General features: G+C 40.5%; 28 protein-coding genes and 1 pseudogene. 10 read left to right on the top strand and 19 right to left on the bottom strand.

Annotated elements, in window-relative coordinates; genetic code table 11:
• Nucleotides 1–151 precede the first annotated feature (151 nt).
• The 3 genes from mnmA to ESV85_RS21080 all read right to left on the bottom strand — a co-directional run bounded on the left by mnmA (nt 152) and on the right by ESV85_RS21080 (nt 3,623).
• Nucleotides 152–1,366, bottom strand: coding sequence for a tRNA 2-thiouridine(34) synthase MnmA (gene mnmA / locus ESV85_RS21090; RefSeq protein WP_146921168.1), 1,215 nt, complete (start codon nt 1,364–1,366; stop codon nt 152–154).
• Between the two features lie 102 nt (nt 1,367–1,468).
• Nucleotides 1,469–2,743 carry a serine hydrolase domain-containing protein gene (locus tag ESV85_RS21085; protein WP_146921166.1) on the bottom strand — a complete coding sequence of 425 codons (1,275 nt, stop codon included), beginning with the start codon at nt 2,741–2,743 and terminating at the stop codon, nt 1,469–1,471.
• Nucleotides 2,744–2,948: 205 nt separating this feature from the next.
• Complete coding sequence (locus ESV85_RS21080; protein ID WP_146921164.1) at nt 2,949–3,623, bottom strand: ROK family protein; 675 nt, start codon at nt 3,621–3,623, stop codon at nt 2,949–2,951.
• A 249-nt stretch (nt 3,624–3,872) separates the two neighbouring features.
• Here ESV85_RS21080 and ESV85_RS21075 point away from each other — a divergent pair, with 249 nt between their 5' ends.
• The 3 genes from ESV85_RS21075 to ESV85_RS21065 are packed head-to-tail and all read left to right on the top strand — an operon-like array spanning nt 3,873 to nt 10,679.
• Nucleotides 3,873–7,220, top strand: a complete 3,348-nt coding sequence (locus ESV85_RS21075; protein ID WP_146921163.1) for a DUF2126 domain-containing protein — start codon at nt 3,873–3,875, stop codon at nt 7,218–7,220.
• A 40-nt stretch (nt 7,221–7,260) separates the two neighbouring features.
• Complete coding sequence (locus tag ESV85_RS21070) at nt 7,261–9,801, top strand: circularly permuted type 2 ATP-grasp protein (protein WP_146921161.1); 2,541 nt, start codon at nt 7,261–7,263, stop codon at nt 9,799–9,801.
• A complete protein-coding gene (locus ESV85_RS21065) occupies nt 9,798–10,679 on the top strand; it encodes a transglutaminase N-terminal domain-containing protein (RefSeq protein WP_146921159.1) in 882 nt (293 codons plus the stop codon). The genes ESV85_RS21070 and ESV85_RS21065 overlap by 4 nt, the downstream gene beginning before the upstream one ends.
• Nucleotides 10,680–10,713: 34 nt before the next feature.
• Here the strand turns inward: ESV85_RS21065 and ESV85_RS21060 are convergent, their stop codons facing one another.
• From ESV85_RS21060 to ESV85_RS21025, 8 genes and pseudogenes are all read right to left on the bottom strand, one after another.
• Nucleotides 10,714–11,601 (bottom strand): DMT family transporter, encoded by an 888-nt coding sequence (locus ESV85_RS21060; protein ID WP_146921157.1) that lies wholly within the window; start codon nt 11,599–11,601, stop codon nt 10,714–10,716.
• A gap of 310 nt (nt 11,602–11,911) precedes the next feature.
• Nucleotides 11,912–12,259: a translation initiation factor gene (locus ESV85_RS21055; protein WP_146921155.1), complete on the bottom strand. Its 348-nt coding sequence runs from the start codon at nt 12,257–12,259 to the stop codon at nt 11,912–11,914.
• 173 nt (nt 12,260–12,432) lie between these two features.
• Nucleotides 12,433–13,284 (bottom strand): universal stress protein, encoded by an 852-nt coding sequence (locus ESV85_RS21050; RefSeq protein ID WP_146921153.1) that lies wholly within the window; start codon nt 13,282–13,284, stop codon nt 12,433–12,435.
• Between the two features lie 61 nt (nt 13,285–13,345).
• Nucleotides 13,346–14,266 (bottom strand): 1,4-dihydroxy-2-naphthoate polyprenyltransferase, encoded by a 921-nt coding sequence (locus tag ESV85_RS21045; RefSeq protein ID WP_146921151.1) that lies wholly within the window; start codon nt 14,264–14,266, stop codon nt 13,346–13,348.
• Between the two features lie 19 nt (nt 14,267–14,285).
• Nucleotides 14,286–14,873, bottom strand: a complete 588-nt coding sequence (locus ESV85_RS21040; protein ID WP_146921150.1) for a glutathione peroxidase — start codon at nt 14,871–14,873, stop codon at nt 14,286–14,288.
• Between the two features lie 109 nt (nt 14,874–14,982).
• Nucleotides 14,983–16,773, bottom strand: a complete 1,791-nt coding sequence (gene argS, locus ESV85_RS21035) for an arginine--tRNA ligase (RefSeq protein ID WP_146921148.1) — start codon at nt 16,771–16,773, stop codon at nt 14,983–14,985.
• A gap of 63 nt (nt 16,774–16,836) precedes the next feature.
• A pseudogene (locus tag ESV85_RS21030) lies at nt 16,837–17,232 on the bottom strand (GxxExxY protein).
• 89 nt (nt 17,233–17,321) lie between these two features.
• Nucleotides 17,322–18,272 carry an arginase gene (locus ESV85_RS21025; protein ID WP_146921146.1) on the bottom strand — a complete coding sequence of 317 codons (951 nt, stop codon included), beginning with the start codon at nt 18,270–18,272 and terminating at the stop codon, nt 17,322–17,324.
• 311 nt (nt 18,273–18,583) lie between these two features.
• On the opposite strand from ESV85_RS21025, the gene ESV85_RS21020 reads away from it, so the two are divergent.
• The 4 genes from ESV85_RS21020 to ESV85_RS21005 all read left to right on the top strand — a co-directional run bounded on the left by ESV85_RS21020 (nt 18,584) and on the right by ESV85_RS21005 (nt 24,997).
• Nucleotides 18,584–19,732: a methionine aminotransferase gene (locus ESV85_RS21020; protein ID WP_146921144.1), complete on the top strand. Its 1,149-nt coding sequence runs from the start codon at nt 18,584–18,586 to the stop codon at nt 19,730–19,732.
• 134 nt (nt 19,733–19,866) lie between these two features.
• Nucleotides 19,867–20,289: a hypothetical protein gene (locus ESV85_RS21015; RefSeq protein ID WP_146921142.1), complete on the top strand. Its 423-nt coding sequence runs from the start codon at nt 19,867–19,869 to the stop codon at nt 20,287–20,289.
• 129 nt (nt 20,290–20,418) lie between these two features.
• Nucleotides 20,419–21,804: an arginine decarboxylase gene (locus tag ESV85_RS21010; protein WP_146921140.1), complete on the top strand. Its 1,386-nt coding sequence runs from the start codon at nt 20,419–20,421 to the stop codon at nt 21,802–21,804.
• A 304-nt stretch (nt 21,805–22,108) separates the two neighbouring features.
• A complete protein-coding gene (locus ESV85_RS21005) occupies nt 22,109–24,997 on the top strand; it encodes a carboxypeptidase-like regulatory domain-containing protein (RefSeq protein ID WP_146921138.1) in 2,889 nt (962 codons plus the stop codon).
• 7 nt (nt 24,998–25,004) lie between these two features.
• On the opposite strand, the gene ESV85_RS21000 is transcribed toward ESV85_RS21005, so the two are convergent.
• From ESV85_RS21000 to ESV85_RS20980, 5 genes are all read right to left on the bottom strand, one after another.
• On the bottom strand, nt 25,005–25,574 hold the full coding sequence (locus tag ESV85_RS21000; RefSeq protein ID WP_146921136.1) for a DinB family protein: 570 nt from the start codon (nt 25,572–25,574) through the stop codon (nt 25,005–25,007).
• 68 nt (nt 25,575–25,642) lie between these two features.
• Nucleotides 25,643–25,984, bottom strand: coding sequence for an L-rhamnose mutarotase (locus ESV85_RS20995; protein ID WP_146921134.1), 342 nt, complete (start codon nt 25,982–25,984; stop codon nt 25,643–25,645).
• A gap of 337 nt (nt 25,985–26,321) precedes the next feature.
• Nucleotides 26,322–27,137, bottom strand: a complete 816-nt coding sequence (locus ESV85_RS20990) for a sugar phosphate isomerase/epimerase family protein (protein ID WP_146921132.1) — start codon at nt 27,135–27,137, stop codon at nt 26,322–26,324.
• A gap of 4 nt (nt 27,138–27,141) precedes the next feature.
• Nucleotides 27,142–28,161, bottom strand: coding sequence for a zinc-binding alcohol dehydrogenase family protein (locus tag ESV85_RS20985; protein ID WP_146921130.1), 1,020 nt, complete (start codon nt 28,159–28,161; stop codon nt 27,142–27,144).
• Nucleotides 28,162–28,548: 387 nt separating this feature from the next.
• The gene (locus tag ESV85_RS20980) at nt 28,549–29,481 is read right to left on the bottom strand and encodes an aldo/keto reductase (protein ID WP_146921128.1); all 933 of its coding nucleotides are present in this window, start codon (nt 29,479–29,481) and stop codon (nt 28,549–28,551) included.
• Between the two features lie 257 nt (nt 29,482–29,738).
• Between ESV85_RS20980 and ESV85_RS20975 the strand changes: the two genes are divergently transcribed.
• Nucleotides 29,739–31,979 (top strand): c-type cytochrome, encoded by a 2,241-nt coding sequence (locus ESV85_RS20975; protein ID WP_146921127.1) that lies wholly within the window; start codon nt 29,739–29,741, stop codon nt 31,977–31,979.
• A gap of 62 nt (nt 31,980–32,041) precedes the next feature.
• Here ESV85_RS20975 and ESV85_RS20970 read toward each other — a convergent pair whose 3' ends face one another.
• Entirely contained in the window at nt 32,042–33,121 is a 1,080-nt protein-coding gene (locus ESV85_RS20970) for a serine hydrolase domain-containing protein (RefSeq protein ID WP_146921125.1), read from the bottom strand.
• Between the two features lie 237 nt (nt 33,122–33,358).
• Here ESV85_RS20970 and ESV85_RS20965 point away from each other — a divergent pair, with 237 nt between their 5' ends.
• Nucleotides 33,359–35,437, top strand: coding sequence for a S9 family peptidase (locus tag ESV85_RS20965; protein WP_146921123.1), 2,079 nt, complete (start codon nt 33,359–33,361; stop codon nt 35,435–35,437).
• Between the two features lie 362 nt (nt 35,438–35,799).
• On the opposite strand, the gene ESV85_RS20960 is transcribed toward ESV85_RS20965, so the two are convergent.
• Complete coding sequence (locus ESV85_RS20960) at nt 35,800–36,612, bottom strand: amidohydrolase family protein (RefSeq protein WP_146921121.1); 813 nt, start codon at nt 36,610–36,612, stop codon at nt 35,800–35,802.
• A 238-nt stretch (nt 36,613–36,850) separates the two neighbouring features.
• A complete protein-coding gene (locus tag ESV85_RS20955; protein WP_146921119.1) occupies nt 36,851–37,510 on the bottom strand; it encodes a metal-dependent transcriptional regulator in 660 nt (219 codons plus the stop codon).
• 111 nt (nt 37,511–37,621) lie between these two features.
• On the opposite strand from ESV85_RS20955, the gene ESV85_RS20950 reads away from it, so the two are divergent.
• Nucleotides 37,622–39,901: a TonB-dependent receptor gene (locus tag ESV85_RS20950; protein WP_146921118.1), complete on the top strand. Its 2,280-nt coding sequence runs from the start codon at nt 37,622–37,624 to the stop codon at nt 39,899–39,901.
• The last annotated feature ends 892 nt before the right edge of the window (nt 39,902–40,793 follow it).

Genomic DNA, 40,793 nt, shown 5'->3' with positions numbered 1-40,793 from the left:
AGTGCCGATCAAGTCGGCACTACACAAGGTAAACATCCAAGTGAACAGTCACTGCATGCTTCCTCTCCGGTATCGTAAAGGTAAAAAAAATCTAAAACTTCTAGTTTTTAAAGATAGTACCTTGCGCTAATTGCCGAATAAATCGTAAATCCTAAAATATCGTCCCCGAACCAATACACTCCTCTCCATCGTACCAAGCTACAAACTGGCCTGAAGCCACTCCTTTCTGAGGCTGATCGAAGATGACATAGAGGCCATTTTCCTTTTGAATCAAAGTAGCTCCGCTGAGTGGTTGACGATAGCGTATGCGAGCTTCATATCTGGCAGTTTCGCCAATGTTGAGTTTCAGATCTTCACGTATCCAGTGAATTTCTTCAGTTTTGACAAAAAGCCCATCTCTTAGTAAGCCAGGATGTGTTTCTCCCAAACCTGTATAGATCACATTCTCTTGCGTGTCAGTAAAAATCACAAACAATGGTTTTCCTGTACCACCTACATGAAGACCTTTTCTTTGGCCAACCGTGAAGTAATGAGCGCCATTATGCTCTCCAAGTACTTTTCCTTGATCTTGGCTATAATGAGTTGGAAGAGAAATAGCATCCAAGGTTTCTTGATCGTAGTCTTCTGGTGCTAGCCCAGCTGGGACTTGCTTATTCTGGTAAATAGCAAGCTCCTCAGGGATTTGAATGATTTGGCCTTTTTTCGGTTTTAACTGTTGTTGCAAGAAATCTGGTAGCCTCACTTTTCCAATGAAACACAACCCCTGACTGTCTTTTTTATCTGCAGTAATCAGATCCTGTTCTTTGGCTTTAAGGCGTACATCCGGCTTTTGCATATGCCCGATCGGAAACAATGCCTTGCTCAACTGACTTTGGTTCAATTGGCACAGGAAATAACTCTGGTCCTTATTAGGATCCGCTCCTGCAAGTAATTGATAGGTTGTTTTTCCATCAGCACCCATGGTTTCGCCTTTCTGGCAATAATGTCCAGTAGCCACGAAATCAGCCTTTAGCTTTTCAGCAGCTTTCAAGAAAATATCGAATTTGATTTCTCTGTTGCAAAGAATATCCGGATTGGGAGTTCTGCCGGCTTTGTATTCAGCAAACATATAATCCACGATTCTATCCTTGTATTCCTCACTGAGGTCAATCGCTTGAAAGGGGATTCCTAGTTTCTCTGCCACCAGCATCGCATCGGTGGAGTCTTCCATCCAAGGACACTCATTGGAAATAGTGACAGTTTCATCGTGCCAGTTCTTCATGAACATCCCGATGACTTCGTAGCCTTGCTCGATAAGTAGGTGAGCGGCAACGGAACTATCGACCCCTCCGGAGAGGCCGACTACTACTCTTGGTCTTGTCTTCATGTGCTGTAATAAGTAATGGATTCAAGGTCCATTAGGTTACAATGTGTTCAGAACAGCATTTTTTGCGAAATTGGTTCTGATTGGGACAAAGTTAATGGAAATCTACTTGGATTCTGCGGGCTGATATTTGCCGTAAACAGCATCCTTAAACTTTTTGTGAAGCTTAATTTGATCGTATGGAAAAAGCTGAACGAAAAGTACTGCAGTGATCTCATTTACGGGGTCAACCCAGAAAAGTGTACTGGCAGCTCCATCCCAGAAGAATTCTCCCACAGTTCCATTCATCTCTTCAGCGCTGGTAGGTGGTGCAACTCGCACTGCGAAATCAATTCCAAACCCAACATTTCCTTTGCTAGGAAGCCAGGATCTCTCCGTAACTGAATCAGCAAGTTGATTCGTGCTCATTAGTTCTACGGTTTCTGGTTTGAGGATTCTTGCTCCTCCAAACTCCCCTTTGTGAACCAGCATTCTGGCGAAAGTCATGTAATCATCCAAGGTAGAAGTTAACCCGAATCCACCTGGAGTCAGTGGCCATTCATTAATATTGAATCTATGGGCTTCTTCATTTGGCATTTGCGCTAGCTGACCTTCACCTGATCTTGTGTAGGAAGCAGACATTTTTGCTCTGTCGGCTTCAGGAACGAAATATCTTGTTTTGCTCATTTTTAGCGGATCAAGTACATGCGTTTGTACATACTCTTTGTAAGGAATGCCAGCTATTCTTTCTACCAAAAAAGCCTGAACATCTACTGATTGACCGTATTCCCACTGTGTTCCAGGTTGGAACCAAAGCGGAACTTCTCCGATTCTTTTGGCCATTTCAGTCAAATCAATCTCAATACTTCTAGGATCTTTTTCTGCCAGAATATCGCTTAGGCCAGGAATATCTGCTCTATTTGGAAAGCCAGAGGTATGACGTGTGATATCACGAATAGTAACCGGTCTATCAGCATCGATAAGTTTAATGTTTCCATTTTCATCCACTCCATCATAAACCATCATATCAGCAAACTCCGGAGCGTACTTTGCAAGTGGATCATCTAATTGGAATTTCCCCTCTTCAAAAAGTGTCATCAATGCAGTACCTGTAATAGGTTTGGTCATGGAATAGATCTGCACAATCGTATTTCTATCCATCTTGACTTGATTTTCTCGATCCGCGAAGCCAAAAGCGTTGTAGTAAACCTCCTGATCTTTTTCAAAAATCAAAGCCGAGACACCGGCTATATTCCCGCTTTCCACAAAGCTCGAAAGGGTAGAGTCAATCCTTGCTCGGACTTGGTCATTTACTAAAAGAGAAGGAGCGGAGACTTGCTTTTCTTCGCAACTACTTGAAAAAACAAGAATTGCAAAAGCATACAGAAATAGCTGTTTCATGTGTTTATTATTTGATTTTCTAAGGCCACATGGAATCTCGCATGCTAATTCATTATTCCCGTTAGGTGTGATTGATTCATAGCAGTCTACCTTACTTAAGCTCGATTTCATAGGTTTGGTTTTGGGTAGCGGTTATCATTTAATTGTAATATGTAATCCCTCCACTAGGTAATATATGAAAAAATGAAACGGCTGAATTTGGGTTTTAAAGCTTGAAATCCTCTTCCCAGAATCGGAATCCGCCCTTGAAAGCATTTTCGTTTGTTCCCAATCTACAGCCTTCTGGAATGGTGGTGAGTAATTTGGAATTTCCGCCTCCCAGAAGAATGTCATCCGGTTGAAAGGCTGCCCTGAAATATTCTACTGTTTTCTGAACATTTTTCTCCCATCTTTTCGAACCGCTTTTGACTAGGTATTCTTTGCCTACATATTCCTCAAAAGTCTTTTTCTTGAATGGAAGATGCCCGCCTTCCATAGGTATAATGGAATTGTGAATCACCATCGCAGTTCCCAGTCCAGTACCAAAGCCTAGAAAAAGCAACTTTTTACCCTCATAACTACCGAGAGCCTGCATGGCCGCATCATTGATAAATTTTATGGGGCAATTGAAAGCGGCTTGGAAATCAAATTTATTCCAACCTTCACCAAGATTCACTGGCTCGGAAACTATTCTATTTTCTTTGACTACCCCTGGGAAACCCATGGTGATCATATCGTATTCCCATTGGAAAGCATTTTCTTTCACGAGTTCGACCATCTCTTCGGGCTTGAAATCAGCTCCAGATGGGATTTTAATACGTTCTTCAGCACCTGTAGCCAGGATTTTTACATTTGAACCCCCTATGTCGATTACGAGGATTTTCTTTTTGGTTTTTTCCATTCATTGAAACTAAATAGAAATGTTTACTTACCGAAGAACAATTTGATTCAATTATGAATTTTGATTAAAAATAGCATTGGGTTAAAGCAAATTTAAATTTGGAGTGAAATGATTTTTCTTAGGTCAAATGCTGTGATCTCACATTTCTTACTTTAAATTACAAGTAATACCAGCGACCCAGATAACCCAAATCATTTTTGTATCAGTAATGATTTGACCGTTTTTGAAACAGAATTTTCAACCTAGCCTATGTCTATCAAAGTTGCTATTCGGCACTATACCAAGTATGAGTACGATCGTCACATCAATCTAAGCCCACAGGTCATACGTCTTCGTCCTGCGCCGCATTCACGCACGCATATCAAAGGCTATTCTTTGAATATTAAGCCTGAAAATCACTTTATCAACTGGCAACAAGATCCATTTGGGAATTATTTAGCGCGAGTGGTTTTTCCCGAGAAAGTCAAGTTTTTCGAGATTGATGTGGAAGTGATCGCTGATATGGTGGTAATCAATCCCTTTGATTTTTTTGTAGATGATTATGCTTCAAGTTTCCCCTTTGACTATGAGGAAAGCTTAAAGGTTCAACTTGGTCCGTATTTAGAGATCAAGGAAAAAGATCCGCTGCTAATGAAGTTGGTAGAGAAAGCTAAAGGCTTGATTACCAAAGATATTATCACCGTGGATTATCTCGTAGCGATCAATGCTATGATCAATCAGGAACTGAAATATAATGTCCGTATGGAACCAGGGGTACAATCCTGTAGTGAAACGCTGACTATTGGCTCAGGTTCTTGTCGTGATTTTGCATGGCTATTTGTTCAGGTTCTTCGCCATATAGGGATGGCTTCTCGTTTTGCGTCAGGTTATCTAGTACAGCTGACTGCGGATGAGAAATCTCTTGATGGACCTTCTGGACCAGAAGCTGATTTTACAGACTTACATGCTTGGACAGAGGTTTATGTGCCAGGTGCTGGATGGATTGGTTTGGATTCTACGTCAGGATTATTTGCTGGGGAAGGACATATTCCACTTGCCTGTACTCCAAATCCTCAGGATGCAGCGCCGATTTCTGGTATGTCTGAGCCAACTGAGACCGAGTTTTTCTTCAAAAATGAAGTTACTAGAATTGAAGAAACTCCCCGAGTGACCAAACCATATTCGGAGGAGCAGTGGGAGCAAATCCTTGCTGTAGGTGATAAAGTAGATGAAGACTTGGACGCTAACGACGTACGACTTACGATGGGAGGGGAACCGACTTTTGTATCAGTAGACAATCAAGATGCGCCTGAATGGAATTCCGATGCAGACGGTGAGCACAAGAGAAGTCTTTCCAATACACTTTTTCATAAACTTAAAGGAGAATTCGGGGAAGGCGCCCTAATGCAATACGGTCAGGGTAAATGGTATCCGGGCGAACCTCTACCAAGATGGAAATTAGCTTGCTTCTGGAGAAAAGATGGGAAGCCCATGTGGCATAATGATGCTTTGATGGCTGATTTGTCAAAGGATTATGGAATGGGAGACAAGGATGCGGAGAAGTTCATGTCCGAATTGGTTAGCCAGCTGAATCTGGACAAAAGCAATTTGACACCCCTGTATGAGGATCCATTCTACTTTATTTGGCAGGAAGGAAAAGTCCCTGTAAATATTGATCCATACAAATACGATCTGAAATCACCTCTTGAGCGTCAGAAACTGGCAGAATTACTCAATGAAGGCCTGGATAAACCGGTCGCATTTACTATTCCTCTCGAATGGGATGTGGACGAAAAACTGTGGCAAAGTTGCCGCTGGGAATTCAGACGCAAGGATTTGTTCTTGATGCCTGGGAATTCTCCAGCTGGATTGAGATTGCCTCTAGACTCAATCGAATTTACTCCGCCTGCAGAAGAGCCGATTAAGCCAGAAACAGATTTATTTGCAGATGTGCCGGACTTGCCTAATTCTGCTGTCAAATCAATTGATTTTAAAGTAAAACCTAAGAATTCAAAACGAATTTTCAAGACCTCACTGGTAGTTGAAGTAAGAGAGGGCAAGTTGTTTATTTTCTTTCCTCCGCTTAATCGCATTGAGAATTACCTTGATTTGGTGTCTGCGGTGGAGCGAACTGCTGAGAAGCTTGAAATTCCGATTTTGATCGAAGGATATGATCCTCCATCGGATAAGCGTATCGAAAAAATGATGATTACCCCGGATCCTGGAGTAATTGAAGTGAATATTCAGCCTGCCAAAAGCTGGAAGGAAATCACGAATAATTATGGAATACTCTATGAAAAAGCCCGTGAATCGCGCTTGATCAGCGAAAAATTCAATGTGGATGGAAAGCATACTGGCACTGGTGGTGGAAATCACATTACGCTAGGAGGCTCATCTCCGGAAAACAGTCCACTATTGAGGAGACCAGATGTGCTGCGGAGTTTCATTACCTATTGGCAACATCATCCATCCTTGTCCTATTTGTTTTCTACCCAATTTATTGGCCCGACGAGTCAGGCTCCTAGAGTGGATGAAGGCAGGGATGATATGTTGTATGAGCTAGAGTTAGCATTTCAGCAGGTACCTGATGGAAAGGAAAATGAAATTCCATTCTGGATGGTTGACCGTATTTTTAGGAATTTGCTGGTAGATATTACCGGTAATACCCACCGGGCAGAGTTTTGTATAGATAAATTATACTCACCAGATTCTAGCACGGGACGTCTTGGAATTCTTGAATTCAGAGGATTTGACATGCCACCTCACTACAGAATGAGCATGGTGCAGTTGCTTTTGATTCGTTCATTGATGAGCTGGTTTTGGAAAGAACCTTACAAGCATAAGCTGGTGAGGTGGGGGACTTCCTTGCATGACAAGTTCCTACTTCCGCATTATTGTCAGAAGGATATGACGGAGATTGTAAACGACCTGAAAGGTGCCGGATACAATTTTGACATCGCTTGGTTTGATCCATTCTTCTCTTTTCGCTTCCCTTTTATTGGGGAGTTGCAAGTGGAAGATATTCATATAGATATGAAAATGGCAATTGAGCCTTGGCACGTGCTGGGCGAAGAGATGTCTAGTACTGGTACGGCTCGATATGTTGATTCTTCTTTGGAAAGATTGCAAGTAAAAATCTCAGGTTTAACAGATTCTCGCTATCATTTGCTTTGCAATAGTCATAGAATTCCTTTGAAGAATACTGGCGTACAGGGTGAGTTTGTCGCTGGCATCCGATACAGAGCGTGGCAGCCTTATTCTGCTTTGCATCCTACCATTGGCATTGATACACCATTGGTGATTGATTTGTATGATACCTGGACGAAGAAGTCAGTAGCAGCATGTCAATACCATGTCGTACATCCAGGAGGCAGGAGCTATGACAATTTCCCGATCAACAGCAATGAGGCTGAATCTCGCCGAATATCGAGGTTCTTTGATTTTGGTCATACCATAAATAAAACTTCTAATGAACCTATAACCGCTGTGCAGGATGATCAACAGTCAGGAAGATATATCACTAAAGTGAATGTGGAAACAACTTATGATGATTCACCAGAGGTAGTAAATCCTGAATTTCCGCATACTATGGACCTCAGGCGGTATAAAAAAAGATAATTGTTTATTATTTCAAGCTTATTTGGGTCAATTTTGAAACATGATTGAGTCTTATCTTATTGACAAAATGTTCAATAATGCGCCGTTTCTGGATGAAATGGCAACCGACCAAGGTAAAATACATCCCCATTGGGAACGATTGGCAAAATATTACGAGCAGATTGGATCTGAACGGATGGGGCAATTCCATGAGGAAGTTGGTCGACAACTTCGTGAAAATGGAGTAACCTACAATGTCTATGGAGATCCAAATGGCATGAATAGGCCGTGGATTTTGGATCCCGTTCCCATGGTATTCAGCAGTGAAGAATGGGAGGGGATTGAGAAAGGTTTGCTTCAGCGTACTGAATTATTAAACCTAGTTCTTAGTGACTTATATGGTAATCAAACGCTGATCAAAGAGGGGCATATTCCATTTGAGCTGATCTATAATCATGGAGGTTTCCTAAGACAGGCTCACAATATAAAATTGGATGGGGATCAACAACTCATCCAATATTCTTCTGATTTGGCACGTGGGCCAAATGGTAAAATGTGGGTTCTCCATGATAGAACTGATGCACCTTCTGGATCGGGATATACTTTCGAAAACCGGGCAGCGATGACACGTGTTTTTCCTGATCTGATCCGGGAAAATCAAGCGAGAAAAATCACTTCCTATTATCAGACTTTCAAAAACACGCTGAGTAACCTTACAACTAACAATAAGGAAAATCCACGTGTGGTTCTACTATCTCCTGGACCTACGAACGAGACCTTTTTTGAGCATGCGTACATCTCATCATTCATGGGGTTTACGCTGGCTTTTGGGGAAGATCTCACGGTAAGTGATGGGTATGTTTGGCTGAAGACCATCAAAGGACTTGAGAAAGTCGATGTAATTATCCGCCGTGTGGACGATGTTTTCTGTGATCCTTTGGAATATAAAAACGATTCTCATTTGGGAGTGGTAGGTCTAATGGAGGCCGTGAGGCAACGAAAAGTGTTAGTGATTAACCCACTGGGATGTAGAGTTTTAGAGAACCCTGGTTTAATGGCTTTTTTGCCTAAAATAAGCAAGCATCTGCTAGGTGAAGATCTTATTTTGCCATCTGTAGCTACTTGGTGGTGTGGTCAGCCAAAGGAATTGAAATATGTTTTTGAAAACATAGCCACGTTAGTAATTCGCAACATTTATAGAGGAGCACAAAAGAAATCTATTTTTGGAGGTGATCTATCGAAAGCAGAGTTAGAAACCCTGAAACGAGAAATTCGACGCAGCCCATACATGTATGTAGGTCAGGAAATGGTGGAATTTTCCACTACGCCTTCTTGGATTAATAACAAGTTAGAAGCAAGGAATTCCGTTTTCAGAAGTTATGTTGTTGCTGACTCTGAAAATAAAAGTTATAAAGTTATGCCAGGAGGATTATCTAGAAGTTCACCAGAGCAAGGTGCATTTTTGGTGTCAAATCAAACTGGCGGAATCAGTAAGGATACTTGGGTACTAGGTAAAGGAAAAGATGTTACTACTGCCATTACAAAATCCGTTAAGATCCAACCTTTGGTTCGAAATGTACTTCCAAGTCGTACTGGAGAGCGTTTGTTTTGGCTAGGTAGATATCTGGAAAGGTCGGCCTATTCGGTGCGTCTAATGAGGATGACCTTGCTTTCGTACAATGAAGCTGACGAGGATATTCATATTCATGAGAATCCTGTCTTAAGCACTTTACTTCAAACGCTCACCGTAATGACCGGCACTTTGCCAGGATTTAATGTGAAAAAGAACCTGAAAAATCCAGAAGCTGAACTGCTTGCTTTAGTTCACGACGTGAAAAAATCTGGTAGCATAGCTTATTCCATTCAATCCTTTCTTACTAATGCTTACTCTGTTAGAGATAGACTGAGTTTGGATACTTGGAGGATTTTAGACAGTATTTCGGAAGAGCTCACTCGAATGCGCAAAGCAGACACGACTCTAATGCAAGCATACCAAAGCTTGGATAATATGGTGGTGAAATTGATGGCTTTCTATGGGCTGAATATTGACAATATGACGCGTGAGCCTACTTGGCATTTATTGAATATTGGTCGATTTATAGAGTCTGCTGCTAACAACTGTATGATTTTGAGAGGAATGCTAAGTAAATCCTTTGATTCTGAATCAAATAAAGAGTTGATGGAAGATACGCTACGTTGCAATGAAAGCTTGGTAACCTATCGCTATCGCTATAGATCCAACTTGGAGATGCACGGTGTGCTGAGTTTGTTGATTTTACATGAAGACAATCCAAGGTCTCTTATTTTCCAGTTGCTGGAGATTGATAGTCACTTGAAAACCCTTCCAAATCAAGATGAAAAAGAGCTTTTCAGTATGGAGCGAAAGAAATTACTAGAAGCAATCACCAAAATCCGATTGTGTGACATCCAATCTCTGTGTGTACCTAATGAGGATAGCCAAGAATTTGATGAATTAACAGCTCTTTTGAATCAGATCATTGGCCTTCTGCACGAGACTTCTGATTTTATTTATGAAAAATATTTTAGTCACACTGACTCTAGATATAGTATGATTCAATCTTCTGTAATTCCTGAGATATGAAATATAAAGTAACTCATACCACAAATTATATCTACGAGTTTCCGGCTACTCTTTGTCATAACCTGATGTTCCAGATTCCTCCAAATCTATCTTTTCAAAATGTGGAGGAATACTCCTGTGATATCAGTCCAAAACCTAGTTCAGAGATAGAACGAACAGATTTTTTTGGAAATAAATATCTGTATTTCTCCGTGGAAAGATCTCACAAAAACCTTACTGTGAGTTCTAAAAGTGTTGTGCAACTTACTGTTCCTCCGTGGATTTCGGTGAAACCTTCCGAAACTATGCCGTGGGAGAAAGTAGTTGAATTACTTCATTCTACTGAAACTTCTACGGATGTTCGACAATATTACTTAGAGTCGAACCACGTTCAATTTGTAGATGGGGTTCGTGCTTATGCTTTGAAATCCTTTACCCCAGAGCGTCCAATAATGGAAGCTATGCTAGAATTGAACACACGTATATTTCGTGATTTCGCTTTTACGCCTGGATTCTCAGATATCAGTACTCCCTTGGAAAAAGTGTTTAAACACAGAAAAGGGGTTTGTCAGGATTTTGCACATTTTTCACTAGCCTGCTTACGGGTAATTGGATTGTCAGCTCGATATGTCAGTGGATATCTCGAGACTTTGCCCCCTCCAGGCAAACCAAAAATGATTGGTGCTGATGCTTCACATGCCTGGATTGCTATATATATTCCTGGACATGATTGGGTGGAATTTGATGCAACAAATAATCTGTTGGTGAACGATAAACACATCCGTGTGGCGGTAGGGAGAGATTTTGCAGATGTAACTCCCTTAAAAGGAATTGTGTATAGCGGAAGCGAGCAGGAGATGAAAGTCAGTGTGGATGTGAGGAAATTGAAAACTGAGTAAGGCGGCTCCAATTTGAATTTCTAATCCAAAATTTTTACACTCCTTTCAATAAGACTATTATCACTGATCCAGCGATCATGATAGCAGAGCCGACGATTTTTTTTCGGATGTCTTTTTCGTGGAAAATATGATAGCCCAAAATCACACTGACTAGTATTGAGAGTTGAAAAAGTGATAGTGCATATCCTACGTCCATATTTTCGAAGACATAATTAGTGGAAAGCTGCATGGTTCCTATGCAAATAATCAGTAATAGAAGCTTCTTGAAAGTGGCAATTTTAAGCTTTTCAACTTCATGTTTTAGATTAACTCGAAAGGCTAGAACAAGGATAAAGGAAAACATTGCCCCAAAAATGCACCAAGAAAAAAATGCGATAGTAGGTGAGGAGGCAAGTATGATTTTCTTCACAAATACAGCTTCTATGGCTGTGAGAATCATAGCTCCAATTCGAAATTGAATTTCTTTATTTTTTAGTAATGCTGGTGTAAAGCGTTCTGCTGTAGTGTCAAGCACCATATAGCTCCCATAGATGATAATCCCAATTCCAATAACTCCCCAGACATTTGGGATTTCTCCCAAAAGGAAAATCCCGAAGATCAGTCCAATTATAGATTTATACGAGTTGATTGGCCCAAGGATAGACAGGTTACCTTTTTGCAAAGCTTTGACGAGAAGTCCATTTCCCATTGCTCCGAAAATTCCTCCTACTATAGAATAGAGCCAAAAGTCGCTACTCAGATCTCCCAATTCTAGAAAATTGATTAAGACCAAACAGACACTAGACAGAAGTAAGTAGGTGAGAAAATTAACCCAAAGTGGATGAGAACCTCGCTGAGTAAGTTGTTTTTGGAAAACATTCCCCAGAGGATTTGATAGCACTCTAAGAAAAACGGCCAATGAAATGAATATAATCTCTGTCAAAAATCTTCAGTTTAAATTCAGTTTGCCTCAAGCCAATCTTTTATTCATAAGCATTCGCCTATTCCTTATTATTCGGATATGTGTATTCGCTTAATTGCACGTATGTACTTTATATTAATGCTAGAAGTTCAAATTTGGCAATTCCCCCTTTCCAAAAGGGGGCAAGGGGGATTTTTCACTACTAAAACCATGTATAATTCTAGAACGTGCATTCATGAGGATACACATATATTCGGATAAGCTCGATGAAACTGTTCTTTATTTCTAGTTCAATTCCGAAAAAAATTACAACTCATACGCCGACTTAATATTACCCTCCTGACTTTTTGGCCTTATATCCAGCTGCCTGTAGTACTTGTAATACTTTGTCCCTGTGATCGCCTTGGATTAGAATTTCTCCATCCTTTGCCGATCCGCCTACACCGCATTTGTTCTTGAGCATTTTTCCCAATTCTTTTAGATCTTCATCACTTCCGATAAAGCCTTCTATAAGGGTTACTTTCTTGCCAGCACGTGCTTTTTTATCCAGCAAGACTTTTAGATTTTGCTGATTTGAGGCTAGGGTTTTTTCGCTCTCCTCCTCACCAGTTTGGAATTCGAAATTATCACTGGTGGAATACACCACACCATCCCGTTTTTTCCAATCGTTATTTTTCATATGTCTATAATTTGTTTTTTAATTGCCATATGGAATCTCGCATTATATGATAATCATCCGTGTGTGTACGGCTAAATACATCCGTTTCTACCTCACACAGGCTCGATTTCTTTGCCATATTCAAATGAAAATACCTACCCCGAAGAGTAGGTAAGGTTATTCTATTTAGTGAATTACTTAGTCTTAAATGTCCAAACAGGTCGCTTTGCATGGTTTACCACATCTTCTGCGATACTTCCTGTAAACAAGTGAATCAAGCCAGATCTACCATGTGTAGCCATCGCTATCATATCTGCATTTATATCTTCTGCAAATTCTACTATTCCAGCTTCCTCAGAATTTGAATTGTAAATCTCTGCCACAGCATGCTTAATGTTATACTTATTGGCAAATTTCTTAATTCTTTCAGCAGATTCACGGGTAGTTTCAAAACTGCCAGGTGTATTGATTATAACCAGATAAAGATCAGCGTCAAACCATTTTTGGAGAGCTTTTAGTCTATCAGCTAATTCATCCTGATTCTCCCGGAAATCACTGGCAAATACAATCTTCTTAAATTCCTCTGGATTGGCAGCAGCTTTCACTGTTAATACTGGACAATGAGAAGAACGAACCACTCTCTCAGTGTTACTACCAATAAGAACCTCTTCCATACCGCTTGATCCTTTTGAACCCATCACAACCAAGTCTGGATCTTCTTCTACGATAGCGGATGAAATGCTTTGAAATGCATTTCCTAAGACTATTTTGGTTCTGAATGCGTAGTTGTTTCCCGCATGCTTACTCTCTAGTTCTTTGAACTGAGCTTTGCGGCGATTCATGAGTTCAATGAAGAAGATTTGGTTCTCGTAATCAGGAATCATTTCTCCGCCACCCATGGTGCCCATTCCAGCTGTGGAAGGAACTTCGATGACGTGCAAAACTGTGATTTCTACACTGTCAAATTTATTGGATAGGTTAGCAGATAAATCCAGAGCATTTTGAGCTTGCTCTGAGAAATCGAAAGGGACAAGTACTTTAGTCATATCAGCGCTAAATTGTTTGTACCAAATTACCCCAAATAAGAGGATAAGAAAAGGACTTTTTTCAGCTTTTTCTTAAAAAAACTAAACCTATTCCAAATAGAATAACCCAAACTAGGGTACTGATCGCCATTTTCTTCAGATTCGGATCAATGGCTTCAGAATCCTTTCCTTTTTGGACATTGATTCCAATCCTGATCATCATAGGGAAAACAATGAGCGCTAGGAGAGAAGTCCATTCGTTGGTGACAAAGGCAAAAATAAACAGGCAATAATTACCTCCCAAAATCAAAAACCAGTTGTAAATAATTGCCGCTTTCTTTCCAATTCTCACTGGAATGGATTTTTTGCCGGCAGTTTCGTCAGATGCTATATCCCGGATATTATTGATGTTCAGCACAGCTGCGCTGAAAAGGCCTAAGGCAATTCCGATCCAAATGATTGACTCATCCCATGTCAAACTATGAAGGAAATAAGTGCCATAAACCCCTAATAGCCCAAAAAATATAAATACGGAGATATCTCCAAAACCTGCATATCCATAAGGATTATTGCCTGAAGTATAGGAGATAGATGCCCAAATAGCTGCGAGGCCCAAACCCAAGAATATTCCAAAAAGAACCCAATCCTGTACGGCTAGAAATAGTAGTATTAAGCCTGAAATCAATGCCAGCACACCAAATAAATACATGGCCTTCTTCATTTCTGGCAAAGAAATCAAACCTGACTGTACAGCTCTCATTGGGCCTTGGCGATCCTGGTGATCTGCTCCATGAATGCTATCTCCATAGTCATTGGAGAGGTTGGAAAGGATCTGCAGAAAGATGGTGGTTAGCGAAGCAAATAGTAAGATTTCCCATCGGAAGACGTTCTTGTAGGCTGCTAAAAACGATCCGGCAAAAATACTTGCCAGAGCTAGGGGTAAAGTACGAAGCCTGACCGAATGCAGCCAAGCTTCCTTTTTCGTTTGAATAGTTTGTTTCACTCAGTCCTAAAGATTCTGATTATCCGTTGATTAAATCGATGATTTCCTGATCCAATGGTTCTACTTTAGAAGGAAAAAACTTGATCAGTTCACCTTTCTCATTCAGGATGTATTTGCAAAAATTCCAGCTCGGCTCTTCGTTGTTCCATCCATTCATTGTTGCATCTGAAAGCCACCTGAAAAGTGGATGCTTATCGAAACCTTTCACTGAAACTTTCTCAAACATCGGGAAAGTCACACCGTAATTTTCAGAACAAAACGTCTGAATTTCTTCATTTGATCCTGGCTCTTGTCCTCCGAAATTATTCGCTGGAAAACCTAAGATCACAAGTTTGTCGCTGTGCTCAGAATATAGCTTTTGCAATGCTTCATATTGAGGAGTATAGCCACATTTGGATGCTACATTCACTACCATGATTTTTTTGCCTTTGAAGGAACTGAAGTCAACTTCCTTTCCATTGAGGTCTTTCATTTTGAACTCATAGAATGATTTTGCCATGGTATCTTCAGTTGAGTAAATTACTTTGGGCTGTGATTCGTGAGTTTTGCTGATCGAGTAGGCACTTACTAGCAAAAGGAGACAGCCTAGAAATACAAGGTTTTTCATCTGTTTATCTTTGATTTTTACAGGTCAGATAGAATCTCAAAAGGTTAACAATCATACCAGTTATTGATACTTGAGCCATGCCTGTCTTCAACAGGCAGGCTCTTCATAATTACATTCGTTCAGGTACAGCGATTCCGAGTAGTTGCATTCCTTTTTTGAGGGTTTTGGCAGTATGAGCCGAAAGCGCTACACGGAAAGCAAGAATGATTGGGTCATTTTCCAGAAATATAGGAAGATCTGCATAGAATCTATTGTATTCCTTCGCCAAATCGAAAAGGTATTGTGCCAAAATAGCGGGAGAATAATCCACGCCAGCTTGTGAGATTTTCTTTTCAAAATCATTGAGTAAATAGATCAAGCTAGATTCTGATTCCTCTATTTTCGAAATGGTAGAGAAATCAGCTTGCTTGTAATCAACTCCGATTTGCTCTGCTTTGCGTAGTATAGAAGCTATCCTCGCATGAGAATACTGAATAAAAGGCCCGGTGTTTCCTTGGAATTCTATGGATTCCTGAGGGTTGAAAAGCATACGCTTCTTAGGATCTACTTTCAATAGGAAGTATTTCAACGCTCCCATTCCAAGTGTTTCGTAAAGCTCAGTTGCTTGGGCCTCGTTAAAACCATCGATTTTCCCCAGCTCCTTTGTGTGCTGAGCTGCGGTATCTACCATCTCTTGCATCAGGTCATCTGCATCTACCACAGTTCCTTCACGAGACTTCATTTTTCCAGTCGGCAAATCTACCATTCCATAAGAAAGATGGGACAATCCATCTCCATATGGCCTGCCTAGTTTTCGCATGATCTTAAACAAAACATCAAAGTGATAATCTTGTTCATTTCCAACTACATATACTGACTTGCTAATTCCAAAATCATCGTATTTCAAATCAGCAGTTCCCATATCTTGGGTAATATATACTGAGGTGCCATCCCCACGCAGAACCAACTTTTCATCCAGTCCTTCAGCAGTCAAATCCACCCAAACAGAACCATTGTCTTTCTTGAAAAAGACTCCTTTTTCTAAGCCTTCGGTTACGATGTCTTTGCCTAAAAGGTAAGTGTCTGACTCGTAATAATACTTATCAAAGCTAACGCCCATGCGCTCGTAGGTCTTTTCAAACCCAGCATATACCCATGTGTTCATCAGTTTCCAAAGAGATACCACTTCCTCGTCATTAGCTTCCCATTTGCGAAGCATATCCTGGGCTTCTATCAGAAGTGGAGCGTTCTTTTTGGCTTCGTCTTCTGATTGTCCTTTTTCCTTCAGTTCGGCAATTTGCTTTTTGTATTCCTTATCAAAAATCACATAGTATTTACCTGCCAAATGATCGCCTTTCAATCCTGAAGACTCAGGAGTTTCTCCCTTGCCGAAGTGTTGGTAAGCTACCATAGACTTACAAATGTGGATTCCCCGGTCGTTTACCAGATTGGCTTTGATGACTTCATAGCCATTTGCTTCAAGGATATTTGCTACCGAGAATCCCAAAAAGTTATTTCTCAGGTGACCCAGGTGAAGTGGTTTATTGGTATTTGGTGAAGAATATTCCACCATTACCTTTTGACCGTTTGCAGGGAGTTGACCTATATTTTCGTTAGCAAAAAGGGTTTGGAAGACATCTACCCAGATCATGTTGTTCAGTTCCAGATTCAGAAATCCTTTTACCACATTGAACCCAGCTACTTCAGCTACATTTTCCTTGAGGTATTCTCCAATCAGATTGGCCGTAGCTTCTGGAGTTGTTTTGGAAACTTTCAAATAAGGAAAGACCACAAAGGTGTAAGTACCTTCAAATTCCTTTCGCGTAGGAGCGAGGCTGATCTGATCTAGCGGCAGGTCGTGATTGAAGATATTCTGAAAGGCAAGTTGAATGCCTTGGTTGATTGTTTCTTGTATGTCCATATTTTTTTAACCGCAGAGGGTACTGAGGATACCACAGAGGGCGCTATGAATTTATTATTGTAATTATTTAGTGTTTATAACTCTTCTAATTCCAAGTTTTAGTCTAGGAACATTGAAATTAATTAAAAGGCCTAGTTTGAATTTTCCAAGTTTGAGATAATTGAGTGTTTGAGAAAAATGAATGTCAGTTGTTCTTTCCACTGCTTTAAGTTCCAAAACTAGCTTTCTTTCCACTAAAATATCAATGCAGTATCCATTTTCTAACTCGACTCCGTCAATAATCAGTGGCATTCTCTTTTCTACTTATATGGAAAGACCTTCATTTTTGAGCTTGAATGCTAAACCTTGTTTATACGCATTCTCTAATATGCCAGGGCCTAACTGGGAGTGAACTTCCAAAGCAAAGCCTATCACTTTGGTGGCAAGATCATTTTCGAAAGCCAAATCATTGTTCTCCATAATTCTAAGGAATCTATCCAATGAAAATAAGGATAAAATTATTTATTGTGCTCTCTGTGAAACCTCAGTGGCCTCTGTGGTAAAATAACTTAAAAATTATCTACCAAAGACTTAACCGTTGCTTCGAGGACTTCGAAAGCATTCTCCGCCATCAAATTCTCTGAGTCAAGCGTAGGGTTCACTTCCACGATTTCCCAACAGCAAACACGCTTATCTTGAATAAGTTTGACGTTTAATTCTATGGCTTCCTGTACGGTCAGGCCATCTGGAACTGGAGTGCCAGTGCCCACAGAAATAGAGCTGTCCAGACTGTCCACATCAAATGAAATGTAGATTTGATCGCAGTCCTTGAGTGTTTCTAAAGCTTCAGCTGCTATTTGGTCAATTCCTCTTTGCCGCACTTCCTGAGTGCTGAAGTTTTTGATACCGTAGTTTTTGATTAAGTGATCTTCCGGAGCTTCAGTGTCTCGCACCGTGATAAATACAATATCACCTGGGAGAATTTTCGGAAAATCGCCACCGATGGTTTTTATCTTTTTCCAGATCGCCAAAGTGTCCTCAGATGGCTCATTTACTTGGCAATCTATATTGTCAAGTTGTGAAACCATCGCCAAGGGCATTCCATGCATATTTCCGGAAGGAGTAGTGAAAGGCGTATGCAAATCAGCATGAGCATCTATCCAGATTACACCTAATCTTTTGCCAGGGTCGGCTGCTTTGATCCCCATAATTGTTCCCGCAGCAGTGCTATGATCTCCTGCTAAAACGATAGGGAATTTCTTTTCCATCCGCAATGATTCGATGGTAGAATAGACGTTCTTAAGTACTTGATAAACGCCATCTATATACTTAGCGTGAGGGAAATTATTTCCTTTCCAAAGGAAATTGTTTGCATCCTGTACGTTGATAGGGTCGAACTGAGTGAAGAAGTCTGACTTCTTGTCTAAGCTTGCAATCTTCAACGCATCAATCCCCATGCTTGCTCCACGGGTTCCTGCAGCTAATTCAGATCGTACTTCTACTAGTTTTATATCACGCATTTCAGGATAAATTTAAAGTTATATTGGGTTGGGTAAAGCGAGGCAAAAGTAGTTAAAAATGCCTAAAATACATCTGGCGCAAGTCTACTGACTTGTGCCGACCGTATTGCAACCTTCCGACTACCCCAAAATATTCACATCATAAAGTTAGAAAGGACCAGTCGGGAGACTGCATTGTAATGGGTCCAAGTCAGGAGACTTGAACCAATGCTTCCGATTTTTAGTGCATCTCTGCGGGGAATTAAGATTACGCTATCCTCAATTCTAGTGTAGAAATGAGGTTTTTACCTCAAAATCAATAGTTTTGAATTATGTTAATTACATCTAAACTTCCCGAAGTAGGAACAACCATTTTTACCTTGATGTCCAAGCTCGCATCTGATTGTGGAGCGATCAATCTTTCTCAGGGTTTTCCAGGTTTTGAATGTGATCCAGCCTTACTCGATTTGGTAGATAAATACATGAGAGCAGGTTTCAATCAATATGCTCCAATGAGCGGAGTTCCCGTATTAAGAGAACGAATTGCTGAAAAAACTAAGTTGGTTCATGGTGTTGACTTAGATTCAGAGAGTGAAGTAACTGTTGTTTCTGGAGCTACGGAGGCACTTTATGCAGCTGTGACAGCAGTCGTGAAAAAGGGCGATGAAGTTATCCTGTTTGACCCTGCTTACGATTCCTATGCGCCAGCGGTGGAGTTAAATGGAGGAACTCCAGTTTTTGTTCCGCTTGAAATGCCTGACTTTTCTGTAAACTGGGAGAGAGTTAAATCTGCAATCTCTGATAAAACTCGAATGATCATGGTCAATACGCCACATAATCCTAGTGGCTATGTGTGGACACAAGATGACCTTGACAGCTTAGCAGAATTGATTCAGGAAAGAAATATTTTGGTGGTCAGTGATGAAGTATATGAGCATATCACTTTCGATGGAAGAGAACATCTATCCTTATTGACTCATCCGCTGCTGAGGGAAAGAACTTTTGTTTGCGGTTCTTTTGGAAAGACTTTTCATGTGACGGGTTGGAAGATTGGTTATTGTCTTGCGCCGCCAAAACTCACGGAGGAATTCAGGAAGATTCACCAATTTTTAACTTTTAGTACAGCCACACCTTTGCAATATGCTTTGGCCGATTACTTGACCCAACCTTCCCGTTATTTAACCCTACCTAACTTTTACCAAAAGAAAAGAGATCTTTTCTGTGAAGGACTAAAGGAAACTCCTTTTGAATTCACTCCGGCTCAGGGGAGTTTCTTCCAAATGGTTTCCTATGGACATCTTTCCCAAGAATCGGATTATGAACTTGCTGTTCGCTTAACCAAGGAGATAGGAGTAGCTAGCATACCCATTTCTGTATTTTTCTCAGATAAAAAAGATCATAAGATCCTTCGATTTTGCTTTGCAAAGAATGATTTGGACTTAAATAAAGCACTGGAGAAACTAATTGATATAAAATTATAATACTGTAAATCTGATCGTTAGATTGATTTTTAGATTGTTATTATTAATAACCCTATAAATATTATAGGGAATGTAGGTTTATAAATAAAACTCTTCTACCTTTGATGCGTTGTTACATTCTAAAGCAAACAAAAATGAGCGCATTACCACAGACAAATCCTTCACCAACAGGACAGGTGATTAGTTTAGCCAGCGGCTTCTCTAAAGTTTCAGTTAATCAGCAGGAAATCGTGAAGATTTTCAATCAGAAATCTGGTTTGGTAATGCAGGGAATGTGCAAGTTCGAAGAGAAATTTGAGGCTCTTTATCCACTTTTCAGAGGGTTGAGTGAGGCAGGGAAACCAAAAAGTTTGAATTTGAGATTTTCCTCAGTTGATAAGACAGCCTATTTTTACTATCCAGAAACAAGTCATAGTGAAGTATCTCACTTCTTTTCAGAATTGATTTTGCTTTTACAAAAGGAAGTGAAGTTTAAAAAAGTATTGAAAGAGGTAATTTTAAACCAAAATCATTTTAAATCTGAGCAAGTCTTGCTACAGAATGCTATGATGGATTGAGTGAAAATTTAAGAAATCATTACGATTAACTAATATTGGGACAGTCCGAAGGGATTTGTCCCTTTTTCATTTGAATTCAACTAAGAAAAAGCAATTTTTGCAGGGCTTTAACACCAATTACTCTTGCTAATGAATACTTATAAAGATCTGATTGAGCAAACATTTGATTTTCCTACCAAAGAATTTAAAGTAGAAAACAATGAATTGCACTTCAATGGAGTGAATATGATGGAGATCATAGAAACCTATGGTACTCCTCTCAAGCTTTCCTATTTGCCTAAAATCTCTGAGAGTATTCAGAACGCTAAGACGTATTTTAAGAATGCGATGGAGCAGCATGACTACAAGGGGAATTACACCTATTGCTATTGTACCAAGTCATCGCACTTCAGTTTTGTGCTGAATGAAGCGCTGAAAAATGATATTCATATCGAGACGTCATCGACTTTCGATATTCCTTTGGTGAGAAGTCTTTATGCTCAGGGCAAAATAACCAAAGACACTTTTATCATCTGCAACGGATTCAAGCGGGAATTGTACAAACAATACATTTCAGAATTGCTTAATGACGGTTTTGTGAACTGCGTACCAATTCTGGACAATTTATCGGAAATCGATTATTACTTGGAGCATGTGAAAGTGCCTTTCCAAGTTGGGATTAGAATCGCAGCTGATGAGGAGCCAAAGTTTGGTTTTTATACCTCAAGACTAGGTGTGAGATACAATGATATTATCTCGCTTTACGAAGATAAAATCAAGGATAATCCAAATGTAAGCTTGAAAATGCTGCATTTCTTTATCAACTCCGGGATCAGAGACACGGCCTATTACTGGTCAGAATTGACTCGATTTATCCAGAAATATGTCGATCTGAAAAAGATCTCACCAACTTTGGACTCTATGGATATTGGTGGCGGCTGGCCTATCAAGACGAATGTGTTTTTCGATTATGACTACCAATATATGGCTGAGCAAATCGTGAAAAATATCAAATGGATGTGTGGCAAAAACAATACGGAGGAACCAAATATTTTCACGGAATTTGGTAGCTATACCGTTGGTGAGAGTGGAGCGGTACTTTATTCTGTGTTGGAAGAAAAGCTGCAGAATGATAAGGAACTTTGGTACATCATCGATGGCTCATTCATTACACAACTTCCTGATAGTTGGGGGCTTAACCAGAAGTACATCATGCTTGCTGTGAACAATTGGGATGAGGGATATCATAATATCAACCTCGGTGGATTGACCTGCGATAGCATGGATTATTATAATTCTGAAGCTCACCAGTTCAATATCTACCTGCCAAATCCCGAAAAGAAAGTTCAGTATTTGGGCTTTTTCCATACCGGAGCTTATCAGGAATCACTTGGAGGATATGGAGGAATACAGCATTGCCTGATTCCTGCGCCAAAGCATGTCTTGATTGATAAAGATGAAGATGGAAATGTCACTCATCGGTTATTTGCAGATGATCAAACGGAAGAGAGTATGTTAAAGACGCTCGGATACTAAAACTTGAAACCGCTGAAAGGCGGTTTTTTTTATACCTTTTTACTGCGGTGGAAACACCTTTTTTGGCAGCGGGCAAGTTATTGTTGTGCTGATTCTCTAGAAGCTGGTTATAATTTGACTTTCTATTGCTTAGAATTGGTTCAAGTCTCCCGACTTGGACCTAAATCATTGCAGTCTTCAGACTGCCATTTATTAACAATTGGCAATTATTTATAATCAGTTGACCTCAGTATTTTATGATAAATTGAGGCTCACTAGCTAGTTTTTTTGCAGTCAGGAGACTGCACTATCGTTGGTCCAAGTCATGAGACTTGAACCAGCTAGAAGCTGGACTGATTTGTTTTACTTGAGAGAGATATTTTTTTTCTCCAAAACTTCTATCTTAGTAACCCAACCCAATTTCAACCTAATGACTTCATACGCAGCTAGATTAATGTACTTTTTGCTGGTGTTGGTTTCCATTAATTTTTCGCTAAATGCACAGACTATTTCAGGAACCGTAAAAAATTCGAAAACGGGTGATGCTATGCCCTTCGCAAATGTCTTTGTCAATAACACCACCATAGGTAGCACCACGGATGTGAATGGGAAGTTTTTGATTACCGGAAATCTTCCTCGAAATATAGAACTCGTAGCTTCCTTTGTAGGCTATGTGACTGCTACCAAATCATTTAGTCTTTCGGTAACCAACAAGGTGGATTTTAAGTTGGATCCACTGGAGTCTATCTTGACTGAAGTAGAGTTGAAGACTCGTCGGGATAAGAAGTGGGAGCGGGATTTGCGCCGTTTTGAGGATGTTTTTCTGGCTGTTCCGGATGACCCTTTCGTTTCCCAGTTGAAGATCAAGAACCCTTGGGTATTAGATTTTGAAACGATAAAAGAGAGTGGACCAAACTACGTTCATGCTACAGCACAGGAGCCTTTGCAGTTGGTAAACGATGCCTTGGGCTATGATGTGACTTACTATTTGAAGGATTATCGTTTTTATAATTACCGCTCCAGTTATGTTGGATTTGTGTTTTTTGATCCAAAAGACATTCGTGACTCAACGGAGTTAGCCTTGAGCGAAGCCAATAAGGAAACAAGCTATATGGGTTCGATTCGCCACCTATTAAATTCAATTTTGCTCGCAAGAACTGCAGACGAAAATTTCGAAATCTATCAGGTGTTGCCCTCAGATTTGATTCGAAGGCGAACCAATGTTTATAATGAAGAGCTCGACAAATCCATCAAGCTTGTCAACCCCGATTCTATTCGAAGAATGCCGCTTAAAAACGGTAATTACAGAGTTTTTTGGCCTAATGATGCAGAAATCCATTACAGAGGAAAACGATGGAGAAACGATTATTACTCGGATATCTATCATCCCGTCAGCTGGATTTCTGCTCCTCTTGGGTATTTCGATATTGATAGAAATGGCATTCCAGTTATTCCTTCTCAGGTAGTTTTGTCGGGTTACATGGGTCGGCAGCGGATGGGTAGGCTTTTGCCACATGACTATGTGCCTTCGGAAAGCTTTGAAAAATATCTGGCAGAAGTCGATAGCAGTAAGCTGGAATATTCCCGATGGAATAACCTGCGGGAAAAGCCTTATTTCAATACTAATAAACCCTATTATTACCCCGGTGAAACGGTATGGCTTGGAGGGCAAATGCTCTATCAAAACAAGGTAATGTCTGACACGCTCAGCCGAGTGCTTTATTTGGATTTGATGAGTGAAGATGCTGAGATCATCCAATCTGAAGCATTTCCGATAAAAGAAGGGAAAATTTCAGGGGCTTTTGTCTTGCCTAAGGAACTGGAATCAGGTGATTACTTTCTTCGGGCATATACGGAATGGATGCGCAATTTCCCTGAACGGGATATTTTTCTGCTGCCACTTCCTGTTTTGAAAAAAGAAGAAAATATCAAGGCGATAGCGATTTCAAATCCAGACCTATTTGGAGATCTGACGGTCAATTTAAAAGACTCTGTATTTTTCAGGGATTCTTTCAAAGAAATGGAATTCAGTTTATCATTCTTGGATCAAACGGAGGAGTTGACAGAAGCGGAGTTTGTAGTGTCGCTGACAGATGCTGATATGGTTTCCACTCTTACAAAACAGAAGACGCTAATAAATGCGATGGACTGGCTGGATGAAAAGCAGCCTCCTACAAACCTTGCACTTGGCAAGCATCAAATAGAGTATGGGATCACTGTAGAGGGGCAATTCACCCGAGATAAAAAGCGGGATCCATACGTCAATCCTATCACGCTGGTTAGAGATGATTTGGCAGATTATGGCATTGTAGAGACAGATTCTTCCGGATATTTCCGAGCCACTGGCTTGAACTATGTAGACACGGCCACCATATCAATTGCTGCTTTGGATGCAAAGCAAAAGCATTATGGATCAGTCTCACTACATGAAAAGACAAAGCCCGTTTTCAAAGGTTCCTATCCCAAAATCAACTATGAAACTTATTTGAGAGCTGATGATGAGTTAAGGTTGGATATTTCGGGCGATTATGTTTTGATGGAGGAATTTCTGAAAGAAGATGAAAAGATCGAAACGATGGAAGATCGAAACTACGGTTACGGAACGCCTGATAGAGAGATTGGTGAGGATAAATTGGCGACGATTTCTCCAGACGCTCTGGCAGGGTATTTAGGACTCAAAGGAGGAGGGAAGATCGGAAATTATAATTATGGCTTTAACACCCCAAATCCATTATTAATTATCGATGGAGCTCAGTATCCCTATTTAAATGATTTAGAGTTTGCACAGATGTTGAGTTTATATATGCCATCTGTTATGAATCCGAACCCAACAACTTTAGAATCTATCAAGGTTTACACCTTCAATTCAACCTCATTTGGCATGGCAGGAATTGGCGGGGTGATTATGATTACTACCAAAAAGGGTAAGCGTATTGATCCAACGAAAGAAACAGCTTTTGATCCAGCGGAATTTAAGCAATTCAAAATACGTGGTTTTTCCAGAGATATTCCATTCCCAACCAAGATGGAAGATGATCAGGCAGTGGAGATGAAACCTACGCTTTTTTGGAATGGGAATGCGGAAAGTCAGAATGGGACTTACACTTTCAAAGTAAAAATCCCTCAAGTTCTCAAGCGTGTGAACCTGAGAGTTGAGGGATTGACTAAAGACGGTTTAGCCTTTGTGAAGACTTTTGAAATAGCGGTGAAATAGGAAGTGCTTATTCTGGCAATCTACTTTTGAGCATGTTGATTTGTCCCATATGGTTTGCCTGATGCTCCATCACATGAAACCATGCCCAATGATTATCAGTTTGTCCTCCCTTTGCAAGCTTTGCAAACCATTTGTCATCTTTAGTTTTTAGAGTTTCCATGGTCTCTTGGCGAACCTGCGCCCAAATATCAAGGTAATATTGAATGGGCTTACCAGTAAACTCAGCTCTTGCTTCATCGCCAAGGCTCAATGCCGTTTCCCATTTCTCCTTTTCCTTCTCATTAAATCCTCTGCCTTCAAATGTGTAAGCTTGATAATATACTTCTGTAGCAGCCAAGTGCATGATCATGGCGCCGATTCTATTGGCTTTATCATCTAGCAAGAAATCTGTTTGCTCTTGGTTCAAACCTTGTACGCTCATAATAATTCTACCCCTTAGGTTTTCGAGCATGGATACCATAGTTCCAGTATCATGATCGTAGCCCTTTGGTGGATTCATCGTGTTCTGCCCTAAGACTAAGGATGAGCTAAGTAAAACGAGGCTGAATAAAAGACAGAGTTTAGTGAGATTTTTCATTTGGATAAAAGTTTGTGAATCAGAAAAATCGCTATAAAACGAGAAATCTTCTAGTCAATAAGTGTTAATTACTCTCCTGACTTGAAGATTCTATTCATCAAGACCCACTTTTCTCCAGGCTTAGCCCATGGAATAGGTTGCTGATATTTCCACATAAAGGCTTCCCATTCCGCGATTTTAGGATTTGCTGCATCGAATTTTGCTTTCTCTTCAAAGTCGAATTCATCGACAGTTTCCAAAAGCATAAACATGCGATTACCCGTGCGGAAGATCTCAATATTGAGAATTCCTGCATCTATATCATGCTGAGTCACCTCAGGCCAGGCAGCTCCTGCAGCGTGATGCTGCTCGTATTCTTTGATGGATTCCTCATCGTGAATGAGGTCAAGTGTAAGTGCGAAACGTTTCATTTTGTATACTTTAGACTTAAGACATTAGATTTAAGACAATAGACTTTAGAATCAAAAGATTAGAGAAAGGAGATTAGAGAAAGGAGATTAAAGAAAGGAGATTAGAGATTGAATCTAAAATCAAGACTTGGGTAACGCCTTTGGATTTCTTGTTTTATTTGGAATCGAAATTCTAGTCAAAGGGGAATTTAGATCAAAGACATTAGACTTAAGATTTTAGAAATTAGAGTCTAGAATCAAGAACACAGATTAATCGAAGCAGAAGATACGGTTCACTAGTGAATTCATGGGTTGGAGTACCTAAGAATCTCGTAAATCGTCATTCGTACTTCGTAAATCATCTAAACCATCTCCCAAACTCCTTTATCGTCTGCTCGGCAGCTTCATCTGGATTTGGGTAGGGGAAAGCTTCTGCTGAAGCGTAGCCAGTATATCCAATAGTTTTCAGCGCTGATGCTATTTCCTGCATTGATGTATGTCCAAAACCCATAGGTCTTCTATTGCTATCCGCAAAGTGAACATGTCCGATATTTTTTCCCCAGTTCAGAATACTTTCTTCCAAGTTTCCTTCCTCAATATTCATGTGAAATAGATCCGCCAGAAGCTTTACTGAGTTGGTTTCCAATGACTCCATAAATTTTGACCCAGCTTCAATGGTATTAAGCAAGTTGGTTTCGTAGCGGTTTAGTGGCTCGTAGATCAGCGTGACGCCTTTCGATTCGGCATGCTTTCCAAGTTGATTCAATCCTTCTGCCAGCCAAGACATGGTTTCTTCTCTGTCATTTCCGGGTAGTACATTTCCCTGCATAGAACCTATAATCGCAGGTGCACCAAAAGCTGCTCCAAAGTCAATCATATCTGAGATGAAGGAAACAGCCTTTTTTCTGACTTCTGAATCAGGGTCAGTAAGCGTCAATCCGTGAATTACCTTTCCAGCGCCAGTTCCAACAGCAGCTAGCTCCAGGTTATGCTGACCTAAAAGTACTTTCAATCTAGAGATTTCAATTGCATCTGCCGATGGAGTGAAAAGTTCGATTGCGTCAAAACCAAGTTTGGAAGCTTTCTCCATTCCAGCTTCTAGATCTTCCCAGAAGATCCAAGGGCCAGTTTTGATTTGAGGTACTAGAGCGATTGTTACGCAGGATTTTATCATTTTCTTATTTGTCAAAATCAATCATTATTTTAATTATTCCCTGCTGGTCTTTTGCCCAATCTTCAAGCGCTTTTTCTGACTCTTCGATGGTCACTACCTTGCTGATCACTTCATCTACAGGGAATTTACCTTGTTCCAAGTAGTCGATTACTTCAGGGAATTCGGTGGTGCAGTTTCTCGAACCAAGGATCTCAATTTCCTTTTGCACAAAGAGAGAAGTATTGAATTCCACAGGTGCTTTTGCGTAGCCAATGCAGACAACTCTGCCGGTAAAAGCCACTTCTTCTACAGCCTGTCGGTAGGTGATAGGACTTCCCACCGCTTCGATGATCACGTCTGGACCGTCATTGGTTGTCAGATCCTGAAGAGTTTGATGTAGATCTACCTTCTTTGGATTGATGGTATGTTTCACTCCGATTTTCTTTGCGATGGCTAGTTTGGCGTCATCCAAGTCAATTGCGATCACTTCAGCTCCTTTATTCACAGCTGATGCTATGGCTCCTAAGCCTACGATTCCACAGCCAATCACTGCCACACGGTCCTGAGCAGTAACCTTTGCACGATTTACAGAATGAAAGCCAACAGTTAGTGGCTCCGCCAAAGCCAATTCTCGAAGCGACAATTTCTCCGAAGGAAACACATCCTGCCAAGGCAAGGCGATGTATCTGCACATGGCACCAGGACGACGAACGCCCATGGTCTTATTTTCCTTGCAGGCATTTCGTGCACCTTTGCGGCAAGCGATGCATTTTCCGCAATTTAAATAGGGGTAAACCGTCACTTTCATTCCGATTTTGATGTTCTCAGGAACGTCAGCTCCCAGTTCCTCTATCGTTCCCCCAACTTCATGTCCTAAAATATTTGGATATTCCTGAAGAGGAAAAAGACCTCGGTAACTATTCAGATCTCCTCCGCAAAAGCCAACCATGCCGACTTTAAGGAGAACTTCTCCGGATTTAGGTGTAGGCTTTTCGACTTCTCGGAGTTCTGTTTTGCCGATATCAGTAAGTACTAGTGCTTTCATGAGGTTTGAGGTTTTGTGTTTAATAATTTACTTCAAAGTTTACTATATGCCGACTTCGACTACCAATGACGGATTATGTTTTTCACCGAAAATCATGTCAGTCCGAGCGTCCCGATAGCTATCGGGATCGAGGACAATAACTTCACTTACTTTAAAAGAGCCTTCGACTTCGCTCAGGCTGACACCGTTATCTCTCTTTTGTAAGTTCTATACTTTTATTACTCAGTCTGACACGATTGTCACCCTGAGCGGAGTCGAATGTCACCCTGAGCGGAGTCGAAGGGTTACTTCTAACAAACAGATCGATTCACTTCCCGACGAATCGGGACAGGCTCTCCGTTGTTTGCGATGAACGCCACTTCCGTCTCCCGTCTTCGGTCTCCCAGCTTATATATTATTCTCCGCTTTCCCTTCAAACCACATTTGGTTTTTGACAGGAGCTACCATAGTTTCGATTTCTTCCAAAAGGCCATCAGGAATTCGGAAATCAAGCACGCTTACATTTTGAGTGATGGTAGCAAGATCACACATACCCACGATTGTGGTAGTAATATCAGGATGATCCAAGGCATAGCGAATAGCCACATCGCTGAGCTTCACTCCATACTTCGCACAAAGGCTAAGTAGCTTCGATTGCATATCCTTCATAGCCTGAGGAGATCTATGCCATTCAGGAAGTGGAGCATCCGAAAGTATGCGCTGCATCAAGGGAGCAGCATTCATCAGGCCGAAGCCTTTTTCTTTCGAAAGTGGCACCAATTCACGATTAATTTCATCTTCCAAAAGATTATAATGCGCCCAAGACAATACTGTATCTACTTCAATATTCCGAGTGATTTCAGCTAGATAGTTTACTGGCAATCCAGTTATTCCTATGAATCGGGCTTTACCGGATTCTTTGAGTTTCACTAGCGTAGGCCAGGCTTCATTTAGGATTTGCTCTTTGTCCACAAACTCAATGTCATGAAGCTGGAGGAGATCGACGTAATCTGTTTTCAGTCTGGAAAGAGATTCATCTACACTTTTCAGAATTCTCTTTTCAGAAAAATCAAATTCCTGTAAGTCATATCGACCACATTTTGTAGCCAAAATAACTTGGTCACGCTTTCCTTCGAGGGCATTTCCAAGTCGCTTTTCCGCCAGAGTAAGGCCATAAAAGGGAGAAACATCGAAAAAATTCACACCATGATCGATCGCATAGTCGACGGCTCGATATCCGTCTTTTTCGTCAGAAACATTGAAAACATCTCCCATAGGCGATGCTCCAAATCCAAGAATAGACAAGTCCATTCCTGTGTTTCCTAACTTTCTGTATTCCATAAATTAGGTTATTGTCGGGGTTGTAACTTTACAAATCCAATATATGGAGATTTTATGAGGAGGGAAATCCAATTGTGGCTGAGTGGAAAAGATTATGCCTTTATCGGGTTTACTATACAAAATCTACTTTCCAAGTAAGTATTGGTAGTGGGTTATACTTTTTTTATCCGATGGAAAGTGTCCTATATTTAAACGTAATTAATCTATGTCTGAGGATTTAGAAAGATAACTCCAAACCTAAAACCCAAAATCCCCTAATGAAAAAACTGCTCTATCTGCTCGGGCTTTCTTTGACTTTTTATGCTTGTCAAAAACCAGACAAAATATACCTAGAAGAGATTTACGAAAAGCCAGTAATTGATGCCAATCCTGAGCTAAAGGTGCTTTCACCGGAAGAATCTCTAGCGAGGATTCACGTTCCCAAAGGATACAAAGTTGAACTTGTTGCCAGTGAACCGATGATTGCCGAACCGATTTCTATCACTTGGGATGGAAATGGGAAAATGTACGTAGCTCAGATGAATACCTACATGCAGGATGTAGATGCAGGCAATGAAAATGAACCTTGGAGTAAGGTCATGATGCTTGAAGATACTGATGGAGATGGCAAAATGGATAAAAGCTCCATTTTCATAGATAGTCTAGTTCTTCCAAGGATTGTTTTGCCGCTAGATGATCGTGTGATTGTAGGAGAAACGTACAATCGAAATTTGTATAGCTATCGTGATACGAATGGAGATGGTGTTGCAGATGAAAAAATTCTTTTGCTCGAAGATACAGTCCGGGATAATCGAAACCTGGAGCATCAGGATGCCAATTTGCTGTGGAGCATAGACAATTGGCTATATGTATCCAATAAGCCTTTTAGATACAGATTTGTAGGTGATAAAATTCTCAGAGATACACTTCCAGAGCCTTTGCCTGGTCAATATGGGCTAAGCCAAGATGAAGAGGGTAGGTTGTTTTTCTCCAGGGCTGGAGCAGAAGTGCCGGCATTGGGATTCCAACAGCACCCTAGTTACGGGCAATTGGAGCTGAAGGAACAATGGGATGAAAGTTTTATGGAGCCATGGCCGATAGTAGGAAATCCAGATGCGCAAGGTGGTCCAAGAAGAATGAGACCTGAGGATAACACATTGAATCGCTTTACGGGAGTGTCGGGACAGGAAGTTTATCTAGGCGATAAAATGCCTAATGCCTACGGTGATTTATTTATTCCTGAGCCAGTAGGGAGGCTGATCAGACGTGCGAAGGTTATTCATAAGGATGGAAAAATCACTTTAGAAAATGCCTATGATCAAGCAGAATTTCTAGCTTCCACGGATCCGCTTTTCAGGCCTGTATTCACCGCGACTGGACCAGATGGAAGTCTTTATGTCGCAGATATGTATCGGGGAATTATTCAAGAAGGCACTTGGGTAGGAAAAGGAAGTTATTTACGTGGAATCGTGGATGAGAGAGGCTACGATAAGTTTTATCAAAGAGGAAGGATATATCGTGTTTATCATGAAGATATGGTTCCTGGGCCCAAACCAGAACTTCTGGAAAAATCTGCTCACGAATTGATCCCTTATTTAGCTCATCCGAATGGCTGGTGGAGAATGACTGCTCAAAAATTGATCATCCTGAAAAATGATCAATCTGTCGTGTCCACATTGAAAGATTTGGCAATAGATAATGAAGGATTTTTCAGGAAGTTATTTAATCCTGATTTGAATTTCGGTTTAGAAAGGCTTCATGCACTTTGGACACTTGAGGGATTGAATGCCATCGACAAAGAGGTGCTTAAGGATGCTATGAAAGATGCGGATTATAGAGTCCGTGCAGCTGCAATTAGAATTTCTGAACCCTATTTGAAATCAGGCGATGTGGAAATGTTTGAAGCATTAGACAACATGAAGTCTGATGATAATCCAGAAGTTTTGCAGCAGTTGGTACTAAGCGCAAGAATTGACAATGATGGTACACAGGAAATGGTAAAGTATATCAGTAGCCGATTCCCTCAGAATGAATTATTGCAAATAACTACAGGAGAAAATCTAAACCCATCATTTGATGAATTGCAAGCGCTAAAAGAAAAACATAAACTAAAGGGTGAGGGTGCTATTCAAATCGTGAATGGCTATAAAATATTTCAGGATTATTGTTCCTCCTGTCACGGCACCGATGGGAAAGGGAAGGATCAATTGGCTCCCTCACTTGTAGGGTCTCCGAGAGTACAAGGGGATGTAATCACTACCACCAAAATCCTTCTTCATGGATTGACCGGGCCAGTGGATGGGAAAACCTATAATGGACCGATGGCTCCAGTAGCTCAATACAATAATGTGGAAATCTCGGATATTCTCAGCTACATCCGGGCTGAGTTGAATAATTCAGGAACAGTCTGGAGAGGAGTGGTAGGCAATGTGCGGGAAGCGTATAAAGACAGGGATGAATACTGGACGATCAAGGAACTTGAGAAAAACCCAGGTCTTCCTTCCTCGAGTAATCGCTAGCAATTACTAAAGATCTTTATTGAATAGTTCAATTGAAGCCTGTAGCACCTAGCTACAGGCTTTTACTTTTCCATGGTCAGAATCGCTATATCTCTTGTCAATACTGTAGGTGAATTGCAATCGCAATTACTCAATCCGATCACATAGATATCTTCTTTTGGCAAATACACCCCCATGGATTTGAAGCCAAAAATGCTACCTCCGTGCTCATAGCTCAGTGATTCACTTAAGCTACTGATGTTCCACCCGTAACCATAATCGATTTTCTCTCCATTGTTTAAGGAGTAGTTTTCAAAAGCTGTTACCATGGTTTCTGGCTTCAAAAGGATGTTGTTTTTGATCGCTTCATTCCATTTCAGCATATCTTCTACGGTAGACATCAGCGAGCCAGAAGAATAGGGTAAACTCAAGCTGATGTAATTTCTATTTACATATTCATCCTTTTGATGATAGCCGTAAGCACGGTTTGGGATCACTTGGGAATGGCTCGCATATTGCGAAGAGTTCATTTCGAGTTTTTGGAAAATGTTTTTCTCAATAAAATCAGCATAAGAATCACCCGAAAGAATTTCGATGATATTTCCCAAAATCACATAGCCTGAATTGTTGTATTTGTACTCTTCACCAGGGTCAAAATCCATGGGTTCGTTTTTGAAAAAATCAATCAATTCCATTGGGGTAAGATCTTGCTTTTCAATAGTTCGAAGAGATTTCATGCTGGTAAAACTTTTGATCCCGGAAGTATGTGTGAGCAAGTGATGAACAGTAATGGTTTTGCCATGAGTAGGGTAGTCGGGGATGAATTTGGTGATCTCATCATCCAATTGGAGCATTTCTTGCTCCATCAGCATCAAAATAGCAACAGCCGTGAACTGCTTCGTCATGGAGCCAATTTCAAAGACATTATCGGTGTTCATTGGGACATTCAGCTCAAGGTTTGCCTGTCCAAAAGCTTTCTTATAAATAGGCTTACCAGCTTTGGCAACCAAAAAAACGGCACCTGGACCTTCAGGAGAAAAAGTACTTTCAAGCAATGAATCAATCTTAGATTCCAGCGATTGGGAATAAACCTGCTGGTGGAATTGCAAACAGAAGAAAGCACTGGCAAGAAGGAAATGTGTAAAAGTAGAGATGGATTTCATTAGGAGTTAAATTGATTCATCTCTTGGATGCCGCTTGTTGCCTATTGGTTACAAAATCACCAATTGTGAGCCGCTTCACTGAAGTTAGATTTCTCTTAGCTCATCTTATTTCTTGTGAAAAGAGGTGTTTAGATCAGGACTTATCAGCTTATTACTAACCTATCGTATATTTCTACCTGCTTTTTACGGCTAAAAATAGTATCATCGCAACTAGAATAAATTTAACCCAAATATCATATGAAGAATAAGTTCTTCCTTACAATGGCAGCAGCTTTAGCCACTACCGTTTCTGTTTCGCAGGCTCAGGACAAGCTGAAAAGCATGCCTGGCCATGAACAATACCAAAAAATAGCACCTCAGATTAGATCTGCTGTAAAACCAGGCAGTCTTAATGTAAAGTGGGCTGAAGATGGTAAATCATTTGAATATGTTGAAAATGGAAAACTTCAATCCTTTTCTGTAAAAACCAAAAAGGTGACTGAGGGGGGGGATATCCCAAGACCTGAGCGTAGATCTTTTAATCGTCCTGCTCGTGGTCGTCAGTTTGACGCTGCAGAGTCTCCAGATGGAAAACACAATGCCTTCACCGAGGATCGCAACATGTACCTCAGCAATGCTGACGGCAGCAATGTAGTCGCTATCACTACAGATGGTAACGAGGAAAATCAGGTGAAATACGGTATCGCTACTTGGGTGTATGGTGAGGAATTGAGCCAGAACACTGCTATGTGGTGGTCTCCAGATGGCAGCAAAATCGCCTTCTACAGATTTGTAGAGAAAGATGTGAAGAAATATTATGTACTTCTAAATCAATTGAGTTTATATGATTCTCTTGAGGTGGAAGCCTATCCTAAGGTAGGTGAGCCAAATCTCCCAGTAGATTTGATGGTTTATGATTTGGCTACCAAAAAGGTAACGGAATTGGATATCCGAGATGGAAAGCCATATAGTGACGGCGATCTGGGAACTTATATTTATGATATGTCTTGGACTCCTGATGGCAAAGAATTGCTTTTCCACAGCACTAATAGACGTCAGAATATCCTTGAGCTCCGCGCGGCAAATCCAGAAACAGGCAAAAGCAGAACTGTAATCCGCGAAGAATGGCTTCCAAGTTTCGTAGAGAATTCACCAGAAATGAATGTTTTGGCTGATGGGAAACACTTCATCTGGGCTTCCGAAAGATCCGGTTTCAACAATTACTATCTGTACAATTTTGACGGAACACTAGTCAATGCAATCACTTCTCATCCTTTCGAAGTATCCAATATCGTGAAAGTAGATGAGGCTAATAAGACGCTTTACTACATGGCTCGCAGTGGTGAAAACCACATGATGATGCAGCTTCACAGAGTTCAATTGGATGGTTCAAAAGACACACGCTTGACTGATCCTGCTTTCAATCACTCAGTGACTATTTCTCCTGACGGAAAATACTTTGTGGATATCGCACAAACTCACGACGTGGCTCCATTCACTAATTTGGTTGATGCGAAAGGAAAAGTGGTAGCTGAATTAGCGAAAAGCGACATGAGCAAGTTTGAGGAATTGGGTTTGAAAAAAGTGGAGGTATTCACCTTTACTTCCAAAGACGGGGTGACGGAATTGCATGGTATGATTCATTTTCCATCTGATTTTGACCCAAGTAAAAAATACCCTGTGATCCTCAGTAACTACGGTGGACCAGCTACAAACGCATTCAGAGAGAATTTCACGTTGCCAGATCCATTGACTGAATATGGCTTTTTGGTATTGAATATTGATGGACGAAATGTCAAAGGTCGTGGCAAGAAATTGCTTGATCAGTTGTACGGAAATCTAGGTTTGGTAGAAATGGATGATTTTGCCGAAGGCATCAAGTCACTTCATGATCGCCCATATTTCGATAAGGATAGAGTAGGAGTTTATGGAACTTCATACGGTGGAACTACAGCTGCTTCTATGTTGCTGAGATTCCCTGAGCTTGTTCACGCGGCTGTAGCCAATTCTTCAGTAACCGACTGGAGACTGTATGACAACATCTACACTGAGCGCTTTATGAGTACGCTTGAAAATAACGAAGAAGGTTATAATAGATTCAGCTTAATGAATATGGCTGATCAACTTGAGGGAGAATTATTGGTTTTCTTCGGTACAGCTGACAACAACGTACACCCAGCCAACTCACTTATGCTGATCAAAGCATTTCAAGATGCAGGTAAAAGCATAGAAGTTCAGGTTGCGCCAGATGGCGGTCACACTGCCTTGAACAGAGATAGAATGATGGAGTTTTTCATCGAGCATTTGGTGACAGATTACAAAAAAGTAGTTCGTTAATTACGAGTTTTGATTTCATGAAAAACCACCTGTTGAGCAATCGGCAGGTGGTTTTTGGTTTTAACCGCAGAGTACGCGGAGGATAACGCAGAGGTCGCTATTGTCAGGTTGAGTAAAAAAAGTATAGAACGTACAAAAGAGAGCTGCCGGTGTCAGCCTGAGCGAAGTCGAAGGCTCTTTTAAAGTAAGTGAAGTTTTTGTCCTCGATCCCGATAGCTCGGGACGCTCGGACTGACACGATCTGCCTTAAAAAATATAATCCGTCATTGGTAGCATAATTGAAACTAGTAATTACAACTTTTACCTCCAACCATATTATTTGGATCTCGAGGGTAAATTTATGATTTCTGATAACCTCAATATTACTTAAAACTATTCACATCGAGTTTGAATAATTCTGCAGCATTTTTCCAAAGGATCAATTCTTTCTTTTCCTGTGGTAGATCTAGATTTTTCATGAAATTCAAATAGGATTTCATGGAAGAAATAGGCCAATCTGTTCCATAAAGCAGGTACTTTGGATTTCCTGCATAAGTGATCATTTGCTCCAGTTCATTTTTCATCCAGCGCTCAAACTTCTCCGAGAAATCTCCCAGTACCAAACCTGAAAAATCCGCATGAACGTTCTTGTTTTTGTAGGTTACTTCCATGCAGTCTTTGATCCAGGGATTACCTACATGACAGATCACAATTTTTAATTCAGGATAATCCACCGCCAAATCATCGTGATGAATAGGGTGGGAATATTTTACCCGTCCTGTTGGTGCATAGGTGTCACCCGAATGAAACATCACTGGTACATCATATTCTATCGCCATGTCATAAACTACCTTCATCCGCATATCATTTGGATAAAAAGGCTCGTAGCCAGGATAGAGCTTTAATCCCTTAATTAGACCAGCTTCCAGATATTTTGCAATTTCCCGTAAGTCATGGTGGTTGTAATTCAGATAGCTGATTCCTGCTACCACGCCTAGATTTTTCCTGTTTGCTATCGCCTCAACCACCTTTTTGGTGCTTGGTCTGTGCTCATTGACTTTGTATGAAGTGAGCACGAGAGAGTAATCTACTTGATTCTCCTCCATAGTATCGGTCAATTTATTTAGGCAGTCTTCCAGTGAAACTACACGGTCTTCATGGTAATTATTGATGTGGGTATGTACGTCTATGATCATGTTTTGAAAATTGATTCCTGCAAAATGTAACAAATATTTGACCAAGGGGAAAAAAGTAATCATTAGTTTGGATGGTGCATAGGGTTTTAAAGATGAATTATAGGCATAAAACCTCATTTATCAGATCTATAGTTTTACCATTGGGGTGGGACTTTTTAGCTGAGAATTTTAGAGATTTAAAATAGAATGATTCATAAAGAACCCACATCACTTTTCTTGCAGAAGATTTTGATTAAGGTTACTCCACTACTTTAACCAATAGCTTCTCACAAACTTTTTCTGAAAGTGTTTCACTGTTGTGATTTAAGTAACTGACTACAATACTTTGATCGTAAGCTTCTTTGGATCGAATCGTAAGTTCTATTCCCAAACTGAGATTCCGGCCATTTAGAAATTCCAGAAATTCTGTCGATGAGTTGGTGAGCCCTGCAAGCTTCACCAGTTGACCAGCTTTGCAATCTGAAAGACTGAGATAATTAATTTCCTGTATTCGACCTAGCTTGTCGGGAATTGGCGAGCCATGCGGATCGATAGTAGGATAACCCATCATCTCATCCATGCGCTCGAAAAATTTTGGAGCGTGAATATGCTCTACCTGCTCGGCTATCTCGTGCACCTCCTCCCAACCAAAGCCCATTTTATTTACCAGAAACATCTCTGTAAGTCTATGCTTACGGATAACTAGTGCTGCGTCTTTTTTACCTTCTGGAGTGAGTGTGACAGGCTTATACTTTTCGTAGATCAACCACCCATTTTTTTGGAGGGTCTTCACCATACTATTTACCGTCGGCATGCTCACTTGCATCTGAGAAGCGAGCTCGGAGATATTGACTTCCCCTTTCTCGTTAGCGAGGTTAAAAAGTGATTTCAGGTAATTCTCTTCCGTTTGTGATGCCATGATCTATTGCTTTAGTATTCAAATATGAGGAAATAAATTTGAAAACAATTTTGTTAGATTAATCTAACAATATAGCTTTGTCGTATCTAATTCAGAATTAACTCCCAGTCTATGAGATATCAATACAACCTTTTAGTATGCTTTTTACTTTTCTCCCTAGATGCTTTTGGACAAAATTATGCTCTGAATGGCAGAGTTTTGCATGAGGGAGAAGCTGTAGAATTTGCAAACGTCTATGTGAAAGGTTTAGCTAAAGGTGCAGTGACAGATGTAAATGGCGCTTTTTCCATAGAAATTTCTACTGCAGGAACATTTACAGTTCAAGCTTCCATGGTAGGTTTCAAATCAGCACAAGCGAAGGTGACTATTCCCCAAAGTCAGAGCGAATTAATCTTTCAATTGGAAGAAATGGATGGTGGTTTGGATGAGGTTGTAGTGAGTGGAACCATGCAGGAAGTATCAAAATTAGATAGCCCTGTACCTGTGGAAGTGTATTCAGCTAATTTCTTTCGAGCTAATCCTACGCCTTCCATCTTTGAATCTCTTCAAAATGTAAACGGCGTTCGTCCTCAGATCAATTGCAATGTTTGCAACACCGGCGATATCCATATAAATGGACTGGAAGGGCCATATACTATGGTCTTGATTGATGGAATGCCGATAGTGAGTGGTTTGGCTACCGTGTATGGTTTGACAGGAATTCCACAGGCGCTGATCGATAGAGTGGAAGTGGTGAAAGGTCCAGCATCTACACTATATGGATCAGAGGCAGTTGGCGGTTTGATCAATGTGATAACAAAAAAGCCAGAATCTGCACCGTTAGTTTCAGCCGATTTCTTTGGCACTGGTTGGGGAGAAATGAATCTGGATCTCGGTATGCGATCCAATTGGGGTGAAAACATTCAGTCTCTGACAGGCTTAAATGCCTTTTATTACGACAATCCTATAGACAATAACGGTGATGGCTTTACGGATGTGACACTTTCTAAGCGTATTTCCTTTTTTCAAAAAATCAATGTTTTGCGACCAGAAGACAGGCTTTTTACCATGGCCGGAAGATATGTCTATGAAGATCGCTGGGGAGGCGAAATGAACTGGACGAGTGCGGATCGGGGAGGAGATGAGGTTTATGGTGAAAGCATCTATACCAGTCGATGGGAGACTTTTGGTACTTGGCAATTACCAACTTCCGAAACAATGAATTTTCAGTTTTCTGTAAATGGGCACAATCAAAATTCAGTTTACGGGACTACGATTTATAAAGCGGATCAATACATTGGTTTCGGTCAGTTGACATGGGCTAAAACTGTTCAGAAACATAATCTATTGCTTGGTTTGGCTTATCGCTATACATTTTATGATGATAATACTTCGGCTACTTCTGACCTAGTTACAGATATAAATTCACCTTCAGTCATTCATTTACCGGGAGCTTTTCTGCAAGACGAAATCAAGTTGACTGAAAGTCAGAGTTTGCTTCTAGGCGTTCGATACGACTATAACTCTATCCATGGCTCGATTTTTTCGCCGCGTGTGAATTACAAACTTTCCTCCGCCGACAAGCACACGGTTTTTAGGCTTTCTGCAGGAAATGGCTTTCGTGTAGCAAATGTGTTTACCGAAGATCACGCTGCACTTACTGGAGCTAGGGAAGTTGTCTTTACAGAGGAATTGAAGCCAGAGCAAAGTTGGAATATGAATGCCAATCTGGTGAAGAAAATCTACACGGATATGGGGACTTTTATCGGGCTAGATGGCTCGGCATTTTACACTTATTTCATCAACCGAATTATCCCAGACTATGAGACGAACCCAAATCAGATCATTTATTCCAATTTAAATGGCTCAGCAGTTTCGAAGGGAGTATCTCTAAATATAGACGCTGCCTGGCCGAACGGTTTGAACGTGACCGCAGGAGGAACACTTATGGATGTGAGTATAGAAGAAGAAGGTATCAAAACCCGTCAGTTGCTTACAGAGCGCTTTTCCGGTGTTTGGTCGGTTGGTTATGATATCTTTCAATTGGGTTTGACTGTCGATTATACCGGAAATGTATATAGTCCGATGCGTTTACCATTGTTGGGTCCATTGGATGACAGACCTGCTTATTCTCCTTGGTACAGTATTCAGAATATACAGTTGACAAAGAAGCTTGGTGAGAAATGGGAAGTATATGGAGGAGTAAAAAATCTCCTGAATTTCACGCCTGCGGCAAATTCTATAGCTAGGTCTTTTGATCCTTTTGATAAAGGAGTTGAGTTTTCTCCAAATGGAACAGTGATTCCAACGCCAAGTAACCCAAATGCTTTAACCTTTGATCCAACCTATGTGTATGCTCCCAATCAAGGAATAAGAGGTTTCTTAGGAGTGAGGTTTACTGTTTCCGATTGAGGGTTTTAACCACAATGTTCACAGAGGAGGAAGCAGAGAGCACTATTTAGGTTTTAGACTTTCTTTTGATAATTGAGTTTGATAATTAATAATGGAATATTTCTCCATCTACTCACCTAGAAAAACATAGAGATAATTCTGCTTTAAGTGCGTTTAATTCTCGTGCAAAGACTTTGATTTCTTTATGCCTTTTGTGGTTCAAAATAATCTACCACAAAAGGCATAAAGAGAACAAAGTTATTAGATCCACTATTGAGTGCTGACTTGCCTTTTATTAATCTATGAGAGCTATGTTTCTATGTGGTTTAATCTTTTTTACCAAATAGGAACATAGAAAAACATAGAGAATATCTTCTTGGACGGCTAATTCTCATTTTGAGCTTTATGTCCTTTGCTCCTTTTGTGGTTCAAAATAATCTACCACAAAAGGCATAAAGAGAACAAAGTTATTAGATCCACTATTGAGTGCTGACTTGCCTTTTATTAATCTATGAGAGCTATGTTTCTATGTGGTTTAATCTTTTTTACCAAATAGGAACATAGAAAAACATAGAGAATATCTTCTTGGACGGCTAATTCTCATTTTGAGCTTTATGTCCTTTGTTCATTTTGTGGTACAAAAATAATCTACCACAAAAGGCATAAAGAGAACAAAGGAAATTATGTTCCTCTCGAAGGTTGAGTCTACGATTTTAGCGTTATGAAAAGAGATTAGTAGAGAACATCGTAGGGGCGAAAAATCTTTCGCCCCTTATTTTTTATCTATGTCTCGTCCTGAAATAAGTTGACACCAAATCGACTTATTATGGAAAAAGAAAACCTCTCTAGTGTCAAGGGGAAAAAGCGTTCGCAACGTGATTACAATTTAGGCTTTAAATTGACCCTGATTTCC

Origin of the sequence: Algoriphagus aquimarinus, assembly GCF_007997215.1 — a bacterium.
Lineage (GTDB): Bacteria > Bacteroidota > Bacteroidia > Cytophagales > Cyclobacteriaceae > Algoriphagus > Algoriphagus aquimarinus_A.
Note: the sequence above shows the minus strand (reverse complement) of the source record. Positions and strands in the feature narration are given on the sequence as shown.

Excerpts from the sequence above, each read along its gene's own strand:
- mnmA (WP_146921168.1), bottom strand. The coding sequence starts at position 1,366 with ATGAAGACAAGACCAAGAGTAGTAGTCGGCCTCTCCGGAGGGGTCGAT.
- ESV85_RS21085 (WP_146921166.1), bottom strand. The coding sequence starts at position 2,743 with ATGAAACAGCTATTTCTGTATGCTTTTGCAATTCTTGTTTTTTCAAGT.
- ESV85_RS21080 (WP_146921164.1), bottom strand. The coding sequence starts at position 3,623 with ATGGAAAAAACCAAAAAGAAAATCCTCGTAATCGACATAGGGGGTTCA.
- ESV85_RS21075 (WP_146921163.1), top strand. The coding sequence starts at position 3,873 with ATGTCTATCAAAGTTGCTATTCGGCACTATACCAAGTATGAGTACGAT.
- ESV85_RS21070 (WP_146921161.1), top strand. The coding sequence starts at position 7,261 with ATGATTGAGTCTTATCTTATTGACAAAATGTTCAATAATGCGCCGTTT.
- ESV85_RS21065 (WP_146921159.1), top strand. The coding sequence starts at position 9,798 with ATGAAATATAAAGTAACTCATACCACAAATTATATCTACGAGTTTCCG.
- ESV85_RS21055 (WP_146921155.1), bottom strand. The coding sequence starts at position 12,259 with ATGAAAAATAACGATTGGAAAAAACGGGATGGTGTGGTGTATTCCACC.
- ESV85_RS21050 (WP_146921153.1), bottom strand. The coding sequence starts at position 13,284 with ATGACTAAAGTACTTGTCCCTTTCGATTTCTCAGAGCAAGCTCAAAAT.
- ESV85_RS21040 (WP_146921150.1), bottom strand. The coding sequence starts at position 14,873 with ATGAAAAACCTTGTATTTCTAGGCTGTCTCCTTTTGCTAGTAAGTGCC.
- argS (WP_146921148.1), bottom strand. The coding sequence starts at position 16,773 with ATGGACATACAAGAAACAATCAACCAAGGCATTCAACTTGCCTTTCAG.
- ESV85_RS21025 (WP_146921146.1), bottom strand. The coding sequence starts at position 18,272 with ATGCGTGATATAAAACTAGTAGAAGTACGATCTGAATTAGCTGCAGGA.
- ESV85_RS21020 (WP_146921144.1), top strand. The coding sequence starts at position 18,584 with ATGTTAATTACATCTAAACTTCCCGAAGTAGGAACAACCATTTTTACC.
- ESV85_RS21015 (WP_146921142.1), top strand. The coding sequence starts at position 19,867 with ATGAGCGCATTACCACAGACAAATCCTTCACCAACAGGACAGGTGATT.
- ESV85_RS21010 (WP_146921140.1), top strand. The coding sequence starts at position 20,419 with ATGAATACTTATAAAGATCTGATTGAGCAAACATTTGATTTTCCTACC.
- ESV85_RS21005 (WP_146921138.1), top strand. The coding sequence starts at position 22,109 with ATGAGACTTGAACCAGCTAGAAGCTGGACTGATTTGTTTTACTTGAGA.
- ESV85_RS21000 (WP_146921136.1), bottom strand. The coding sequence starts at position 25,574 with ATGAAAAATCTCACTAAACTCTGTCTTTTATTCAGCCTCGTTTTACTT.
- ESV85_RS20995 (WP_146921134.1), bottom strand. The coding sequence starts at position 25,984 with ATGAAACGTTTCGCACTTACACTTGACCTCATTCACGATGAGGAATCC.
- ESV85_RS20990 (WP_146921132.1), bottom strand. The coding sequence starts at position 27,137 with ATGATAAAATCCTGCGTAACAATCGCTCTAGTACCTCAAATCAAAACT.
- ESV85_RS20985 (WP_146921130.1), bottom strand. The coding sequence starts at position 28,161 with ATGAAAGCACTAGTACTTACTGATATCGGCAAAACAGAACTCCGAGAA.
- ESV85_RS20980 (WP_146921128.1), bottom strand. The coding sequence starts at position 29,481 with ATGGAATACAGAAAGTTAGGAAACACAGGAATGGACTTGTCTATTCTT.
- ESV85_RS20975 (WP_146921127.1), top strand. The coding sequence starts at position 29,739 with ATGAAAAAACTGCTCTATCTGCTCGGGCTTTCTTTGACTTTTTATGCT.
- ESV85_RS20970 (WP_146921125.1), bottom strand. The coding sequence starts at position 33,121 with ATGAAATCCATCTCTACTTTTACACATTTCCTTCTTGCCAGTGCTTTC.
- ESV85_RS20965 (WP_146921123.1), top strand. The coding sequence starts at position 33,359 with ATGAAGAATAAGTTCTTCCTTACAATGGCAGCAGCTTTAGCCACTACC.
- ESV85_RS20960 (WP_146921121.1), bottom strand. The coding sequence starts at position 36,612 with ATGATCATAGACGTACATACCCACATCAATAATTACCATGAAGACCGT.
- ESV85_RS20955 (WP_146921119.1), bottom strand. The coding sequence starts at position 37,510 with ATGGCATCACAAACGGAAGAGAATTACCTGAAATCACTTTTTAACCTC.
- ESV85_RS20950 (WP_146921118.1), top strand. The coding sequence starts at position 37,622 with ATGAGATATCAATACAACCTTTTAGTATGCTTTTTACTTTTCTCCCTA.